The following is a 57,671-nucleotide window of genomic DNA, read 5'->3' on the forward strand; positions in this document are numbered from 1 at the left end:
TGTACTCATACACGGTCAACAACCGACGGTCCGTCAACCATGCCCCAGGACACATGTAAACCATGTCCCAGGAGACACCGTCAACCATGCCCCGAGACATGCGTCAACCATCCGCTGAGACTAGACACCACGTAGTTCGGTATAACCGCGTACTTAAGGGCGGATTTCGGACTTTGCGGAATGCCATTCGCACTAGTGAGGGCGTCCGATGTGCGAGAAACCGGATATTCATTCCCGCATGTCCTTGCAAATCCGCGGTTTTCCGGAGGACGGCACGGACGATAGGCCGCCGTGGACGCCCCCACTTGCGTGAATGGCATTGCGCGAGACCCGGAATCCGCCCTCAAAGTGCAAAATGGCGGACACCGAACCCTGTCAGGACGGGCATCCCCAAGCGCCGTCCAGTACGCAATGCACTCACCGCCGTTCGATGCGCCTTCCCGCCAGCAGGTACACGCCCACGGCGAGCGGCACGGCGAGCATGAGCGCCGGGTAGAACCACGCCGGATCCAGGTTCGCGTACAGTTGGCCGCCGATGATCGGCCCCAGTGCCATGCCTAAGTCGAGCCCGATGCAGTACGTGGCGTTGCCGCGCCCGCCGTGCCCTTCGCCCGCGAGACGGACCGCGGCGGACTGGCTGACGGAGCTCATCAGGCCGTACGAGGCCGCCATGAGCACCGCGCCGACCAGCAGCCCGGCGTCGTCGCGCATCACGGCGAGCATGCCGAGCGTGACGATCATGCACGCCGAGCACAGCCACAGGAACCGGCGGAACGGCCAACGGTCGAACATGTTGCGCATCACCACGCGCAGCACCAGCAGCGCGACCGCGTACGACGGGAAGAAGAGACCGACGTCCACGCCCAGCCAGCGCGCGCCCACGTAGGTGACGATGTATGACTGCGTGGCGCAGTACGGGATGGCAAAGAGCATGAACACGAGCGCCACCGGGATCACGCGCACGGACACCACGCGTTCGAGCGGATTGCCCGGCGCCGCCCGCCGCAGCTCCGACCCCCGTGGTTCCGGGCGGCGCGGCGGCGTCCGGCGTTTCGCCCCGTCGTCGCGCACGGTCAGCACCATCACGAGGGCCGCAACCATGCCCGCGAACGCCACGCCGAACGCGGCCCGGTATCCGAACGCCGACTCCAACCGAATGCCGGTCGCCGGCCCCAGCGCCATGGCCAGCGCGTTGGCCAGCCCGTAGTACCCCATGCCCTTGCCGATGCGGTCCAACGGGATCAGCGCGGTCAGCCATGCCGCGAGGCACACCGACAGGCAGGAGAACCCGACGCCGTTGACGACGCGGGCCGCCATGACCACGCCCGCGGAGGGGGCGACGGCGTACCCGGCGTTCGCGACGATCATGAACGCCAGCGAAGCTACGGCGAGCCGGCGCAACGGCACGCGGTCGCTCAGCCGTCCGCCCCAAGGCCGGCAGAACAGGGAGACGACGTTCATGGTTCCCGCGATCATGCCGGCGAGCTCCCCTCCGGCGCCCAGTTCGTGCGCATACCCGACGATCATCGTGGTGCCCATCATGGTACCCGCCATGTAGAAGAAGCCGGCCGCCATGACGATCACAACGTCCCGCGTCATGAGCCCGCCGCCCGCCGCCGCGCCGCCGTTGTCCCTCGTTCGCACCGCATGCCTCCCGTCTTGCCGCATACCGTCCCGTACGCTCCTCGGTGTTGTACCAGCATGGCACTGTAGGTTCGCCGTCGCTGCCGCATGCCCGATTCGCGGTCCGCCGTCTTCCCGCGGAGGCGCCCCACCGCCGGCCCGCCGCCTACACCGCCGGCCGCCGCCTACACCAGCGGTTCGCGGGCGTGCAGCTCGCAGACGACGCCGGTCTTCTGGCGCACCCATTCGGCGGCCTGCAGCGCGGCGATGTTCCACAGCGCGTGCGGGATGCCGCCGAAGTCCGGCTGGGCCGACCAGAAGGTCAGGTCGTCCGGGAAGGCGGTGAGGGCCGTGCCCTCCTCCGGCGCCGATCCCCCGGCCGGCATGACCGTGCGATACAGGCGGCGGGCCAGCGTGGCCACGAACTCGTTGGCCGCGGCGAACGTCTCGTTGAGATGGTCCTCGGCGGTCACCGGCGGTCCGACGATCTCCCACGACTCCACGTCCGCGGCGTCCCAGTGCGCGGACTCGCCGCCCACCTTGCGCTCCAGCGTGACGAACAGCTTGGCGAATTCGCCGGACGTCAGTCCGGTGACCCTGCGGCGCGTGGCCAGCTCGATCGGCGTCATGCGCATCCTCCTTGCTTTCCGCGGCATGCCATCACCGCCATGGTATCCGCAGCGCCCGCCGCGTGAGGCGCCGACTCCGCCGCGTCATGACGGGTGACCACCAAGGGCATCCATCCATGTCGTTCGACGGCACGGATCACACAGTGCCGGCAGCAGAAGAAGGGATACGTAAGATTCTGCCGCGTTCGCGCCGCCCGCCCGAAGACCGGCATGCGACAGCGGCAATGACGTATCTCCAGAGTCAGGGGCGGATTCGACGAGCTGCGGGCAGATATCTGCGGAGTCAGGGCCATTGAACGGCGCATCATGAGTAGGCGATGACGGAATTCCGCGGTTTTTCAACAACGTTACCCGGAGGCGACGCCCCAAAGGGCCCCTGACTATGCGGATATCTGCCCGCATGGGCGGAAAACAGCCCCTGACTATGCAAATACCCTCATCGAATGGCCAGGATTCCGCTCCCGAACGGAACCGGAGCGTGGCGGCCGAGCCATACCACGCGGCGCGATCGCACAGCCGACACCGCCGGACCGGGCACGCCGGAAGCGATAATGTGGGATGGAGCGTTCCGCAGATCCGGAGGTGATACATGGCCGTTCGCATAGCGCCGATAGAACCGCGGTGGTTCGAGGAGAAGGCGCGGGTGCAGTCCCGCGCGTGGCGCGAGCTCAATCAGGGGAACATCCCGCAGGAGATCGTGGACGCGATCACCCCGAGGTTCGCGTTCAAGCTCACGCAAGCCCACGCCGAAGACCCGAATCAGGTCGTTCTGGTGGCGCTCGACGACGGTCATGTGATCGGATTCGCGGAGCTGCTGCGCACGCCGAGGCCGCCGATCGACCGGCCGGAAGCCGCCGAACTCGCGTCCCTGTACGTGCTTGCCGACCGTCATCGGCGGGGAGTCGGCCGGATGCTAGTGGAAGCCGGCATGCGGGCCGTCGGCAACGACCGTCTGGCGCTGTGGGTCGCGGGATTCAACGCCGACGCGCAGGGGTTCTACCGGCACGTCGGCTTTCGGGAGACCGGCCGCACGCAGACCGAAGACATGGGTCCCGAGCTGGAAATGATCAATTATTAGGTCATTCCAGCCCTTCCGTTACCATGGTGGGCGGTGGTTTGACCCGAATCCGACCAGCATGCGGACAAACGGGCCAAACATACAGACAGACTGGCAACGGCGGAATTCCAACCCCTCTTAAGGAGAAGCTGCAACCAATGGCAGAGTTTATCTATCAGATGATCAAGGCGCGCAAGGCCTACGGCGACCGCGTGATCCTCGACGACGTGACGCTGAGCTTCCTGCCCGGCGCGAAGATCGGCGTGGTGGGCCCCAACGGCATGGGCAAGTCCACGCTGCTCAAGATCATGGCCGGCATCGAGACCGTGTCCAACGGCGAGGCGACCTTGACGCCGGGTTACACGGTCGGCATCCTGCAGCAGGAGCCGCCGCTGGACGACACCAAGACCGTGGGCGAGAACATCAAGATGGCGTTCGGCCCCATCGCGGACAAGGTGGCCCGCTACAACGAGATCGGCGAGGAGATGGCGAACCCGGACGCCGACTTCGACGCCCTCATGGACGAGATGGGCAAGCTGCAGACCGAGATCGACGCGGCCAACGGCTGGGACCTCGACTCGCAGCTCGAGCAGGCCATGGACGCACTGCAGTGCCCCGACCCGGACACCCCGGTGAACGTGTGCTCCGGCGGCGAGCGCCGCCGCGTGGCCCTGTGCAAGCTGCTGCTCGAAGCCCCCGACCTGCTGCTGCTCGACGAGCCCACCAACCACCTCGACGCCGAGTCGATCCTGTGGCTGGAGCAGTTCCTGCACCAGTACAAGGGCGCCGTGATCGCCGTCACCCACGACCGCTACTTCATGGACAACGTGGCCGAGTGGATCTGCGAGGTGGACCGCGGCCAGCTGTACCCGTACAAGGGCAACTACTCCACGTACCTCGAGACCAAGGCGAAGCGTCTGGAGATCCAGGGCGCCAAGGACGCCAAGCTCGCCCGCCGCCTCAAGAACGAGCTCGACTGGGTGCGCTCCTCCCCCAAGGCCCGTCAGGCCAAGAACAAGGCCCGTCTGGAGCGCTACGACCAGATGGAGCAGGAGGCGCGCAACAACAAGAAGCTCGACTTCTCCGAGATCCAGATCCCGGCCGGCCCGCGCCTGGGCTCGCTCGTCCTCGAGGCCGAGCACATCCACAAGGCGTTCGGCGACCGCGTGCTCATCGACGACCTGTCCTTCACGCTGCCGCGCAACGGCATCGTCGGCGTGATCGGCCCGAACGGCGTCGGCAAGTCCACGCTGTTCAAGACGATCGTGGGCCTTGAGCCGCTCACCTCCGGCACGCTCAAGATCGGCGACACCGTGAAGATCAGCTACGTGGACCAGAACCGCGCCGGCCTCGACCCGAACAAGAACCTGTGGGAGGCGGTCTCCGGCGGCCTCGACTTCATCGAGGTGGCGGGCGTCGAGGTGCCGACCCGCGCCTACGTGGCCAGCTTCGGCTTCAAGGGCTCCGACCAGCAGAAGCTCACCAGCATGCTCTCCGGCGGCGAGCGCAACCGCCTGAACCTCGCCCTGACCCTGAAGCAGGGCGGCAACCTGCTGCTGCTCGACGAGCCCACGAACGATCTGGACGTGGAGACCCTCGAATCGCTGGAGAACGCGTTGCTCGGCTTCCCCGGCTGCGCCGTGGTGATCTCCCACGATCGCTGGTTCCTCGACCGCGTCGCCACGCACATCCTCGCGTGGGAGGGCGATGACGAGAACCCGGCCAAGTGGTACTGGTTCGAGGGCAACTTCCAGGCGTATCAGGAGAACCGCGTCGCCCGCCTCGGCGAGGACGCCGCCCGCCCGCACCGCCTGCACAGGAAGCTGACCCGTTAAGCCGACGGCACGGTGTGCCGTTGGTAGGGTCGGCCGAACGATGACAGTCGTGAGGAGACGATGAGACCGGTCGCAAGACCGGTCCATGGTTGCAGTGCCGAAGGCTGACCCGTTAAGCGAACGGCGGGTGTGTGCACATGCACGAATACAAAAACGGCGGATGCGCCGCCCTGCATAGTCAATATGCGGAAGCGGCGCATCCGCCGTTTTGCGTATACCGGAGGGGTTAGGTCAGAAATCGCAGTGCCTCGGCGCGGAACGTTGCAATCATGCGGTTTGTTCGCGAGGGGCTGCGATTTCTGACCGTCCTCTCCATATAGAACACCTAACGCCTCACCCCCGGCCCTGCAATTGGGGACCCGCCCATAAAGGACGGGGCTCAATCCGGCCTTCGCCGCCGTGGTGGCGGCTCAGGCTGCGCCGGCGAAAAGCCCGCAGGGCTTTTCGCTTATCGGCGCAGCCACACCGTCATCTCCCCCAGACCGCGGTTGGCCCAGACGAAGTACGGGATCAGGGTGAGTTCGGAGGCCTTCTCCACGGCCGGCGCGTAGTCGGCGTACAGGCCCTCGCCGGGCTTGAGGCCGTCGTCCGTCAGGCGCAGCGCCGGCACGCCGAGTTCTACGATCGGGAAGTCGAACACGTCGTCCACGCGCCGCACTTCCACGCCGGACATGTCGTACCCGGCGCGGGCGAAGTCCACGCGGTTGAGCTGCAGTCCGGCGCCGTTGTCCGTCTGCTCGGCGCAGAACGTGATCGGGCCGCGCACGAAGGCGACCTTGTCCAGATCCTCACGCACCTGCGGGTTGGCCCGCTTGGCGCGCACCGGCATCGGGAAGTCGAACGCCACGACCTCGCCGTCGCGCCACCCGCCGGACAAATACAGGTATCCGTCGCGCACCTCGGCGCTCTTGCCCGCGGCCCCGAACGTGCCGGCCAGTTCGGCGGCGGCCACTCCGGACGCGGTGACGCCGTCCACGGTCACCCTGACGTCGCCCGGTATGGTCCATCCGGGAATGCGGAACGCGAGCGAGGCGTGGACCGGATCGTCGCCCGATTGTCCCAGACCGTCGACGTGCACCACGTAGCGCGCCTTGCCGCCCCACGGGATTTCGCTCGTGCCTTCGAGGGTGAGCGTGCGGCGGGCGTCGCCTGACTCATCGGAGAACGTCGCGGTGGCGCGACCCCCGGCGTACAGGTGCACGAACAGCGTGTCGTCGTTCGCGGTGAACGCGTATTCGCCGATCGAGCTGACGATGCGCGCGATGTTCGGCGGGCAGCAGGCGCACCCGAACCACTTCTGGCGCACGGGCTTGACGTGCCCGATGCGCTTGTCCTTGGCGCACGCCTCCGGGTTCACCTCCAGAGGGTTCACGTAGAAGAAACTCTTGCCGTCCAGCGCCATGCCAGCGAGCACGGTGTTGTACAAGGCCTGCTCCATCACGTCGCCGTATTCGGACCTCGCCTCGATCTGAAGCATGCGGCGGGCGAAGAACGCGAGCGAGATGGCCGCGCAGGTCTCCGAGTAGGCGGTGTCGTTGGGCAGATCGTAGTTGTAGGAGAACGCCTCGCCCTCGTGCGTGCCGCCGATGCCGCCGGTGATGTACAGCTTCTTGTCCACGATGTTGCGCCACAGGTTGCGGCATGCGTCGTACAGCGTGGCGTCGTCGGTTTCGCGCGCCACGTCGGCCATGCCGGAGTACAGGTAGCCGGCGCGCACCGCATGGCCGACGGCCTCGCGCTGCTCGCGCACGGGCTTGTGGGCCTGCGCGTAGGGCTTCTCGAACGTCCAGTTGGTGTCGGTGTAGTGGTCGCGGCGGTCGCGTTCGCCCTCGTAGTCGAAGTAGTTGGGCTCGGTGCCGCGCTCGTCGATGAAGAACTTGGCGAGTTTGAGGTACTTCTCGCAGCCGGTGGCCTCGTAGAGGCGGACGAGCGCCATTTCGGCGATCTCGTGGCCCGGGTAGCCCTTGCACTGGCCGGGGTCCGGGCCGAAGTAGTCGGCCACGTAGTCGGCGAAGCGCTCGGCGGCCTTGAGCAGCTTGTCTTTGCCGGTGCCCTGCCAGTAGGCGATCGCACCTTCGATGAGGTGGCCGAGGCAGTACAGCTCGTGGTGCCAGCGCAGGCAGTGGAACGCTCGGTCCATGCCGTTGAGGATGTAGTAGGTGTCGAGGTAGCCGTTGTCGAGCTGGGCGTCGCACACGATGTCGATGGCCCCGTCGGCGATCCGCTCGAGTTCGGGGTCCGGATGGTTGACCAGCGAATAGCCGACCGCCTCGACCCACTTGGCGAAGTCGGTGTCCTGGAACACGTAGCCGTAGAACTTGTCCGGGTCGGGGTGGGCCGGATCCTCGGGCAGCGCGTTGAAGCCGCGGTACGAGTACGAGGGCGCCTCGAACGCCTTGCCCTGCTCGCCCTTGCGGTGCTTTTGGCGCACGGCGGCCTTGAAGTTGTGCATGCAGTAGCTCGGATCCGCGCCGGGCACGCGGTCATTGAGGGCCTCCCACTGGTAGGGTATGACCTCGGTGCGCACGAGCTCCTGCTCGCGGTGCCAGAATGCGTCGGTGATGGTGACGTCGTGCAGGTCGAGCGGCCTGCTGAAGCGTGCGTTGTCCATATGCGTTACACGTCCTTGTATATGGGTGATTAACGATAACTCACAGGATATTGCACAACGATCCGCCGCGCGATGGACGGAGGAGCGATTTGGTGCCAAAAAGTCGGGCATTCGATGTGATAGCGGCAATCGGCCATCGACGCCCGCACGTCCGGCCGACCCGACCGGGAGCACGGGCCTGCGTCCGGAGGCGGGGACGGATTCCCGGAGAAGCGCGCATCCTCGGCGCGGACGCGGCAAGAACGACTCCGTGACAATGCCCGTTCCGTGACAATGCCCGTGACACAGACCGCCCTCGCCGGACCATCCTTCAACGGGATGCTTGGAGTTCCGCCATTTCCGCAGGACCGTGACCGAGACCGCCCGGTCACGGTCACGGCCAATGTCACAACCGGTCAGTGTCACGGGCACTGTCACAGCCACAATCAGTCACACCGGTCACGCACCTGCCACGCACGGTTTCATCATGCAAACTGCCCACCGATAGGCTCGACGACACAGCCAATGCAACGCACCGGCAAACCCGCCGGCGCAACCTTACCGGCAAAACTCACAAAACTCATCGATGGAACAGCATGCGCTTGGCGTAGGCGTTGCGGTACTGGGTGGGCGTCATGCCGGTGGCGTCCTTGTACGCGCGCATGAAATGGTGGGCGTCGCGGAACCCGAGCGCGGCCGCCACCTGCCCCACGGTGTCGTTGGTGTCGGTGAGGAGCCAGTTCGCCCGTTCCATGCGCTTGCCCACGATGAACGCGCGCAACGATTCGCCGGCGAGCGCGCGGAACAGCTGGGAGAGGTACTTGGGGTTGTACCCGAAGTGCCGCGCCACGTCCTGCACCTTGAGGTTGCGCGCGAGGTTGAGGTTCACGTAATCCACGATGTCGTAGTACAGCTGCCGCCGCGCATGGTCGGCGATGTCCGCCGAGGTCTTCTCCTGAAAGACCTGATGGTATAGCTCGCACAGCACGCCGGTGGCGAGGTACCCCAGCGCGAACCGTTCGTAGCCGGACCGCACGGCGTCCTGCAGCTGCCGGAGCATCACCAAGAGGCGCTCGGCGTCGGGCATCGCGCCGGCCTGCGGCAGATACAGCACGGCCGGATTCTCGTCGGGGAGCCTCCCGACCGGCCGCTCGGGGGAGATCGGCGGCGTGGGCGCGGCGGGCAGAGGTCCGGCAAGGTCCATTTCGCGCACCTCGCGGTCCGACGACTGGAAGTGCATCCAGTAGAAGCTGCACCGCGACTCGCGGAACCCCACGCGCCGGCCGTCCGCGCTGGGCGGCAGCAGCAGGTACTCCCCCTCCCCCACCGTGTGGTCCTCGCCCAGATAGCTCAGGTACAGCGTGCCCTCGGTCATGACGATAAGCTCCCAGTCCCCGAGCCCCATGTCCTCGTGCCTCCACAGCGGCGAGGGCGCCTCGAACTTGCCGGTGTAGTCGTAGCGCACCGGCGCAGTCACGTCGATCGAGTATCCGAGCATGACTTCACCATAGTCGATCCGTCATGAATTCCCAAGGTCTTGAATTCCCAATCATCTAACCTTTCGGCACCATATTCGACCAACATCCATCGCCCGGTCCGCACCGCCGCCCATATGATGACAGCAGTTGGAACGCCACGACACCATCCAACGAGCCACCGAACAATCAGCCGCGCCAAACAGCGCGAACGTCCCATCGGTCCGGCGCAACGCAGCGCCCATGCAAAGGAGAAACCATGCCCAACAATATCAGAATCACAGCAACGGCGGCCATTACGGCGGCGCTGCTCGCCCTCGCCGGATGCGGCTCCGGACAGGGTGGAGCATCCTCCGCGGAAACTTTCGATCCGAACGCCAAAACGGAGATCACCTTGGGCGGCTGGTCGCTGTCCACGGCGAACAACGAGTTCAAGACCCTTGCGGACGGCTTCATGAAGAAGTATCCAAACGTCACCGTCACACTCAAGGAATACTCGGCCGACGACTTCGACAAGCAGATGACCACCGACCTGTCCGGCGGCAACATGCCCGACGCCTTCCCCATCAAGAATCTCCAGAAGTACTACCTGTACGCCAAGGAATCCGGCGCGCTGGCCGATCTCAACTCCGTCGCCGCGACCTACAGGGACGACAAGAACATCGACATCTCCCAGTACAACATCGACGGCACGTACTACGCGCTGCCCTACCGTCAGGACCTGTCGGTGCTCTTCTACAACAAGACCATGTTCGACAAGGCCGGCGTGGCCGTCCCCGACGGCACTTGGACGTGGGACGACTACATGAGGACCGCGCGCGAACTCAAGCAGAAGCTGCCCGCGGCCGGATACGACCCCGCCTCGGTCTACCCCACCTACCACCACTCCACATGGCAGGCCTACGGGCAGGCGATCGCCACCGCGCAGGCCGGCGACGCCGACAAGTTCCAAGCCGGCGACTTCGACTACATGAAGGACTACTACAACAACGTCTTCCTGCCCGCGCAGGATGAGGGACTGACGATCAGCTACAACACCGCGAACGCCACCAAGGTGCAGTACGCCGCCCAATTCGACACCGAGAAGGCCGCCATGATGCTCATGGACACCTGGCAGGTCGGGGGCGTGATCACCGACGCGCAGACCGGCAACGGCGATAAGTTCGAATGGGGCATCGCCCCGCTGCCGCAGAACGCCTCCAACACCTCCGGCACACCGGTGACGTACGGCGACCCGACCGGCTTCGCGGTGTTCGAAAACTCCAGCGGTCAGAAGCGCGCGGCGGCCATGGAGTTCGTCAAGTGGGCAGCCGGCGAGGAGGCCTCGGCACTGCTCGCCCAGACTCACTCCACCCCATCGTACTTCTCGCAGAAGGTGATCGACACGTACTTCGCCGCCGAGGGCGTGCCGCAGGACGAGCTGTCCCGTACCACGTGGTCCAAGCACACGGTCAAGCCGGAGAACCCGGTCACCGCGAAAACCAACGAGATTCAGGGCAACCTCAAGATCGCGCACTCCACGATCATGACCGAAACCGGTTCCGTGGACGCGGCGCTCGCCAAGGCCTCGGCCGACACCAAACAGCTCGGATAGCCACGCGGGGAGGTGATGCCTAGACGATACGCACAACTGCAATTCTTCCTTTCACCTTGGCAAGGCCCCGAGAAAATCCAACAAGGATGCCCGGGGCCTTGCCCATACACCCGCCCGCTGCGCAAACGGACCAGCATCAACACCAAGGAATTTCCATGACCAGCCAATCGCCCGCACCCGTCCGTCACCGCATCGCCGTATGCACCGACGCCCCCGTCAAACGTCAGGGGCCCCTGTTCGGCCTGTTCTTCGAGGATCTCAACCACGCCGCCGACGGCGGACTGTACGCCGAACTCATCCAAAACCGCTCGTTTGAGTTCTCCCCGATCGACAATCCCGACTACACGGCGATGACCGGCTGGACCGTGCTGGGCGACGAACGCCCCGACAGCGACGATGAGACCGCCGCGGCCGGAGACGGCGTTCCCGACGTTCCAACCGCGCCGAGTCCGGCGCTCGCACGGGTGAGCGCCACGCACCCACTCAACGACGCCAACCCCCACTACCTCATTCTCGGCCCGTCCGACGCCGATCTCGCCGGTGTATCCAACGCGGGCTTCAACGACGGCATTCCGATCGCCGCCGGAGCGGAGTACGGCTTCTCCTGCTTCGCGCGCATCGACGGGCAGTCGGCCGCGGCCATGGCCACGCTGCGCGTCGAACTGCGCTCGGCGGATCTCTCCGTGGTCCGCGCCGCCGCATCGTTTGATCTCATGCCCGGCGACTGGCACAAATATGAGGCCGTGCTCGTTCCGGACTCCTCCGACCCCGCGGCCGTGCTGGTCGTGCACTGCGACGAACGGGCCACGCTCGACCTTGACATGATCTCCCTGATCCCGCACGACACCTTCGACGACGAACACGTGTTCCGCCGCGACCTGACCGAGAAGATCGCCGACATGCATCCGCGCTTCCTGCGCTTTCCCGGCGGCTGCCTCATCCACGACGGTTCGTTCAACGCCTCCGACCGGGACGCCGCCTACCGGTGGAAATTCACCGTCGGGCCGGTTGAGCGGCGCCCCAGCAAACGCAACCGCTGGAAGTACAACCAGACGTTCGGCCTCGGCTTCTACGAGTACTTCCGCCTGTGCGAGATGATCGGCGCGGAACCCGTGCCCGTGCTCTCGCTCGGCTGCAACTCGCACATCGACGCCGCCGTGCCCATGGACGCGATGCAGGAGTGGATCGACGACGCGCTCGACCTCATCGAGTTCGCCAATGGCCCGACGGACAGCGCATGGGGCCGCGTGCGCGCGGACATGGGCCACCCGGAGCCGTTCGGCCTGAAGTATCTGACTCGGCAACGAGGAGGAATACCCCGAGTTCTATGAACGCTTCAAGGAGGCCGTGCGGCAAATCCACGAGCGGCATCCGGAAATCGTCATCGCGGGCAGCGCAGGCGTGAGCCCGCATGCTGACACGTACGGTCCCTCCTACGCGCAGGCGGACCGGCTCGGCGTGCCGCTCATGGACGAGCACTACTATCAATCGCCCGAATGGCTCGTCATGAACGCGCGGCGCTACGGGGACCATCCCTACCGCGCCAAGGCGTTCATCGGCGAGTACGCCTCGCTCGACGACACATGGTTCAACGCCCTGGCCGAGGCGGCCTTCATGACCGGATTGGAGCGCACGCCCGCCGTGGCGATGGCCTGCTACGCGCCGCTGTTCAACAACGTGAAGTACACGAATTGGAAGCCCGATCTCATTCAGTTCGACGGCGACGCGTCCTACGGCACGCCATCCTACTGGGCGCAATGGCTGTTCATGCGCAATCAGGGCGAGGAGCTGCTGAGCACATCGGACGACGTGGCACACAGGGAAACCGACGCATGGCCCATGCGCGGCGCGGCGTCGATTCGCGTGCAGGTCGCCTACATGACGATCGACGATCTGACAATCCGCACCCTCGATGCGGACGACCCAACTGTGCTGACGAATATCGACCATGCCGAACTGCGTCCGGACGGGGAGCGTCTGCTGCCCCTCGATACCGGCGACGGCGACGGCTTCCATCTGGAGTTCAACTTCACCGTGCCCCGGCTGCCCGCCAATCCCGGCCCCGGTGACACGGATATCGTCATCCGCTTCGCCGGCACGAGCGACAAGGACTACGCGGCCGTCACGATCAACGGAGTGTGGGGACGCATGCTGACTCTGAGCACGGTCGAACACGGCAAGGAGTCCCCGTACGTCATGGACCATATGAAGTGTCTGCCCGGGGAACGCCATCACGCTGTGCTGGAGGCGGATCACGGGCATGTGACCTTCCGGCTCGACGGGCGCGAGGCATTCAGCCAGCGGCTTACCCCCTACAATCCGGACGACCTGTACTATTCGGTGGTCCGCGACGCCGACGGCACGATCGTGGTCAAGCTGGTCAACGTGACCGACATACCCGTGGACGTACGGCTGGACTTCGACCATCCGGTGAAGACGACCGCGGAGGCGGAGCGTATGGACGGATTCGCGTTGGACGCGCGCAACGACTTCGGCAATCCGACCCGCGTCGTTCCCGCCTCTCAGCGGCTGACCGTTGACGGCGCCGAAGCCGGCGACGCCACCGTCAACGGCTTCGATTATCCACTGCCGCCCCACGCGATCCACGTGCTGCGCCTCGGCATGTAGAAAACGGCGGCTTGCCGCGCGCGGGAACGGTCAGGACCGCCCGGCGCCGCGCGCGTCCTTCTCCTGCGGTTCGAGCACGTGCACGTCCATGCCGGGCAGGCGGCCCCACGAGTACACGGCCATCATGGTGGCGAACGTGGGCACGCCCGCGCCGAGCGCCACGAACAGGCCGGGCCATTGGACGTACGCCCATACGGTGATGACGAACAGGCACAGCACCATGAGGCTGCACATCGGGCGGGCGATCACCATGGCGAGCGAGGTGCGCAGCACCCACACGGGCCCCTCGTCGAAGTTGACGTGCACGGCCCAGCTGACGAACACGAACAGCCCGTAGATCAGGTTGAGCACAAGCAGCGCCCCGGACACGCCGTACCCCACGCGCCCGAGGTCGTTGTGCTGCACGAACCAGTACTCCCACACCAGCAGCGCCCACACGAGAAACTGCGGCCAGCCGAACAGGTTGGCGGGCCCGAGTTCCTGCCACCACGCCCGGTGGAACGTGAGCCACGACCGCTTCACGCTCCACGAACGATCCTGCACGTCGATGAGCCACGACCGGTAGGTGGCGTAGGCGGCCGCGATGGACGGGAACAGGCCTCCGACCACCAGACCGAGCAGCGTGTGGACGATGAACGCCACGTTGACCACGAGGATCATGAGAATGATGCGGCATACGTATTCGTAGCCGACGGCAAAGCGCTTCATCGCGGTCCTCCCTGACACGCTTCGGAAACGGACGACATCATTCAGCGTACCTCAGTGCACCCGAAGCACGGTGAACGACCATGCGGGGGCCGTGTACGTGCCGCCGGTCAGATCGACGGCGACGCTCTGCGGCTCGGTGGGCGCGGCCTCGCCCTTGACGCCGGCGTGCGGTTCGCCGGTCAGCATGGTGGCTTCGATCCGCGCGAGGGAACGATCGGCCGCGGGCAGCGCCGCATCACCGGGCAACGCCTCCAGCACGGCGCTCAGATCCACGTCCGCCGGCTCGTCCATGGCGTTGACCACGCGCACATACGTCACGCCCTCGGCCTCGTTGCGGGCCACGGTGACCGTGCGACGCACCTCGCGGATGCCGTCCTCGCGGGCGTCGGCCACCGCTACACCGTTCACGCGCGCGGTCACATGGCCGCCCTCGCGTTCCACGTGCAGGTCGACGGTCAGCGCATCGCCCGGCTTGAGCGGCCGTCCGGACGGATAGGGCCTCGGGTCGGCGTACCCCGAGGCGAAGCCGTCACGGACCGCCACGAGGTTCGTATTGCGCTGGCCGATGCGGAATTCGAAGTGGTCGGCGCCCGTCACGTCGCCGAACTTCACGGAGCAGTTGTCCCAGTAGCCTTCGGAGCCGGCATAGTCGACGGTGAAGCGCAGGTCGTACCGGGCGGAATCCACGCGCACGCCGCAGTCCGCCCAGTTCGCGCCCGTGCCGTTGCCGACCGTCACGTCCGCGACCGGATGTTCCACGCCCTCGGCGTCCGTGAGCACGATGTCGCGGAAGCGCGCGTGGGACGATCCGCCGAACGCGATGCCGGCACGGTCGGCCGCCGGCCGGTCGAACGCCGCGTCGCCCTCCACGTCCACCGGCAGCGCATGGTCGGCCGGCGTGGTGGCGAACATGCGCTGCACCCAGTAGCTGTAGGTGCGGTAGATGCGCTCGTTGTCGAAGTAGATGAGGTTCGGATCCCAGCCGTTGTGACCGTTCTTGCAGAACAGGGGCGCGTAGGAGGCCATGTGCACCACGTCGCCGTTGAGCTCCATGCGGCCCATGATCGCCGCCTCGCTCAGCGCGTTGAGCAGCGTGGTGCCCCACGAGCCGTATTCGCCCAAGTACACCTTGGGGCCTTTGCGGTTCGCGTGGTCGTAGTGGTCGAGGTGCTTGAACCACCACGAGGGAGCCTGATACGAGTGCTCGTCCACGATCGGCACGCCGATTTCGGCGGCGTAGCGCCAGCCTTCGTCGTAGTCGGCGCCGAACGGGGCGGGACCGACCGTGCCGACGACGGTGATCTCCGGATGCTCGCGGCGCACGGCGTCGAAGATGCGGCCGAACCGGCTTTCGAACACGGCGTCGATCCTGTCCTCGTTGCCGATGCCGAGGTATCTGAGCCCGAACGGCTTCGGGTGGCCCCACGCGATGCGGCGCGCGCCCCACGCGGTGGTCCCGTCTCCGTTGCAGAAGTCGATGAGGTCGAGCACATCGCGGATGTAGTCGTCCAGTTCGGCGGCGGCGACGGGGATGGGCCCGCCGTCCGCGTTCTGGCAGCACACGCCGGCGGCGAGCACCGGCAGCGGTTCCATGCCGAGCGCCTCGCACAATTCGAGGTATTCCATGTAGCCGATGCGCTTGGACTGGTGGTAGCCCCACAGGTTGTAGTCCTGGCGGCGGTGCTCGACCGGACCGACCGAATCCTTCCATTGGTAGGTGTTGTCCGGGATGCCGCCGTGGGCGACGCATCCGCCGGGGAAGCGCATGAACCGGGGTTTCAAGTCCGCGAGCACGTCCACCAGATCGGCGCGCATGTGCTTGAGTCCGTGGCTGGTGCGAACGGGTTCGAGGGAGACGAAGTCGAGCGCGACCACGCCGGGTTCGGGGAACGCGAGGCGGATGCGACCGGCTCTGGCGGATGCCGTGGCGGTGAGCTCGGCGGTCAGCTTCCGCCAGCCGGGGGCGTCCGGCACGGCGCTGTCGGTCTGTCCCTCCCAGACCGCCGGATCGGGCGCGGCGTCTACCGGCTCGGCAGTGACCGTGGCCTTGCCGGCCTCGTTGCCGTCGTCGTCAAGCAGCGCGATTTCGATGGTCATGGGCCGCGCCGCCTCGCCGTTCAGACCGGTCTGAACACGGGTCCATACGGAGAACGCGTAGCGCTCCCCCGCAGCGAACGTCACGCCGTCGTAGCCGGCGTTGTCGAGGTACGCAGGCGCCTTGGCGATCTCCGCCACCACGTGATGCGGATTCTCCACGGCCACCGGGTTGCGCAGGCTGATCGCGAAGGCCGCCGCGGACCCGTCCGGCACGGTTTTGGTCCAGCCGGTGAACGGTCCCCATGAGTCGCCGTCGCGGCGTGAGAATTCGAAGGACCCGTTGCGCACGAGCTCGCTGGCCAGTCCCCCGTCCGCCGAGGAGCTGATGTCCTCGAAGAAGACGCCCCACAGGTCGGTGCTGATCGCACGGGCGTCGGACGGCTTCGGGGTGACGCGGAGGACGGCGGGGTTGCATGGTGTTGACGACGTAGTCATATCGGTTCCTTCTGCGGATTCCTTGGGGTTGCGCACACTCGCACGCATGCGCCGGCGCGGAGGTCGGCGGCGACACACATATGCGCGGGCACTGCCGTTCCCGTGCGGCGTGGTGTACAATACAACCTTGTACTTAACGTTAACCCTATCAGAGTCGATTCATCAACGCAAGGAGCCATCCCATGAGCGGTTCGCCACTCGAAAACGCCGTCAACACTGCCAACACAACCAACGGCGCCCCCACCACCGCCTATCTGTTCGCCTACTTCACCGGTCAGGAGCAGCGGCATTCCGACGAGCAGATCTACTTCGCCGTCAGCCGCGACGGCGCCCACTGGGAGGATCTCACCGCCGACGGCCATCCCGTGCTCGAATCGCGCATCGGCGAGAAGGGCGTGCGCGACCCGTACCTGCTGCGCAGGCACGACGACTCCGGCTTCGTACTCATCGCCACCGACCTGAGCATCCACGCGCGCGGCGGCTGGGGGCACTCCTACTCCACGGTCAACGGGAGCACCGGGCTGATCGTGTGGGAGTCCGCCGATCTGGTCCACTGGTCGAATGCGCGCCTGGTGGACGTGGCCTCGCGGATCCCGGGCGCCGGCATGGCGTGGGCGCCGGAGGCCGTGTGGGACGAGGACCGGGGCCAGTACATCGTGTTCTGGTCCACCGCGGCCAACGGCGAGTTCGGCAGCCCCCTGAGCAACGTGAAGGGCAGCACCACCAACGTGTACTACGCCACCACCACCGATTTTTCCGTGTTCTCCGACCCGGTGCGCTGGATCGACGTGGAGCACAGCATCATCGACACCACCATGCTCAGGGCCGACGACGGCTGGTGGTACCGCGCCTCCAAGGACGACCGGATCGTGATCGAGCGCACCCGCAACCCGTACGCCGTGACCGAGTCGATCGAGGTGCGCGACGATCCGCGGCAGTGGAGCCTCGTGGGCTCGCTGCAGTCGATCTTCGGCAATGATCATTACTCCGCCCGCTACCTTGAGGGCCCCGAACTGTTCCGCTACAACGACGCCGACGTCAGGACCGTCAACAGCCGGCGCATGGCCTACGGGCTCATGGCCGACCAGTACCACGAGTCGAGGGGCTACCTGCCGTTCCGCTGCGCAGACCTCGCCAGCGCCGACCCGGCCGACTGGCAGCCCGCGGACGACGTGGACTTCGGCCCGCTCAAGAAGCGCCACGGCACCATCCTGCCCATCACCGAAGCCGAGTACCGCGCGGTCATCGCCGCCTTCAAGCGCTAGGGAGGACTCATGACCGACGCACGCGAACCGTATGAGGCCTACCTGTGGGTCTACTTCACCGGCGAGGGGCTCGGCGGCGAGCGCCTGAGTCTCGCCGTCTCCCGCGGCAACACCGCGCTCGACTGGATCACGCTCAACCACGGCCGTCCGCTGTTCGAGTCGCGGCTCGGCACGCGGGGGCTGCGCGACCCGTTCATCCTGCGGTCGCATCCGGACGACCCGAACGTGCCGGACGGCGAAACCCGCTTCTGGATGATCGCCACCGACCTCAACGTGCATGACCTGCCCGGCAGGTTCCACGAGGCGCAGATCCGCGGCTCGCGGTACGTGGAGATCTGGGAGTCGGACGATCTGGTGCACTGGTCCGACCAGCGGCACGTGAAGGTCAACACCAATCTGGCCGGCAACACGTGGGCGCCCGAGGCACACTGGATCGACGAGCTCGGCGCCTACGCCGTCTACTGGTCGTCGAACCTGTACGATTCGCCTTCCGACGGCCCCGACGCCCGTCCGGACGCCACCTACAACCGGCTCATGGTCGCCACGACCGCCGACTTCCGCACGTTCGGCGAACCGCAGGTGTGGGTGGACGTCCGGCGCGATCCGGACGGCTCCGGCTTCGGCACGATCGACGCGACCGTGACGAAGCATGCCGGCGTCTACTACCGGTTCGTCAAGGACGAGGCCACCATGACCATCCGCGAGGAGCGCTCCACGCGGTTCATGGCCACGGTCGAAGGCTCCTATCCGGGCGCCGAGGGGCCCGCGGACGCGTGGACGCTAGTCGGTGACAAAATCGGCGACGGCTCCCCGAACGGCTACGGCGGCGTGTTCGACGGCGGCGAGGGCCCGTCGATCTTCCCCGCGAACCCCGGAGACGAGACCGGATTCGCGTGGTACCTGTTCATCGACCAGCCGCGCTACCACCACGGCCCGAACCACTATGTGCCGTTCGCCACGCGGGACATCGCCGATCCGCGCGGCTGGCGATGCGTGGGCGATCTCATGCCCGAGTCGCGGATGCCCACCAACGCGGACGGCGGCCGCCCCCGCCATGGCACGGTGATCCCCATCACCGCCGCCGAGCGCGACCGCCTTCTCGCGGCACTGGGCTGAAGGCATTGAGCTGAAGCGCAACAAAGCGCCTCCGGGCAACCGATTTCCTCCGATTTCGGCTGCCCGGAGGCGCTTTTTCACAAGTTTGCGTTCCGCGCGGTCGCGACCCGCGCCGCCATTACCGCTCGGCGTAGAGGCCGGCGGCGTCGGCGGCGACGATGCGGTCGTATTCGGCGCGGGACAGGCTCATCACGCCGCCGTGCTTGGTGTGCGGGGTCATGAAGAAGCGGTCGTTCCTGAGGTAGTCGAAGCCGCGGTCGGGGTCGTCGGTGACCATCGGGCGGTAGCCGATCGAGGGGATCACATCCACGTACAGGTACGTGCGGCTGTCGGAATGCGAGGCGAACAGAGCCGGCCCCTCAAGACCCGCGGCGCGGCCGTCCGGGACCCATTCGGCGCCGATGCCCTCCTGCACGACGGTCCACTCGGCTTCCGGCTCCCACCAGCGCGGCGCGTCGGTGGCGTCCAGCCAGATGCCCGCGGTGCCGGAGTGGCCGTCCGACCCGGAGGAGCCGTTGTCCTTGGTGGCGCGGTAGGTGCGGACATGGCCGTCGGCCGCGCGGCGCTGGAGCATGGTGGTGTCGATGGTGGAGTGTCCGCGGTCGATGAACGTGCCGCCGAACTCGAAGGTCTCGTTGGTGAAGTCGCGGGTGGCGCCCCACATCACGCGGTCGTAGGAGTCGGCCTTGTGCTCCGGGTCGTCCTGCGCGAACAGCTTGCTGGACCAGTAGAGCACGAACGCGCCGCGGCCGCCGGGCGTGTCCTCCGGGTAGTAGTCGGCCACCCACAGGGCCTCGGGCGCCCATGCCATGCCGAGCGGGGCGTGGCCGCCGCCGGGCAGGGCGGAGACGTCGAGCGCGCGCGGCTCGCTGAAGTGGACCAGATCGTCGGTCTCCCAGATGATGAGGTTCGTGCTGCCGTGGTGCGAGAAGCCCCACCAGTCGGAGTGCGAGTCGGAGCCGTGGCCGCCGGCGAACACCTGCAGGTCGGTGGCGATGATGTACACGCGGCCGGTTTCGGGGTTGCGCGTGAGGTACGGGTCGCGCACGCCCTTGGTGCCGAGCGGCGAAGTGAGGACCGGTTTGCCGCCGTTGAGCGGGATCCAGCGCTCGGGGTCGTCGCCGTCGGAGCGGTCGAGGTAGATGCGCTCGGCGTAGTGCTCCGGGTCCTCGATGAAGTGGACGAGCAGGTAGCCGTACGGGTCGTCCGGAGCCTGCGGCTGGGGAACGATCGCATGGACGGTTGACGATTGGGACATGGAATGGGCTCCTTGGCATGGGAACGGCGGCGGAACGCGGTTGTGACCCGTCCGCCGACCACTCTGGTACAACGTTGTTTTTATTGTATGCGACCACCGGTACGCAACCGGCGCGACGACGGTCGCGATCCGCGTCGAAAAGGGGAAAGCCGCCCGCGCCGCAGGAAGAAAGGAGACGACGCGGGCGGCGGAATAGGAAGGTGTTCGGGGGTAAGTATGTGTGCGGCGGCCGAGCCGGAGAGGGTGAGGGACCGGCCCGGACGCCGCATGTCCTGCATTGCGCGATGGACGGAAGCCCGACCCGCGGCTCGATTCGCAGCTCGACCTCGCGCCTTGACCCGCAGCCCGACCCATGGTCCGGCCCTCGGTCCGCCCCGCAGCCCGTCTGCAACTCGTCCGCAGCTCGATTCGCAACCCGTCATTTGTTCCAACCTGCACCCCCCTCCGGCGCAGCTTGGAACAAATGACCTCGAATCGGGCCTCCGAACGGGGCATTTCGACGTCAAACGTTCCAGTTTGAATCGTTTGGGGCGCGGGTTGGAACGAATGACGGGCGCGGGCACCATCGGACATGGACACGGGCGCGGCGCGGCGCGAACACGGGCGCGGGCCGATGGAGGCTCAGCCCTTGACCGCTCCGATCATGACGCCCTTGTTGAAGTACTTCTGCAGGAAGGGGTAGAGGATCAGCAGGGGCAGGGTGGAGACGAGGATGATGCCGTACTTGATCTGGTCGGCGAACAGCTGCTGCTGCGCGGCGTTCATCATCGCACTGCCGGTCTGGGACGTGTTGGCGAGCAGGATGTCGCGCAGGACGTTCTGCAACGACTGCTTGTCGGCCTTGTTGATGTAGATGAGGCCTGTGGAGAAGTCGTTCCAGTGCTGCACGAAGTAGTACAGCATGATCACGGCCATGATGGCGGCGGACAGCGGGATGACGATCTTGAAGAAGAAGCCGTAGTAGCTCTCGCCGTCCAGCTGGGCGGCCTCGAACAGCTCGTTCGGGATCGAGGACTCGAAGAACGAGCGGGCCACGATCAGGTTGAACACGTTCACGGCCTGAGGCAGGATGAACACCCACATGGAGTTGAGCAGCCCGAGCTCCTTGTACAACAGGTAGTTCGGGATCATGCCGCCGGCGAAGAACATGGTGAACGTGAACAGGAACATGATCACGCGGCGCGGCTTGAACTCCCTGCGGGACAGGGCGAACGCGGCCGGGATGGTCACGGCGATGTTGAGCACGGTGCCCACCACGGAGTAGACGATCGTGTTCCAGTAGCCCTGCCAGATGCGCCCGTCGGCGAACACCATCTCGTAGCCCTTGACGTTGAAGCCCTTGGGCCACAGGAGCACCTGCCCCTGGGCCACGTAGGTCTGGTCGGAGAAGGACGCGATGACGATGAACCACAGCGGGTAGAGCACCACGAACACCACAAGGGCGAGGATCACCCAGATGGCGACGTCGATCACCCAGTCGCCGAAGGTGCGGTGCTGGTGGACCTTGGGATTGAGGGGGATGTCCTCGGAGGAGGCGCGGGGAGCGGGCGCGGGAACGTTCGCGGTTGATTGTGACATGTCGATTCACCCGTCCTTAGAAGATGCTGGTGTCGGAGACCTTCTTCGAGATGAAGTTGGCCGCCACCAGGAAGAAGAAGTTGATGAGGGTGTTGAACAGGCCGACCGCCGTGGACAGCGAGATCTGGCCGTTGAGAATACCCATCTTGTAGACGTATGTGGAGATGACCTCGGAACCGGGCTGGTTCAGGGCGTTCTGGAGCAGGTAGGTCTTGTCGAAGCCGACGTTCAGGATGCCGCCGAGGTTGAGGATCAGCATGATCACGCAGGTGGGCAGGATGGTCGGCAGGTCGACGGACCAGATGAGGCGCAGTCGGCCGGCGCCGTCGATCTTGGCGGCCTCGTACAGGGACACGTCGACGGCGGACAGCGCGGCGAGGTAGATGATGCAGTTCCAGCCGCAGTGCTGCCAGACTTCGGTGATCCAGTAGATCGGGGCGAACCAGCTCGGGTACGCCAGCAGGCTCTGCTCGCCGAAGAAGCGGCCGAGGATGCCGGAATCCGGGGTGAGGAAGATGTTGATCATGGAGACCATGACCACCACGGAGATGAAGTGCGGCATGTAGGTGATGGTCTGCACGAAGCTCTTCACCTTCATGGAGTGGATCTGGTTGATGAGCAGCGCCAGGATGATCGGGAAGATGAATCCGAAGGCCACGGTCTGCACGGCGATGTTGATCGTGTTGCGCATGATGGGCCAGAACTGCGGGTTCTGGAAGAACTGCTGGAAGTACTTGAATCCCACGAACTTGCCGCCGGTGATGCCCTTGCGCGGATCGTAGTTCTTGAACGCCAGCCCCAAGCCGTACATGGGCACGTAGGCGAAGATGACCACGAAGATCATCGCGGGCAGCGCGAAGGTCCACAGCTGCCAATACTTCCTGAAGTGCCGCCCCAATCGGACCGGCAGCGGCGCGCGGCGGGCGGCCTCGACGTTGTCCACCACGGCGGGGGCGCCCCCCTGCTCCTTAACGCTTTCCATTGCTTTCTTCCTTATCGAATTCGGATGTGTGGTCCAAGTGCCGCCGTTCCGGGTGCGGCCGAGGCGTTCCCCGGCCGCGCCCGCAATGGCCGCGGCCGGCCGGTCAGGCCTTCTTCTTGGCCTCGTCCAGCCACTTCTGCCAGATCTGGTTGTTCTCCTCGATGCCCATCGGCGTGATGCCGTCGACGTAGGCCTTCCAGGAGGCGTCGTCCAGACCGCCGTTCTGCATCCAGTCGGCGGCCTTCGGCAGCGCGGTGGACAGGTAGGTGGCGGAGTTGTTGGACAGCGTGGTGGCGTCCTCGTCGCTCGGGACGATGGAGACCGGGAAGTAGTCGTCGCCCACGGCGGCGATCTGGTCCTTGTAGACCTCGTCGGTGGCGAGCAGGCGCTCGGTGCTGGCGTCGCCCTTGATGGTCCAGTCGTCGGAGATCCAGCCGGCGAAGCGGTCGGCGAAGGCCGGGTTCTTGTCATTGGCGGTCAGCTTGAAGAACTTGTCGCTCACGGTGTAGGTGTGGTCGCCGTTCTTGGTCACCCAGTCGCCGAGGGTGCCGTAGCGCTGCTGGACGGACAGGTCCTCGCCGTACATGGCGTTGATGAGCTTGATGATGGTGTCCATGTTCGGGGCGCCCGCGCGCACGGCCACGGCGTAGTCGTCGAACGCGCCCTCGTCCTGCGAGTGGTCGGCCACGGCGGTGACGCCGGGTGCGGAGGAGGGCCACGGGATGGCCTCGTACTGGTCCATGAGGCCGGTGCCGAAGGCGTCGGTGGTGTTGGTGATCGCGAGGCCCACGGTGGCGGTCTTGTTGTCGTCGGCGCCCTGCAGGGAGGCGTAGTACTTGGAGGATTCCTGGGTCAGGGAGTCCTTGGGGCTGTAGCCCTTCTCGATCATGGTGTGCAGGAACTCGACGACCTCGCGGAACTGGTCGGACACCAGGTAGTTCTTGACCGTGCCGTTGTCCACGTAGCCGCCGAAGCGCGACGGGCTGTTGTTGAACTGCGTGGAGATGCCGGTGGAGTTGAGGAACAGGAACGGGCTCCACCAGCCGACGTCGGTGGTGCTGATGTTGCGCATGGCGTACGGGATCTCGTCGGCCTTGCCGTTGCCGTTCGGATCCTGGGTCTTGAAGGCCTCCATGACCTTCAGGAGCTCGTCCCAGGTCTGCGGGACCTGGAGGCCCAGCTTGTCCAGCCAGGTCTTATTGATGAACAGGTGCTGGCCGGAGGCCTTGGAGATCTTGCCCTGGTAGCGCGGCAGGGTGTACATCTTGCCGTCCGGGGTGGTGACCATGGCCTTGGCGACGGGCTGCTGCGCGAAGAACGCCTGCACGTTCGGCATCTGGTCGAGGTGCTGGGAGAGGTCCTCGAAGAACGGGTACTTCTGGGCGTCGGACGGGTGGTAGGCGCGGATGGACAGGTCGGCCGGGTTGCCGCCGGTCAGGGTGGCGGCCTTCTGCTGGGTCCACTGGGAGTCCTGTACCTCGGACCACTCGATGGTGCAGCCGCAGGCCTCCTGCAGGCCGTTGATCCAGGTGCCCATGGTGGCGATCGACTGGTTGGAGGCGGACTGGAACATCACCTTCACCAGGGGCTTGCCGTCCTTGTCGAGCTGCTGCGCGGCCGCATCGCCGCTGCCTCCGCAGGCGGACAGCGCCATGGTCAGCGCGCTCACGCCGGCGATGGCGGTCACGGCCTTCTTCTTCAGGTCCTTTGTCATCGTTGTTCCTTTCTCGCATGTTCCTTCATGCACGGGATGCGTTGACCGACGTCGACGTCCTGTCCGCTTCGGCATCCCCGCCGCGGACTCGCTCCGTGGCGTTCACCTTGTTTTCAAGGTTAACGATAATGATCATAAAGCCGGAGGATACGGCCCCCACCGGGGTTTCGCTCCCAATCGTCAACAAAACATATCCATTTGTAAACTCCTCGCACCATACATTGTTATAGCGCTACAAACGTGTATTTTCAAAGGGTTTCCCCTTCATCAGCAAGCGCTTGCCGGCCCAACACTCCGGCGATTACGCCAAACGTCAAGTTAACGCTAATCTGCTTACCGAAGGTTACGCATACGGTTTGCTAACCCAACGGCGCAGCAGAACACCCATACAAGGAACCACCAATGAATCGCAATTCGGTAACGCTCAAGGACGTCGCCGCCGAAGCCGGGGTCTCGATGATGACCGTCTCCAAGGCGCTGCGGGACAAGCCCGGCGTCAGCGACGCGACCCGCGACATGATCCGCGACGTGGCCGCACGGCTCGGCTACGAGGGCAACACCTCGGCCTCCATCCTCAAGACCGGCCGCAGCAATATCGTGCAGGTCATCGTCAACGAATACGACATCCCGTTCTATTCGAGGCTCATCCAGTCGCTGTCCCGCGCCATCGCCGACAGGGGCATGATCCCGTTCCTCCAGCAGACCGGCTACTCCCCCGCGCAGGCCGAGTCGGCGCTGACCAACACCCGGATCGCCGGCGCGCTGGCCGACGGCGTGATCATCCACGCCTCGAGCCTCACCGGCGAGCTGGTGAGCTCCATCCGCAAAGGCAAGCCGGCCGTGCTCATCGACTCGTGCGACGAGCATCCGCTGGTCTCCTCCATCACCTTTCCCAACGAGGAGGGCGCGCGGGCCGCGGTCCGGCACCTCGCCGACCGCGGATGCCGGCGCATCGGCATCGTCGGTCCGCCGTACATGGACAAGCTCGCGTTCATGAGCGACCCGACGCCGAGGAAACTGCGCCTGAGGGGCGCCAAGTCGGCGCTCATCGAGCTGGGCCTGCCGTACAACGAGTCGACGGTCATCCCCTTGAGGGGCATGTCCGAGGAATACGCACTGGAGTCCGGGCATCGGCTCGCGGACGACGGGCTGCGGTTCGACGGCCTGTTCTGTTTCAACGATTCCTCGGCCATCGGCCTGATCAGGGGGCTCGCCGACCGCGGCGTGCGCGTGCCGGAGGACGTGCGCGTGATCGGCTTCGACGGCGTGCGCGAGGGGGGATTCACCATCCCGTCCCTGACCACGATCACCGTGGACATGGACCAGCTCGCCCAGCTGGCGGTGATGACGCTCGCACGGCAGATCGAGCACACCGGCGACCCGTTGCCGCCCACCCGGACGATCGTGGGCTTCTCCCTCACGGAACGCGAATCCACCAGGTGACGGCCATGCCCGACGACCCCATGCTGACCGTCACCGTCACGCACGACGTGAAGCCGCCGCGCATCCTCTTCCGAGGAGCCGCGCGCGAGGAGGGCGTGACCCGCTCCTCGTGGGGACCGAACGTGCGTGACGACGTCTCGGTGCGCGTCGTGCTCTCCGGGCGGGGGGAGTTCATGCTCGACGGCGTGAACCACCACGTCCGCGCGGGTCAGGCCTTTGCCATCCCCAAGGACGTGCCGACCTTCTACCACACCGACTTCCACGCGCCGCAGCCGTGGAGCCTGTGCTGGGTGAACTTCGACGGCCCGGACGCGGGCGACGTGCTGCAGCGCTGCGGCTTCACCGTCCTCAAGCCGGTGCTCAACCTCGAGGACGTCACGCCGTTCGACGAGATCGTGGGGCACATGCTCGCCTACTCGGACCGCTCCTACTCCAACGGCATGATGCTGCAGGGCCTGCTGCTCGCGTTTCTGTCCACGCTCATCGGCTCGGTCACGTCCGTGGCCGAGGATCTGGACCCGCGCGACAACCGCTATCTGGACGCGGCGGTCAACTACATCCACGAGCACATCAACGAGCCGCTGCAGGTGGCCGACGTGGCCGCGGCGCTGTACATCAGCCGCGCCTACCTGTGCACGGTGTTCCAGACCAACCTCAAGATCACGCCGAAGATCTTCATCATGAAGGCCAAGATATTCCAGGCCGCCGAGGACATCAGGCACTCCCCCGTGCCGATCGCGCAGCTCGCCGAACGCTACGGCTACGCCACGCCGTTCGCGTTCTCCAAGAGCTTCAAGCGGATCATGGGCATGAGCCCGCGCGATTTCCGCGAGCGGTTCAGCGCCCCGGACGATCTGGTGGTGGAGCAGTACCGGCCGCCTACCGTTCGGCGCTCCCCCGCGTCTCGATTGTGAATCCGGCCGTTTCCGCGCGCGGCGGCAGCTGACCGCCCGGCGCCGTCCCAACCGCGGGTTTCGCGCGCGTGACGGGCGTGGACTCGATGCGCCCGACCAGCATGCCGAGGCACGCGTCCGCCACATCGCGCGGATCGACGCGCACGCTGGTCAGCCCGGGCGTGGTCCACGTCCCCTCGACCGAACCGTCGAAGCCGATCACCGCCACGTCGTCGGGCACGCGCACGCCGCCGTCCGTCAGCGCCTTGAGCACGCCGAGGGCAATCGGATCGTTGAGGCAGAACACGCCGTCGAACGCCCCGGGGTCGGCCCCGAGCCGTTCCGCGAGGCGCCTGCCCAGCGCGTATGCCTCGTCGCCGCGCCCCCAGCCGCACGGCAGCACGGTGTCCGGCGCGTAGGACAGGCCGAGTTCGTCGAGCGCGCGGGCGGCGCCCAGCAGTCGGCGCGAGGCCGAGTCGCCGGCGTTCCGCGCCAGGTCGTCCGGAGCCCGCCATGCGGCGCCGACCACGAGGATCCTGCGGCATCCGGCGGCGGCCAGATGCCGGACCGCCGCCGCGGAGCCGTCCTCGCACGGCGTGAACACGCAGTCCACGAGCCCCTCCATGCCGAAGCCGTCGAACGCCACGACGGGACGGACCGCGGCGAACGCCGTCATCTCCTCCGGGGCGATGCGCGGCCAGCAAACGACCATGCCGTCGCACACCTGCGCGCTGGCGCTGGCCAGCAGCGTCCGCTCATGGCCGGCGGAGTAGCGGGTCTGCTGCACGAGCGTCTGGTATCCGCGCCCGTAGGCGAGGTCGGAGACCTGCGCGGCCAGATCGGCGGGGAACCCGAGGTCGATGTCCGCCAGCGTCAGGCCGATCACGTGGGTGCGGCTGCGGGTCAGCTGGCGCGCGGCCAGATTGGGCTGGTAGCCGAGCTCGCGGGCGGCGGCCAGCACGCGGGCGGCCGTGGCGGGGCGCACGACGCTTTTGCCGTGCAGGGCGTTCGACGCGGTCATGCGCGACACGCCCGCCCGCGCCGCGACATCGTCAAGGGTGATCATGATGCCCATTATCGCAGGTCCGCCACGGTCGACCTCCGACGGCCGGCGCAACCGGAACCGGAGGCAATCAGATCAGGCCGGCCAGACCGTGGTCGCGGCCGTCGCGGGCGAAGACGGGGATCACGTCGAGGGGCGCGTCCGCGTGGATCGTGCGCCCGCCCGGGTATGCGCGGCCGTCGTGCAGGTTCGTCCACGTCACCGACCCGTCGCCGGGCAGGTACACGTCGCGCCCCTCCGCGCCCGCCTCGGTCACCGGGGCGACCAGCAGGTCGGGGCCGAACAGGTACTCGTCGGCCACGTTCGCCGCCGCCTCGTCGCCGGGGAACTCGTAGAACAGGCCGCGCACCAGCGGCTGGCCGTCCTCGTGGGCCCCGCGGAACAGCTCGCGCACGTACGGGCGCATGGCCTCGCGCAGACGGATGTACCTGACCATCACGCGCTCCACGTCCGGCCCGAAGCTCCACGGCTCGTTGTCGTTGCCGGTGTGCACGTGCGTCACCTCGTTGCCGCGCTTGTCCGTGATCTGCCGCGGGTTCGGGCCGCGGTCGCCGTGGTTGCGCATGACCGGGCAGAAGCACGCGAACTGGCACCAGCGCACGAACAGCTCCCTGAACTCGGGGGTGGTGATGTCGCCGCCCGCGAAGCCGCCCATGTCCGTGGTGAACCACGGGATGCCGGCCGCGCCCATGTGGATCGCGCAGGTGATCTGGGCCCTGAGGTCCTCGAACGTGGAGTGCACGTCGCCCGACCATACGAGCGTGCCGTAGCGCTGGGAGCCGGCCCACGCGGCGCGCGAGAGGTTCACGGCGTCGTTCTCGCGCCCGATCGAGACCTGGCCGTCGTAGAACGTCTTGTTGTACAGGGACGGGTACACGTTGCCGACCTTGCCGACCGGCCCGATGTGGAACAGGTAGTGCGTGTAGTCGTAGTCGCCGCCCCACTCCGGCTCGGCCTCGTCCAGCCAGAAGGCGTCCACGCCCAAGTCGGTGTAGTTGCGCTTGATCTTCGCCCACACCCATGCGCGGGCCTCGGGGTTCGTGGCGTCGAAGAACTGGCTGTCGCGGGGCCACCACATGCCCACGTCCTTGCCGGTGCGGGTTTTGGCGAGGAAGTTGCGCCGGCGCATCTCGTCGTAGTTCTCGGACTTGAGGTCGACCTGCGGCCACACGGAGACCATGAGCCTGATGCCGAGGGAGTGCAGCTCGTCGGTCATGGCCTTCACGTCGGGCCAGAACTCCTCGTCGAATCGGAAGTCGCCCATGAGCGGCCAGTGGAAGAAGTCGATCACGATCACGTCGATCGGAATGTTGCGGCGCTTGAACTCGCGGGCCACGCCGAGCAGCTGCTCCTGATTCCAGTAGCGCAGCTTGCACTGCCAGAAGCCCATGCCCCACTCGGGCATCACGGGCGCGTGGCCGGTCGCGTCCGCGTACTGGCGTTCGATCTGGGCGGGGGTGTCCCCGGCGGTGATCCAGTAGTCGATCTGGTCGCTGAAGTCGGATTGCCAGCGGGTTTCGTTGAGGCCGAAGGTGACCTGCCCCACGGACGGGTTGTGCCACAGGAACCCGTAGCCCTTCGAGGAGACCACGAACGGCACGGACACCTGCGAGTTGCGGTGGGCGAGTTCGAGCGTGGAGCCCTTGAGGTCCAGCACGGGCTGCTGGTACTCGCCCATGCCGTACAGATGCTCGCCGGCCGGGGGCTCGAAGCTCGCCACGGGGGCCTCGCCGCCGGACGGCAGCGGATGATGGTCGCGGGCGCGCAGACGCAGGGCGCCGCCGTCCGTGGATTCGCGCAGCAGCACCTCGCCGCGGGCGTTGAGGAACGTGATGCGCATGCGGTCCTTGTTCCAGCCGTACACGTCGAGGCGCGCGGCGATCCCCCCGTTGGAGATGACGGCGAAGACGGCGTCGTGGTCGATGGACACGGAGGGTTTCGCGGCGGGACGGCCATCCCCGCCGTTCGCCTTGTCCGCGTTGTTCGCGGCGACCTCGTCACGGGGCAGCAGGGCCCAATCGGCGTCCAGCGGACGCTCCATGAGTCGGGCGCGCACGCGCAGGCTGTTGGCGCCCCACGCCTCGACGCGGACGTACTCCCCCGCCGTGGTCCATTCGATTGCCATGCCGTCCGGATCCGCCCGGAAGACCTGCGCGGCGATGTCCCCGCCCGCGGCCTCGGCGCCCGCGCTTTCCACGCTCACGTCATTGGATGTCTGGCTTTGTGTCTGCTGGACCATGTCGCTCCTTTGCCCTGTTGGTGTCCCTGGCCTGACAGGGCTTTATTGTAGCGCTATAATTATAGCGTTACAATTTCGGCGTGGCGCGGAACGCCCCTCATGTTCCCGGTGTGGAACCTTCACGATAAAAGGTTCGGGGATGGTCCGGCGTGCTTCCCGGACCCTCCCCGAACCATTCCCGGGCCCACCAGCGTCGGCCCCGCGCGGGACCCGGATGCTACAGCCGCGTGACCAGATACAGCCGGGACGCGAAGTCACGTCCGCCGAGGTCGGTGTCGTTGATGCCGATGTGCATGAGCTCGGCGCCGGAGCGAACGAACGACCGGTCCTCCTCCGTCCGGCCTTCGTCCCCGGCATTCCCGGCGTTCCCGGCATTGGCACCTGGCCAGTCCCACGCGCTCGGGTCCACCGTCCGCACGCGGTACAGCGCCTCCGGCTCCAGTCCGCGCAGGCGAAGCCGCGTGTTCGGCCGGTTCGGCTGGCACAGGATCGCATAGTCGGCCACCAGCGCCTCGGAGCCGTCCATGGCGACGACCATCCATGCGGCGGACCGGCGGTCGGGCGCGAACGGCGAGCGCAGGCGGTGGAAGTCGCCCCAATGCACGAGCGGCCCGAAGCGCTTGAAGAACGCGACCTGCGAGCGGATCGCCTCCAGATCCTCCGCGGACGCGCGGGTCAGATCCATCTCGTAGCCGAACGTGCCGAACAGGGCCACGTTCGCGCGCGTGTTCAACGGCTCCGAACGGCCGGTCTGGTGGTTCGGCGTGATGGACACGTGCGCGCCCATGGCCTCGACCGGGTACACGTAGCTCGTGCCCCACTGGATGCCGAGACGCTCCACGGCGTCGGTGTCGTCGCTGGTCCAGATCTGCGGCGAATACGCGAGGATGCCCAGGTCGAAGCGCGCGCCGCCGGACGCGCAGCCCTCGATGATGAGCTCCGGGAATGCGGCGAGCAGGCGCTCATACAGGTCGTAGACCCCCAGAATGTACCGGTGCATCACCTCGCCCTGCCGCTCGGCGCCGCGCGTGGCGTCGTACGCCTCGGTGACGAAGCGGTTCATGTCCCACTTGACGTACGCCACGTTCGCGCCGGCGAGCAGCGCGTGCAGCCGGTCGAAAATGTGGTCCACCACGGCCGGGTTCGCGAAGTTGAGCACGTACTGATGGCGGTAGACGGACCGGTCGCGCCCCGGGGTGGAGAGCACCCAGTCGGGATGCGCCTCGAACAGGTCGGACGCCTCGTTGATCATCTCCGGCTCGAACCACAGGCCGAACTTCATGCCCAGATCGTTGATCTTCCGCGCGATGCCGGCGATGCCGTCCGGCAGGCGGTCCGGGTTGGGCGTCCAGTCGCCGAGCCCCGCGCTGTCCGACGTGCGCGCGTGGCCGCCGCGGCCGAACCAGCCGTCGTCGAGCACGAACAGCTCGATGCCGGCGCGTTTGGCCGTGCGGGCGAGCTCCAGCAGCCGGTCCTCGGTGAAGTCGAAGTACGTGGCCTCCCAGTTGTTGATGAGCACCGGGCGTTCGCGGTGCCGCCACGGCTCGCGGGCCAGCCGGTCGCGCACCGTGTTGTGGAAGGCGTGGCTCAGCGCGTTGAGGCCGTGGTCGGAGTAGGCGAGCAGGGCCTCGGGCGCCTGGAACGCCTCGCCCGGTTCAAGCCGCCAGCGGAAGTTGAAGTCGTTGATGCCGAGCTGGATGCGCGTGGCGTCGAAGGTGTCCACTTCGGCGTGCAGGTCGAAGTTGCCGGAATAGACGAACGCGACGCCGAACGCCTCGCCCTAGTCCTCGTCCGCGTGCGGCCGGGCGAACACGGCCGTGGGGTTGGCGAACGGGCCGCTCGCGCCCCTCAGGGACCCGACGCCCTGCACGCCGGGGTGCAGCGGCTGGGTGAACGGCCGGCGTTCGCGCGCCCACGCGCCCATGAACTCGGTCATGGTCCAGTCGCGGTCGGGCAGGTCGAGGCTCAGGCTCATGATCCGCTCGAGGTCCAGCGGGCCGTCGCCGTCGTTGCGCGCCACCGCGCTGCGGGCGATCACCGGCTCGTCGCGGAAGATGGTGTAGGCGAGCGTGACCGTCAGTCCGGTCAGGTCGTCGCGCAGGTCCACGAACAGGGTCCGCGCGGCGTCCTCGTCGCCGTCATCCACGCGCGTGGCGGGCAGCCCGGCGAGCCGCGGCTTGCCGGCCTCGATCCGGTAGCCGGCGTACTTCAAGTCCGTCAGGCGCGAACCGTTCGGCTGCGCGACGGAGACGGCGGGAAGCCGGAAGTCGCCGCGTCCGTATTCGGGGAACTCCTGGCGCAGGAACTCCACGTAGCGGCTGTCGCCGTCCTGCCGCACGGTGGCGAGCACGCGGAAGCGGTCCTCGAGCAGATAGCCGAAGTCGCCGCGGTCCGGCATGGGCGCGCCGGTGTGCAGGTTGACGAGCTTGCCGGCCGCCACGGCGAGGATCATGCTCACCTTGCCGTTGGTCAGGTGGAATTGCGGGCACGCCGGCGATTCCGGCTCGCGCACGGTGATGAGGTCGTTCATGACGCTTCTCGCTTTCGTTGGTCGCATTCCGTCGTCGTCAGCGCGGATCGAGCGCGAACCAGACCACGCCGTGCGCCGGCACGGTGGCCTTGACCACGCGATCGGCGCCCTCGTCCTCGACGCGAAGATCGGCACCGCCCCACAGGTCCGTGACCGTCCACGGCTCGTTACGCGCCCCGATCCCGACCACGCTCTGAAGCGCCAGCTCGCACTCGCGCGGCTCGTCGCCGGTCCAGAACAGAGCCGCGTAATGCCCTCCCGCATGCGCGGAAGCGGTGCCGTCCGCCCAGTCGGCGGCGTCGGCCTTCCACACGATGTAGTCGCCCAGATAGCTGTCGTCCTCCCACCAGTGGCGTCGGATCGGCTCGCGGACGATTTCGCCGTTGTTCGCGCTGCCGGCGGTCACCTCGCGCAGAACGGGGTTGGCGAGCAGCCGCATGGTTTCGCGGTCGCTGGTCGGCAGGTCGCCGCCGACCATGAGCGGCGAGCGTCCCATGCACCACAGGGTGAGGATGGTTCGCTGCTCGTCGTAGGTGAGTTTGCTCTGGCGGTCGTCGCCGCGCTCGGCCCGCAGGCCGATGTGCCCGAGCGGCAGCATGTCGGCGTCGGCCCAGTGCCCGTTGGTCTGCAGCGGCGCCCAGCGGGCGAGGCGTGCGAACTGGGCCTCGACGTCGCTCCACTTGTCCCACAGGTCGTCGGAGATGCGCCACAGTTCGGCGTTGCCGCGCAGGAAGTCCACATGCGTGGTGGGCACCCAGCCGCCCGGGGACAAGGAGAGGACCATCGGGCGGCCGTGCTTGCGCTCGGCCTTCTCGATGGCCTTGTGGTAGGCGTGGATCTCCTCGGAGTAGAACGGCGTCTGCATGTCGTCCACCTTGAGGTAGTCGACGCCCCACTGCGCGAACTGGTCGAGCTGCGCGTCGTACCAGGCCTGCGCGCCGGGATGGGACTGATCAAGGCCGTAGTTGTCCGGGTTCCAGCGGCACACGTGCTTCAGGTCCGCGACCTGACGGGCGGTGTAGTCGGTGCCGTACACGGGAAGGTCCTTCTCCACGGCGATGCGCGGAATGCCCCGCATCACGTGGATGCCGAACTTGAGGCCGAGCTCGTGAACGGCCGCGGCGAGCGGGCCGAAGCCCCTGCCGCCGGCCGCGGACGGGAAACGCACCGGGTCGGGCATCTGCCGGCCGTACGCGTCGAGCACGAGCGGCGCGTTCTCGTTGTAGCCGTGCGCGCGGGCGGTCGGGTCGTACCAGGCGATGTCCACCACGAGGGTGTCCCAGCCGGCCGGCTTGAGTTCGGCGGCCATGGCGCGCGCATTGGCGAGCACCTCGTCCTCGGTGACGGTGGTGCCGTACGAATCCCAGCTGTTCCAGCCCATCGGCGGACGCCATGCCTTGGGCGCGGAAGTATGTGCGACGGGGTTGCGGGAAGCCGTCATAATATTCCCCCTTGAATGGAATGCAATCACGGATGTTCGGGCGAACATCGTCATATAAAGGTTAGTTTAACGTTGTACCTGCTCTAACACGCCACGCACTCCACGGCGGCGGCCGCATATTTTCGATTCATGTGGTGGTTTTTCGCGATCATCCGGAATATCGCCGACGGAAAACCGCCGAACGGCGTGATCGCCATCTCCGGACTTCCCCGGAAACCACCACACGAATCGAAAATGCGAACCTGCGCTACTTGACTTTCTTGATCATGAAGAACAGGCAGGCGCCGAGCAGCGCGATGACGAACGCCGCCGGGAAGACCGCGCGGTAGGAGCCGAACACGGTGATGATGCCGCCGGCGATGGCCGTGCCGATGATCTGCGAGAGCGTGTTGGCGAAGTTGATGATGCCGAGGTCCTTGCCGGCCGTCTCCTTGTTCGGCAGCACGGCGAGGTTCAGCGCGCCGTCGACCGAGTTGTACACGCCGTTGGCGATGCCGGAGATGATGCCGAACACGTACATGGCCCACGCGTACGGAAAGAAGAACGGGAAGACCGCGGCGATGCCGATGAAGATCACGGAGATGGCGACCGGGGCCTTGAGGCGGCCGAACTTGTCCGCGAGCGGACCCGCGATGATGCCGAAGATGATGCCGGTGATCAGGGAGATGGTCGTCATGGTGGACATGGCGAGCTTGGTGGCGTTGATGTCCAGGTGGATGTAGTCGGTGAAGATGTACAGCTGGTACAGGCCCACGCAGGTGCCGCCGATGACCATGAGCAGCTTGCCGCCGAGCGCCAGATAGTAGTCGCGCGCGCCGTGGATGGGCAGGAAGAAGTGGCTGAGCAGGGAGCCGGAGTCGAACTTCATACGAGGCTCGTCGAGGTTGGACTTCTCGTTCATGAGCAGGACGTGGCCCAGACCGAGCACCAGCGAGATGCCGGCGAGCACGTACATGCCGAGCTGCGGACGGTCGAGGAACTGCGAGGCGATGATGGTGATGACCTGGCAGCAGGTCCAGCCCACGCCCCAGCACATGGAGGCGGTGCCGCGCCAGCGCGGTGCGATGCGGTCGGACTGCTGGGCCACCATGGAGGCGGCGACCGCGTTCTCGGCGATGGCGACGAGCACCCATCCGCCGATGATCGCGGGGATGGAGCCGGCGTTGGCGATGAACACGAACAGCAGCGCCTGGATGATCAGGCCGCCGACGATGTACGGCTTGCGCTTGCCCCAGCGGGTGCGGGTCACGTCGGACAGGGCGCCGAACACGAAGTTGGCGATCAGGCCCGCGAGCGAGACGAAGGACGACAGCAGCGCGACCGCGGCGACCTTGCCGGCCGGGTCGATGTCGCTGAAGATCTGCGGGGTGAGGACGTTGCGGCCGCCGCCCACCGGACCCATCCACGTCAGCGGACCCAGAAACAGGCCCGCGCACAGAACGTACGGCAGCTTCGGCTGCTGCTCGTTGGTGACGCTGGACTTGGATTCAGATTCGGATTCGGCGGCCATCGCCTCGTCCTGTTCCAGCTCGTCCGCCTCGGCGGACACGGTTTGGTTGGTCATGTGTTCCCTCCTGGTATGCGGTTAAGTTAACGTTAACCCACAGGAGAAAATAGCACGACCAAAGACGCAAAAAGCCGAAGAACACGATAAATGTGAATCGATTCATAATTTTCCGCGGCAAACGGGGACAACATCGAACCGGCGGGCCGGCAAGCCAAACCCGACATTCCCTTACCCGCCGTTCATCTTGCTCACGAACTCGTTACACGTCGTTAGCCGTTCTTTACGCCGGGCCGCTAGACTGCAATGCGGAACTACAAACGAGCCGGCGAACAGCCGAGGAAACGAGGATTAGGACCATGGCGCAGACGAAGACCGTCACCCCGCTGGAGCATCTGGTGAAGGTGCTGGAACTCGGCGAGCCGTCCCAATACCGCAGCCACACGTACATCAACGGCGAGAGCCTGTACTTCCCCACCGGCCGCGTGTACGGCGGTCAGGTGATCGCGCAGAGCGTCATCGCCGCCGCCAAGACCGTGCCGTCGGGCCGTCTGCCGCACTCCATCCACGGCTATTTCATCGCCGCGGGCGACATCCATCAGGACGTGCTGTTCGACGTGGAGACCCTGCGCGACGGCCGTTCGTTCTCCGCGCGCCGCGTCAACGCCACGCAGTCGGAGGGCGCGATCCTCACCGCCATCGCCAGCTTCCAGGCCAAGGGCCAGACCGGCGTGGAGTTCGCCGACCCGATGCCCGCCGACGTGCCGGACCCCGAGTCGCTCAAAAGCGCGAAGGACCTCATGACGCCGTTCGCTGACAAGTCGCCGTTCGCCAACTACTACGCCAAGCAGTCGCCGTTCGACATCCGCCACGTCACCTCCACGGTGATGCTCGGTTCCGACAAGACCGCCGCCGACCCGGAGCACCGCTCCGGCAAGCAGATGGTGTGGATGCGCACGGACGGCACGGTGGACGTGTCGCAGACCATGAACCGCGCGATTCTGGCGCTCGGCTGCGATCAGATCATGATGGAACCGATCGTGCGCCGCGCCGGCCTGAGCTTCATGACGCAGGGCATCTCGTACGCCACGATCGACCACTCCATGTGGTGGTACCGCGACATCGACGTGAGCGAGTGGCACCTCTACGTGCAGGACACGCCCACCGCCGCGCACGGGCGGGGGCTGGCCACCGCGAAGGTGTATTCGCGCGACGGCGAGCTCGTGGCCGCCATGGCGCAGGAGGCCATGGTTCGCGTGCCGAACCCGCCGAAGGAGTGAGAGCGGCGAGGCGATTCCGCCCAAGGACCCGCCATACGCAATCAGGCTCCCCGTTCGGGGAGCCTGATTTGTTGTTGTGCCGGATTCATGGTTCGCAGCCGGATGATCGTCCGCGCGCCGCCGGCCCGTTATCCGCCCGCTATTTGCGTTCCGGCCGCGAGGCGACCGATTCGGCCGGGGCCGGGGATGCGGCGGCCAGCTTGCGCTGGCGCTCGGCGGCCTTGGCCTTGGGATGCTCGGGGCCCTCGTTCGGGGGCAGCTGGCAGAACCACTCCCCCACGATGCCCACCGCCAAATCGGCGATGCACACCACGGCGCTCACGCCGCACTCCACCATCGCATTGGCGTAGAAGGGCGCGTCCGCGTGGCCGAGGCTCACGAGCAGCTGGCCCGCATACCAGCCGAGCAGCGCGGCGGCGGCGAGCCCCAGCGCCTTGGAGAGCACGAGCGCGTACACGGAGACGGCCGGGTTGAGGTACTTGCGCTTGCCCTTGACGTACTGTCGCACCTGCCAGGCCATGGCGAACACCACCACGCCGAGGATGCCCAGCACGATCGGCACGATCCACGGCGCGCCGACCACGGCCAGGTCGTTGGCCTCGCCGATCAGCGCGACGCCGCCGCCGAAGACCAGTCCGAGCACGATGCCCACGGCGTAGTGCCACCACGGCGTGCGGCGGGCGCTCATACGCCTCCCCCGAGGATCCAGTTCGCGGACAGCGCGCCCACGCGTGGTGCGTCGTTGGCCATGGCGAGCAGGAAGGAGACCGGCTCCTTGCCGATGTGCGCGTCCTCGTCGAGGTCGAGCAACGGCGAGAGGATGGCGGCCCGCTGCATGGCGGACGGCCACGGGATAGTGAGCTCGGGGTCGTCGCTGGTGACGCCCTCGTAGTCCACGATGTCCAGATCGAGACGCCCGTCGTGCCCGGATTCGATGGTCTGGAGCGCGCCGAGCAGCGCCTTGGGGCCGAGCTTGGCGCTCACGGTCGCCACGGCGGTGAACGCGTCGGGACCGTCGAAGTTGGTGACGCTGTACAGCGGCGAGATGCCGGTGATCTCCACGCCGGGGATGCCGTCGAGCGTGACCACGGCCTCACGGAACATGCGCTCGGCGCGGGGGTCCGTGCTTTCCATGGAGATGATGGCCTTGCGCGGCGTGGCCGGCGTGTCGTCGGCGGAGCCGGACGCGCCCGCACCGGGGGCCGAGGCGTCCAGCGGCGTGCCGTCCGGGGTGGTCAGCTCCACATCCGCGTCGGCCACGAGCGCCGCGAATCCGTCGGCGCCGTGCACGACCACGTCCACGTGCGCGCCGGACGCGAGCTTGGCGGCGAGGGCCGCGGGCACGGTCAGCGTGACCCGCGCGCGCAGCCCTCCCTCGTCCGCGGAATCGACTGCATGGTCCGTCATGGATGAGCTCACTGGTTGGCCCCCGCGTTGGAACCCGTGGCGATGCCGGCCGAGCGCTTGAGGTCCTCGGGGATCGGGACCGGCGGCTGGTCGGAGTCGGGGCGGCGGTCGTTCGACAGCCAGGTCTCGCGCACCGGCGCCTTCTTGAGGTTGGCGAAGATGGCGGCGAGCTCCTTCTCGTTGAGGGTCTCCTTGACGAGAAGCTGGCGCACGAGCTCGTCGAGCACGTCGCGGTTCTCGTTGATAATGTTCCACGCCTCGGTGTGCGCGGTCTCCACGAGCTTCAGGACCTCCTCGTCGATGATCTCGGCGGTGCGGTCGGAGTACTTGCGCGGCGCGAGGCCGTCCATCACCGTGGTCTGGTCATCGTCGTCGGCCCACTTGATGGCGCCGAGCTTGGACGAGAAGCCGTACTCCACGACCATCGTGCGGGCGATCTTGGTGGCCTTCTCGATGTCGTTGGAGGCGCCGGTGGTCGGGTCGTGGAAGACGATCTCCTCCGCGGTGCGGCCGCCCATGGCGTAGGCCATCTGGTCGAGCAGCTCGTTGCGCGACTGCGAATAGCGGTCGGACGTGGGCATGACGGCCGTGTAGCCGAGCGCGCGGCCTCGCGGCAGGATGGTGACCTTGGTGACCGGGTCCGTGTTGTGCAGCGCAGCGGCGACGAGCGCATGGCCGCCCTCGTGGTACGCGGTGTTGCGCAGCTCCTCGAGGGCCATGCCCTTGGACTTGCGGCGCGGGCCGGCCTGCACGCGGTCGATGGCCTCGTCGATGGCGCGGTTATCGATGAGCTGGGCTCCGGCGCGGGCGCACAGCAGCGCGGCCTCGTTGAGCACGTTGGCCAGATCGGCGCCGGTGAAGCCCGGCGTGCGCACGGCCACGGTGTGCAGGTCCACGTCCGGCACGAACGGCTTGCCCTTGGCGTGCACCTTGAGGATCGCCTCACGGCCCTCGAGGTCCGGGGCGGCCACGCCCACCTGGCGGTCGAAGCGGCCGGGGCGCAGCAGGGCCGGGTCGAGCACGTCGGGGCGGTTCGTCGCGGCGATGATGATGAGGTTGGTGTCGTTGTCGAAGCCGTCCATCTCCACGAGCAGCTGGTTCAGGGTCTGCTCGCGCTCGTCGTGGCCGCCGCCCATGCCGGAGCCGCGCTTGCGGCCCACGGCGTCGATCTCGTCGATGAAGATGATGGCCGGGGCGTTCTTCTTCGCCTCGTCGAACAGGTCGCGCACGCGGGAGGCGCCGAGGCCCACGAACATCTCCACGAAGTCGGAGCCCGCCATGGCGTAGAACGGCACGCCCGCCTCGCCGGCGATGGCGCGCGCGAGCAGCGTCTTGCCGGTGCCGGGGGGACCGTACAGCAGCACGCCGCGCGGGATGCGGGCGCCGAGGGCCTTGTACTTGGCCGGGTCCTTGAGGAAGTCCTTGATCTCCTCGACCTCCTGCAGCGCCTCGTCCTCGCCGGCCACGTCCGCGAACTTGGTCTTGGGCGTCTGGCCCTCGAGCAGCTTGCCGTTGTTCTTCTTGCCGCCGAAGCCGAACATGCCGGACGCGCCCTGCATGCGGCTCATGAGGAACCAGAACAGGCCGAAGAAGATGATGAACGGCAGGATGGAGGTGACCAGATAGCTCAGCATGCTGGTCTGCTGCATGTTGGACGTCCAGCCCTTGGTGAGGTTGGCGTCCTGGATGGTCTGCGAGATCTGCGCGCCCTGCGCGAACGTGTAGTAGAACTGCACGTCCTTGCCGTAGTTCTTCACGCGCCCGGTGGTCGGGTCGGTCTTGGTGAAGTCGCTCTTGAGCTCGAGCCGCACCTTCTGCGTGTTGTCGGTGATCTGCGCGTAGGTGGCCTGCCCGTTCTGGATGAGCGCGAGGCCGTCCTTGGTGTCGATGGTCTGCGTGCCGCTCATCTGGAACATGGAGAACGCGCTCATGGCGAGCAGCACCACCACCACGATCCACAGCCACGGCGACTGCCAGAACGGCTTCTTGCCGTTCTGCTGGCCGTTCCCGTTGCTCCCGCGGTTCGGGTTGGTGAACGGGTTGCCGTTGTTGGGGCCGTTATTGCCGGGCCCCTGCGGCCCTTGGGGGAAACTCATGCCTCATCTCCTTGGTATACGCTCGGCTTGAGCACGGCGATCGAATCGAGGTTGCGGTACCGCTCGTCGTAGTCCAAGCCGAATCCGACGACGAATTCGTCGGGGATTTCAAATCCCTTGTACTTCACGTCCACTTCCACTTCGCGCCTCGCCGGCTTCTCCAGCAGCGCGAAGATCTCAACGCTGGCCGCCCCGCGGCGCTTGAGCTCCTCCACCAGCCATGCGAGGGTGCGGCCGGAATCCACAATATCCTCGGCGATGAGGATGTGCCGACCGCGAACATCCGTGGACAGGTCCTGGCGCACGGTGATGGTGCCGCTGGACTCGGTGCCGGAGCCGTAGCTCGACAGACTCATGAAGTCCATCTGCACGGGGATGCTCAGCGCCTGCGTGAACGCGACGACCGTGTTCACGGCGCCCTTAAGCACGGCGATGACCAGCGGGTCCTTGTCCCGGTAGTCGTCGCTCACGCGTGCGGCGATGTCCTTGATTTTGGCTTCGATCTGTTCCTTGGAGACCAGTTCATGGTCGATGTCGTCTTGAATGTCAGCGATTCGCATGCCGTCTATCTTCGCACACTTCAATGACGTGACCCTTACGGCTTGCTGAGCATTGGCTGGGAAGGGCCAGCGGACGCTGTCCGTGCCAGTCGGTGACGAGCCGGTCGACGGCCTCGACGTGCGTTGCGGCGACGGGGATGGCGAGCGCGCGCAGGGCCCGGACGATCACGCGGCGGCGCAGCGCGGGGTGTTCGGCCGCAAGCGCGGCGGCGTCGAGGCGCGCGACAGAACGCTCCTCCTCCCGCACGACGGTCAGCGCGCGTTCGGCGAGTTCGGCGGCCCGCCCGTCCAGATAGTCGGCGTCCAGACGGGCGCTCGCGGCGCCGGCGGCGAGACGCGCGGACGGGTCGGCGCCCCAGCAGCGGGCCATGGCGGGCACCAGATCGTGGCGGATGCGCGAGCGCAGCGGGTATGAGCCGTCCAATGATTGTCCGGCCGGCACGGCGTCGCCGTTGGTCGGGTCGTCCCACCAGTCGAGCCCCAGTTCGCGGCAGATCGCGGTGGTCTGCGCGCGGGTCACGTCCAGCCACGGCCGCGCGAACCGCACCGCCGTGCCGGGCGTCCCGGAGCCGAACTCCACTGCACCGAACTTCCCGGTGCCGAACTCCACTGCGCCGCCGTCTGTTCCCGTCATGCGCACGGTCGTCTCCGGCATGCCCACGATCGCGTCCAGTCCCCCGCTGCGCGCCAGCCCGATGAGCACGGTCTCCGCCTGGTCGTCGCGTGTGTGGGCCAGCAGCACCAGCGCGGCGCCCCGCTCCGCGGCCAGCTCGCACAGTGCCGCGTACCGGGCGTCGCGCGCCGCGGCCTCCGCGCCGTCGCCCCGGCCGAGCGGCACATGCACGCGGCGCACGTCCACCGGGCGGAGCCCAAGCGCGCGGCAGCGGTCGGCCGTCTCGGCCGCGACCGCCGCGGAACCGGGCTGCATGCCGTGGTCGACGATCGCCGCGCCGCAGCGCAGGCCGAGCATGCCGCACACCGTCCTCGCCACGGCCGCGAGGGCCATGGAGTCGCGCCCGCCCGAGCAGGCGGCGAGCACGAGCGGGGCGTCGGCCGCGGGCTCGTGCTCGCCGTGTTCGGCGAACCGCGCCGACTGGCGTTCGAGCCCGTGCCGGCCCAGGCATGCGCGCAGGTCGCCGATGGCCTTGCGCAGCGCCGTGGAATATGCCATTGCGAATCTCCTGCCGTGTTGTGGGTGCCGTTCGCGCCGCCGGCCGCTACAGGTTCACCAGACCGGAGACGAGCTTGTCGATCGCTTCGTTGGCGGCGTACGTGTCCTGCGAGTTGTTCACGATCACCGCGAAGTACAGCATGCCGCCCTTGACGCGCGAGATGTTGCCGGCCATGGACCGCACGCCCGTCAGGCTTCCGGTCTTGAGGCGCACCAGACCCTTGGCGTCGGACGTGAACGAGCGGGTGCGCGCGGTGCCGGTCAGCCCGCTCACGGGCAGCCCCTCGTTCGCGGCGGCGGAGGACGGGGACGCCATGATGGCCTCCTGCACGTGGATGAGCGTGTTCGCGGCGAGCTGCGAGCCCGGCGACAGGCCGGAGCAGTCGGCCATGTGCAGCCCGTCGAGCGGGACGTCGGCCTGTTCGAGCTGGGCGCGCACGGCGGACGCGGCGCCGGCCGGGGAGTTCTCCGCCCCGGTCCTGAGCCCGACGAGGCGGCCGAACAGCTCGGCCTCGGTGTTGTCCGAGTTGCGCAGCATGTACGTCATGATCTCGCCCAGCGTGGCCGAATGCACGGTGGCGATCGGCGAGACGCCCTCGGGCGTGGCTCCGGAGACCGGTTCGCCGTCCACCGTGACGCCCTGTTCGCGCAGTCGCGCGGCGAACACGGAGGCCGCGTCGTGCGCGGTGGTGGTGGACATGGGCGGGTAGACGTGCCCGGAATCCGGGTCGGACGGCTTGGTCATGCCCGTCCAGTTGCGCCCGGAGTCCACGGCCATGGAGGAGACGTCCGTGGCGTAGCGGTGTTCGGCGTTGTTCTGCTCGATGCCGGGCGGCGTGCGGTCTGAGCCGAACAGGGAGTCGTCGTAGACGAGGCTCACGCGCGTGATGCCTCGTGCGCGCAGGGCGTCGGCGGTCTGCGCGGCCAGCGTGCCGAGTCCGGCGCGGCCGTTGACGTGGTCGAGGTCGCTCGCCCCCGTGCCGAGCAGCATGTTGCCCTCGCCGGTGAGCGTGACGGTGGCCTTCTGCGTGGCCGCGTCGTAGACGAGCCGCGTGGACGTGTCGAGCGTCGAGTCCATGTCGAGCGCGCGGGTGGCGGCGAACGCGGTGAGCGTCTTCATGGTGGAGGCGGGTTCGCGCACGGCCGAGCCGTTGCGGTCCACGATCGCGTTGCCCTGCGCGTCGGCCACGATGAGCGAATAGTCGGCGCCCACGCCCTGCGAGGCGGCGAACGCGTCGGCGAGCGCGTTGACGGCGTTGGCGTCCACGGCCGGCCCCTCCTCCAGCGCCCGCACGAGCTGCCCGGAGGCGTAGGAGCCGCGCGGGTCGTCGAACGTGCGGACGGCGACGGGGTGGATGGTCAGCGGGCCGGGGATCACGTCCACGAGGTCGCCGGCGATCGCTCCGGCGCACAGGACGATCGTCGCGCCCACGCTCGCGCCGACCGTCCACGGCCGGCGATGGCGTCTGGTATGCCGTGAGGTCACCGGCCATCATCTCCCTCTATCCGCGGGTTCCGCCTACTTCTGCAGGCTTGCGAACCCGTCCAACGTGTGGAGCACGCTCAGCGAGCGCGCATCCAACAGCTTACCGCCCAGCCACGTCCCGAGCGCCAGCGCGGCCAGACCGTTGGCCAGCGCGACCGGCCCGATCAGCCAGAAGCGCCCGTCCGCGAGCGCGCCCGTGAAGCCCAGCACGGCCACGATCACGCCGCCGGGCAGGAACAGGAGCGGGGTGCCGAGCATCTGCACGAGCGGGAAGAAGCCCTGCGCCATCGCGCGCCCCTGCGGCGAGGAGAACGGCTTGTCGATCGACGGCACCGGGTACATGAGGACCACGGAGACCACCTCCGCCATGCCGAGCGCCGCGTAGGCGAGGCCCAGCGAGCCGAGCGTGAAGGTCAGGCCGACCGCCAGTCCCGTGCCGCCGCGCCAGTCGCCGGTGAACGCGAGGATGGCGGCGGCGAGGACCAGCAGGTACGCGGTGGCGATCCCGGCGAGCAGGCGGACGCGGCCCCGGCGGTCGTCGAAGCCGCTCGCGCCGGCGATCACCTCCATGGCGTAGCCGCGGCCGTCGTAGGAGAGCCCGTTGCCCTCGGCGATGAACATGAACCAGCCGCTCATGAGCAGGCCGGTCCAGACGATGTCGTTCATGCCGTGCGCCTGAATTGCCATGAGCGCCACGAAGAGGATCGGCATGGCGAACAGCACGGTCTGGCGGGGGTCGCGCTTCAGGTACGTGAACAGGCGCGCGCAGACCGCCCCGGACGGCGAGTCCGCAGTGTGGCCGAACGCGCCGAGCCCCTTGACGGTGACGGTCTGCGCGGCGGCGCCCACGGTGAGGCGGTCGCGGCGCAGGCAGGCCGTGACGCCCAGGAAGCACAGCGCGACGGTGGCGGCGATGATCGCGACGCGCGCGGCGAGGGCTCCCCACGCGCCGGTCATGACGTCGAACGGCAGCTGGAAGGCCGCTCCGAACGGGGTCCACGCGAAGACGGCGGCCGTGCCGGACAGGGATCCGAATTCGATGTCCGCGACGCCGTGCACGCCGTACGCGGGCGAGCCGACCATGTTGGTCGCGCCGATCGTGCCGTTGGCCACGAGGCTCGGAATCTGGCAGATGAGCACGAAGCCGAGCACCGCGATGATGTAGAACGCGTTGCGGCCGCGCGTGGAGCGCACCAGCGTGGTGGCCGCGGAGATCACCAGCTTGGACAGGCTCATGGCCGTGAGGATCGCCAGCGGGGCGGCCACGAGCTGCGCGATCACGGCGGCGGGGCCGAACGAGCGGAACGCCGCGGACCAGAGCAGCAGCGCGACCGTGCCCATGATCGACGGCAGGCCGGCCAGACCGGCGGCGAGCAGGCCGAGGCCCAGATCGCGGTCGGGGATGCCGTAGAGCGCGAACTTGGCGGGGCTCAGCGTGGAGCCCTGGCCCAAGTACAGGACCTGCACCATGATGACCGAGATCATGAGGAACCCGCCGGTCAGCACCGTGGCCGCGTGGAACTGGCCGGGATCGGCGCGGTGGGAGCCGAGGGCGAACGCAAGGGCGGCCACGAACGCCACGGCGCCGAGCCCCATGACGATGCCGATCACGTAGCCGACGGTCTGGGCGGAGGACTTGCGCATCGCCGCGATGGTGAGGGCCCAGCGCAGGCGCACGATGGTGGCGACGGCGCTCATCGCGCGTTCTCCGGGAACTGCGGGGGCTGCGCGGCTTGCGGCGGCTGCATGGGCTGCGGCGCTGGGGCGAATCCCGTCGGAGCGGTCGGCTCGGTCGGCCCGGTCGGCCCGGTGCCGGCGGCGGAACCGTCCGCCTCGCCGGCCCCGCCGTTGAGCCAGTCGATCCGGGCGGCGGCGTGGCGCCCGCCGACCAGCTGCATGAACCGGTCCTCGAGATCCTCGCCGGCCGCGACCTCGTCCACCGTGCCGGCCGCGCACACCTGCCCGTGGTTCACGATCGCCACATGCGTGCACATTCTCTCCACCAGCGCCATGACGTGCGAGGAGATGATCACCGTGCCGCCGGTGCGCGCGTATTCGAGCAGGATGTCCTTGAGGTTCGCGCTGGAGACCGGGTCCACGGACTCGAACGGCTCGTCGAGCACCAGAATGCGCGGGCTGTGGATCATCGCGGTGGCGAGGCAGATCTTCTTGGTCATGCCGGCCGAATAGTCGGTGACCATCTTGCCGGCCGCGTCCGTGAGGTCGAACGCGGAGAGGAGGTCGTTCGCGCGCCGGACCACCTCGTCGCGCCGCATGCCGCGCAGCATGCCGGCGTAGACGAGCAGCTGCAGGCCGGTCAGGCGGTCGAAGATCTGGTCGGGCTGCGGCATCACGCCGATCGCGCGCTTGGCGGCGTTCACGTCGCTCCACACGTCCCGGCCGAGGATCATCGCGCTGCCGGCGTCGGGGCGCAGCAGGCCGGTCAGCATGTTGAGCGTGGTGGTCTTGCCGGCGCCGTTCGGTCCGACGAGACCGTAGAACGAGCCGACCGGGATGTCCAGCGCGAGGCCGTCGACCGCAACCTTGCGGTCGAACACCTTGACGAGGCCGCGGATGGACACGGCGGCGGACGGATCGGGCGGGACGGGAACATACCCGACGGATGCGGGCTCGGTGTTGACTGTCATGATTCGAGCCTACCGGCGAACGCATGCGGCGCGCCGGAGCGGCACGGCGTTCACCGGATGTTCATGTGCCTATGCGCGGGACGGCCGGCCACTGTGTCCCAAAATGCCGCCATCTTGGGAAATGGGTGTAATCCAAGACACAGTGCGGGGCATTTGTGTCTTAATCCGCACCCAATTACGCGAATGGATGCGGATTGAGACACGGCAAGGTCCTGTCGTGTCTTGGACCACCACCACAACGAAAAATGGATGCGATCCAAGACACAACGGACCCCATCTGTGTCTCAAAACGCCACCAAAACGGAAAACGGATGCGATCCAAGACACAACGGTCGCGGCTCGCGTAAGGCGGCGCGGATCGAGACTACGGAAAGCCCACCGGGCTTCCTTGGTGGCTCGCCTCCGGCCCTGCAATTATCGACTCGCCCTGCGGGCGAGACTCAATCCGACCTTCGCCGCCGTGGTGGCGGCTCAGGCCGAGGCCAGTCGGAAGCCCACCGGGCTTCCTTGGTGACCTCAGCCTTTATGTACGATCGGCTTCCATTCGGGCTTGGCGAAGATGGCCTGGAAGGAGATGACCACGTAGCTCAGCGCGAAGATCGGGAAGCTCAGGCAGTAGGCGAACAGCTCCTTGTTGGTGGCGCGGATCTTGTCGCGCTCGGCGATCACCGTGAGCGCGGCGAGCAGCATCATGGTGAGCATGGAGACGAGCACGCCCAGCCCCCACCCGTTGAACGCGCTGAGCACGCTCGCCCACGAGACAAACCCGAGCGCCGCGAACAGCGCGCCCAGCACCATGCGCAGCAGGGTGATCACCATGAACGGGCAGACCAGCAGCGTCAGGTCCACCGAGGAGAAGTCGCGCTCCTGGATGCCGTGGCGCAGCATGGCCGCCCCGTAGTAGCGGAACACCTGCAGGTAGCCCTTGCTCCAGCGCACGCGCTGCCGCCAGCTCTGGCGGAACGACGTGGGCTGCTCGTCGTACAGGATCGCGCTGCCGCAGTAGCCGATGCGGTCGCCGTGCAGCACGCAGTCCATGGTGAACTCCATGTCCTCGGTGAGCAGGTGGAACTTCCACCCGTTGTTGCGCTCCATGATCTCGCGCGAGAACATGAACCCGGTGCCGGCCACGTGGCAGCTGGAACCGATCACCATGCGCGACGAGTTCACGAAGCGCGACTCGCGCAGGAACCACAGCGCGGTGCCGCTCGACACCCAGTTCTCGTTGAGGTTCACCGAGTTGCGGTAGCTGGTGAGCACCTTGAAGCCGGACTGGAACGCCTTGTTCATCTCCTCCACGTAGTGGGGGTCGAGGCGGTTGTCCGCGTCGAACACGAAGAACGCGTCGTAGCGTTCGGCCATGCCCTGCCGGCCCATTTCGTCGAGCAGGTAGCTCAGCGCGTATCCCTTGCCGATCCGCTCCTTGTTGAAGCGCTCCACCACGTGGCATCCCATGGAGCGGGCGATGTCCGCCGTGTCGTCGGTGCAGTTGTCCGCCACGATCCAGATGTCGATGAGCCGCTGCGGGTAGCTCTGCGACTGGAGGTCGCCGATGAGGTGCGCGATCACGGCCGACTCGTTGCGCGCGGAGATGAGCACCGCGTACCGCTTGTCCATCGGGGCGTCGGGGAACGCCTCGGGCTTGGCGAAGAAGGAGACGACCACGTAGGCCGCCTGATAGACGACCACGCACAGGCCCAGCGCGAAGATGAGCCAGTCGAGCACGTTGAGGATGGCCATCAGCGCCACCCGCCGCGCGGATTGTCGGCCGCGTCCGACGCCTTGTCCGATGCTTCGTCCGACGCCTCATCGGCTCCGCCGTCGTCCCCGCCGCCGTTCTCCGCGCCCCTGAGACCCTTGACGCCCTTGCCGTCCGCGCCCCGGTCCGTGCGCTGCGGGATCGCCACGGTCTCCGAGGCGTCGAGGTCCTCGGCGGTGGGCATGCTGTACGCCTTGCGCTTCAGGGCGTCGAGCTCCTCCTCGACCATCACGCGCTTGCTGGACCCCTGCGCGGCGCGCGGCATGTGGTCGGTCATCGGGTGGATCACATGCTCGGTGAACGCCTCCGCGCCCTCGACGAGCTTGGACTTCTTCAGCGGCTTCGGGTCGCCCAGCAGCGGCGAGTCGATGAGCTCGTAGCGCTTGGTGTACACGGAGAAGATAGCCTGGAAGCTGGCGGCGACCGGCAGCGCGAGGAACGCGCCGAGCGCGCCGAACAGGGAGCCGAGCGCCAGCACCACGAGGAAGGCGACCGCCGGGTTCAGGTCCATGGTGCGCTGCGAGATCTTGGGGCTCAGGATGAGGTTCTCGATCTGCTGGTAGACGATGATGTACACGAGCACGCCCACGCCGTACCACAGGCCGCCGTTGATCCACGCGAACAGCACGGGCAGCGCGCCGCCGATGTACGTGCCGACCGTGGGCACGAACTGCGCCGTCAGCCCGCAGAACAGGGCGAGCGGCAGCCAGTACGGCACGTTGAGGATCTCGAGGAAGACGGCGGTGCACACCGCGTTGATGATGGCGAGGATGCCGCGCGAGAACAGGAAGTTGGAGATCTGGTCCTGCAGCACCTGCCACACGAGCACGAAGCGGCGCTGGCTGTCCGGGCTGAGCCACTGGCACATGCTGCGGCGCATGCGCGGGCTGCCCGCGGAGACGTAGTAGGTGACGAGCATGACGGTCATGAGGTCGAGCAGCACGCCGCCGATGCTGCCGAGCGTCATGGCGGCCTGCGAGGCGAAGTTGGTCACCCACGAGGTCTGGATGTTGTTGATGATCTCGCTGCCGAGGTTCTGGATGGCCGGCATGCGGAACGTGGTGTTGGCGGCCACGTACGCAGAGATCTGCTCGTAGGCGTCGGGCAGGCCGCGGAACAGGCTGATCACCTGCTGGACGAACATGTTGCCGAACATGGCGAGCAGGCCGATGCACACCACCACGAGCCCCACCAGGGTAACGGCCGACGCGGCCCCGCGCTTCCAGCCGTGCTTGACCATGATGAGCACGAGCGGCTCCACCGCCAGCGCGATGAACACGGAGATGACGAGGTCCACCGCGAGGTATTCGAGCTTGCCGAGCGAGCGCCACACGAAGATCGCCGCGAACGCCGCGATCACAATGTACAGCAGCCCCCTGCCGAACCATTCCGGGGGCCGGCGCGGATCCCCCTTCGCCGGAAACACCGAAGCCAGATCGAACTGCTTGCCGTCGTTGCCCTGTATGCTCATGGGCACCATTGTTGTGTCGTGCGCGGACAGGTGCGCGCGGGCCGGCCGTCGCAGGCCCGACCGATGGGCGGCCCGGACGGTAAGGTTGAGGCATGCTCAAGGTTTCGATCATCATCCCCGCCTGGAACGAGGAGGAGCGCATCGAGGACTGCCTCACCTGCGCCACCGTCCAGACCCGCGCGCCCCACGAGGTCATCGTGGTGGACAACAAGTCCACCGACCGCACCGTCGAGGTGGTGGAGCGGTTCATCGCCGACCATCCCGGCACGCCGGTCCGCCTCATCCATCAGGACGCCGAGCAGGGGCTCATCCCCACGCGCAACGCGGGCCTCAACGCCGCCACCGGCGACATTCTGGGCCGCGTGGACGCCGACTGCATGCTCAAGCCGGACTGGGTGGAGGTCGTCACCGGCATCTTCACCGAGGACCCGAAGGCCATGGGCGCCTCCGGCCCGGTGGTCTACTACGACATGCCGCTCAAGAAGACGGGCTTGAGGGGCGACAACCGCACGCGCCGGCTCATCTACCGCGCCGACGGCAACAAGACCATGCTGTTCGGCTCGAACATGGCCCTGCGCGCCACCGCATGGCACGCGATCGCCGGCGAGGTGTGCCGCGACTACGAGGACGTGATGCACGAGGACGTGGACATCTCGCTGCACCTGCTAGGCAAGCACTTCAAGACCGTGTACTCGCCGCGCATGATCGTGGGCATGAGCGCCCGCCGCATGGCCTCCGGGTTCGTCTCGTTCAAGCACTACACGGACCGCTTCCGCAACACGTTCGACGCCCATCCGCGCCACACGCGCTTCTTCCGCCCGGAGTACCTGCTGCGCGTGATGTGGCCGTTCATCCACTTCCTCTACCCGATCTACCAGCGGCGGATGGAGCGCGAGCACGTGGACTGCGCCGCCGCGGTGTGGCGCGACGAGCAGCAGCGGATTCTCGCGGGTTCCAGCCAGCTCACGCACTGAGCGCCGGGCACTGAGCGCCGGACGCGGGGCGGGGACGGATACGGCATAGGCGACATAGGCGACATGCCCGGTCATTCCCCTCGTCCTTCCCCTTTCCACGTCATCCTGGGCGGTCGCAACGAGTCGAGGGGTCCGTCCGGCTACCGTCCGCCGGCCTTTCGGCCTTTGCCTGGGATGTCCGCCTGCCGCATGTGCCTCGGCGGTCCGCTCGCCGTCATCCCGCCTTCGGTTCCGGTTTCATAGACCCCGCTCGGGATGACTCGCCCTCGGCCGCGCGACTTGTGCGGAGCAACGGCGAGTACGCCATGTCCGCCTGCTCACCTGTCCGCCTGTTCACTTGTCCGGCCATCCACTTGCCCGGCCACCCACCTGGCCGGCCATCCTACCTGCCCGGCCACCCAACCCGGCGGACACCGCCATCATATTTTTCTTCGCTGGTGACATTGTGGGCACAATGGGCCCACGCTGTGCCCACAATGTCACCAGCAACTACAAACACAAATGCTTCGGTCCCTTCTTCCATGCATGCGCGCGGGAGAAGGGGCCGAAGCATAGCGGTCGTCATGCCGGAGGGCGGCCAAACCGATCGAACCGGCAAAACCAACCAGACCGGTCAGACCGGCCGAACCGCAGTCGGGTCAGATCACATCAGCGAGGTGTAGATCTTGAGGATGTCCTCCTCGGTGGCCTTGCGCGGGTTGCCCGGGGTGCATACGTCGTTGAACGCGTCGTGGGCGAGCGGGGCCAGATCGGCCTCGGTGGCACCGACCTCGGAGATCTTGGTCGGGTTCTTGAGGTCCACGGTCAGCTTGTGGACGGCCTGCACGGCCTCCTCGCGCACCTTCTCGAGGTCGCCGGTATAGGCGTCCTCAACGCCGAACGCGTCGGCGATGTCGCGGTACTTCTCGCCGGTGTAGTCCTTGTTGTACTCCATGACCGGGGCCAGCAGGATGCCGTTGGCGACGCCGTGGGCCACGCCCAGACGGCCGCCCAGCGGGTGGGCCATGCCGTGCACCAGGCCGAGGCCGACGTTGGAGTAGGCCATGCCGGTGATGTAGGACGCGTAGGCCATCTGCTCGCCGGCCGGGATGTCGCCGTCGGCGGACTTGGCGAGGTTCTTGGCGATCATGCGGATGGTCTGCATGGACAGGCAGTCGGACAGGCTCCAGGCGCCCGGGGTGATGTAGCCCTCGATGGCGTGGGTCAGGGCGTCGAGGCCGGTGGCGACCTTCAGGCCGCGCGGCATGGAGTCGGTCAGGTCCGGGTCCACGAACGCGACGATCGGGATGTCGTGCGGATCGACGGCCACGAACTTGCGCTTGTTCTTGGTGTCGGTGATCACGTAGTTGATGGTGGTCTCGGACGCGGTGCCGGCGGTGGTCGGCACGCCGAAGATCGGGACGGACGGGTTCTTGGTGTCCGCGACGCCCTCGAGGGAGAGCACGTCGCCGAACTCCGGGTTGGCGGTGATGATGCCGATGCCCTTGCAGGTGTCCTGCGGGGAGCCGCCGCCGAGGCCGATCAGGAAGTCGGCGCCGGAGGCTTTGAAGCGCAGCACGCCGTCCTGGATGCACTCGACCGGCGGGTTCGGCTTGACGTTGTCGAAGACCTCGTAGGGCAGGCCGGCGGCGTCGAGCACGTCGGTGACCTTCTTGGCGGTGCCGGTCTCCAGCAGGACCGGGTCGGTGACGATGAACGCCTTCTTGAAGCCGTGCTTCCTGGCCACCTCGGGGATCTCCTTGATCGCGCCGCGGCCGAAGTACGCCGTCTGGTTGAAGATCATGCGGTAGACCATTTTTATGCTCCTTTGCATTGGAACTATTGGGTTTTGTTGGTGTCGCATTCTCCCCGGTAAAAAGTCCGGTAAAAGAACACGACACCTCCACAAGTGATTATAGACCGGCACGGTCTGACATCCCGCATTTTGTGTGTTAGCGAACGTCGAGGTCAAACTCCCGTCGCAGCCGGTCGTCGGGAAATGTCGCCGCGAACCAAATCCAGCGTACTGCTCCTTCAAGCATTGAAGCGATGGTCCAGTACCTTTCTGTTTCCATGTCGGGCAGATGGAACTTAGGACACATTTGCACTGTTTGTCTTATCGTTGCTTGAACTGTGGGAAAATACGTCATGCGTTCAGGGCAAAGTATCCATGCCGTGATGTATCGACGCAGAAGCCATTCGCTGGGGGCGTGAATGCATAGCTTCCTTTTTTCCGTGTGCTGGATGGCGGCGGTGTCGTATGCCGCAAGCAGTTCTTCCTCATCTACGGTGAGGTAATCATTAAGGGCATCCAGAAGCCTCTGCTTGTCTCTTTCTGTGGGCATTTCTTCCTCGCTCAGGAGGGGCAGTCCCAAACAACTTGTCGCGGCCGTCGCAATCCGAGTTGCGTTGTCTTGGATGTCTTCACGGACAATCTCCATCGGCATGCCTTCGGAGATGACCACGGTCGCGTTTTCTTCGTAAACGGTTTTGAGGCCTTGGGGCAAGGCTATTCCCCGGTCGCTCACGATTCGTATTGTCTTCATTGTTTTGCCTTTCCGTGCCGGTCTTTCCGAACTCACCCTGCGCATTAGCGTTGGGGTATGTCTGCAAGCTCCATTAGTAACATCGTTCGCGGGTCACGAAGTATGCCCGCATACTGCTCTCGAAATGTCTTGCTTGCGTTGAGCGTCCGGGCTATCGCTGCCCAGATATCTTTTCCGCTCCGCCTGTAGACAAGCGCTTCCGGTCTCAGGAACATAGTTGATATGAACCGGCGCAGCAGTCGTTTGCTGGGGCGGGCATAGAACTCCCATTCTTCCATTGGTTGGTTTTGTTGATTTGGTTTGAACAGGGCGGTGTCGAAATAATGCAATCGGCTTAGGTACATGGTGATGACCCCAGCATACCCATCCAAGAATCGCTTTACGCATTGCTCGTCTTCTTTTGTCGGCAGCTTCTCTTCGGCCATGATTGGCAAGCCGAGGCTATCCGTTATTGCTCTTGCGAGGCAGATTCGTTCCTCTGCGCTTAGCGGCTGGTCTGGCAAATCCTCAATGACTAGTTCCGCCGGGCTGTTGGTCTCCCATCCCCTTGCTCGTGCGATGCGCTGCTCGATGGCGGCGGCGATGACCCCCGTCTCATCCGCTTCTATTGCGGCTCGTGCCGTTTTGGGCTCCATTGTTTTGCCTTTCCTCGGTCGGTCTTTCCGGCCTCGCAAGGTTAATATCTACCACTGTGGCTTTTCATCACCTCCAAGCCCCTCATAGGCCCCATTTTCACGGCCTCCGCAAGCCGCTTTTTGAGGTTATGTTACGTATTTGTAAAACTTATGTTACAAATATGTTAACTACTACCCGTTTCACGGGAAACCCCCAGTCCACCGGGGTTTTTGAAAAATCACGCGTCCGATATATCCACGGTGACACGTCGGAAAGGCCGACGTAGGTGTTGAAAGGACGTCATCATGGACGGTAGGATTTCTCGGCTCGTTCTTCCTACGAGCGCTTGGCTGATGCGCATTGTATGCCTTCAGGGCTATAGGGATGCGGAGCCTCAGATGGAGCGTGGAGCTGATGGCAAGCCCTCCACTACGCAGAAGCTGGTTGACGGCAAGCCGGTCTATCCCCTTCGCGGTGTGGTCGTGCAGATTCAGAATGATGCCGGGGCGTGGGTCGTGGCCGAGGGCATCAGCGTCAAGGCCCGCGTCGCTAAGGACTGGCCGCAATACATACCGCTCGCCCCGGCTGGGGGAAGGGTCATCGTAACCCCATACGCAACGGTGAACGGCAAATACGCTTCGGTGCGTTATAGCGTCATCGTGGACGACCTCGAACCGGCGGAACCGGCGCAAGGCAAGTAATCGACTGGTACGACTGGCGGGGCTTCGGCCCCGCCCCTCGTAAGGAGGTGTTCTATGGCTATCCCTAACGGTGTCGTGCCTCTCACTGAGGCATTGCAAGGAACTGGCATGAGCTTGCCCGAGTACGTGGAACTTTGGCATTACTTCGGGAATAAGCCCATAGCGGTAGAAGGCCAGTGGGGGCCGGTGGGGCTTCGCCCCCTTGATGACTGCATTGCCGATGGCGTGCTGTTTGAACCGCTTGCGGTTTCATTCAATGCGGGCCTGATGCGTAAAGGTATGACTGATGTTCGACGTATGCAATCGCAGATGCTGCGCGATGGCGAAATACGCGACACGCTTGCTGAGCAGATTGAACGCGAGTGGCGGAATGAGAAACGCGAGGAAGCCCAGGAGCTTCGATGGGAGGCTTCGCATGATTGAGCTTCTTGCGTCTTTTGTCCTCGGCTTTTTGTTGGGGCTGATAACGGCGGCGGCGTTGTTCGTCGCGTTGGTTTGGATTGACGGAAAGGACTTTCATCATGGACGGACGAAAACGGCCCGTGAAAGCGTGGCTGGAACCGGCGGCGTACTCGGCCCTTCGGATGTGGGCCGCAGCGATACCGGGCATGACCATCTCGAAACTTGTGGGGGTGGCGGTACGCCGGGAGCTGGCGAGATTGCAAGCCCAACAGAAACCCCTCGACGTGACGAGCCCCGACCGGCTGGAATCGATAGACGAGACGGAGATAGACCCCCGCATAGCGAGCGTATCGAGGTCTCTAAGGGCGGCTACGAGCGATGGCGGCGCGAACGGGCCGAGGCGCGGGCTTCGCAAGATTCGGAGGCGGGCCGATGACGGCGCATGAGGTACTGGCATGGCTGACCACTACGCGCGTGCCGGTATGGATGGTGGTTCTTGCTCTTTTTATTGGGCTTTTCGTCCGTGAGCTGGCCGAGGCATGGAGTCATAGCCGGGAACGGGAACGGGCTTATAAGGCCTACTGGGACGAGAAAGGAGGTGAGGACGATGATGAGGATTATCGACGGTGACGTCTATGTCAGTCAATCCGATGTAGCGGTGTTGGGTGAGGTCTCGGACACACAGATTATGCGGCTTACCGCGCAAGGCGTTTTCCGCGACTCCATCAAGAAGCTGAACGGGCGGACGTGGTATCGGCTCACCGACATGCTGTCGTGGCGTAAGTCCCGGCAGAAGTGATGTCCACAAATGTGGACACTGGGGGAAGTTCCCCGTGGCCCCCGCGTCAGCGGGGGTCAAGCCCCCGTAGGGGGCGCAGACGCGACGGGCGGCTTTGCCGCCCGGGCGCGCAACATTACGGGGAACTTCCCTACAAAATGGTGAAAACCGTTGGAATTATTGGCCTCGCGGGGCTTCGCAACTTCTCTACAAAATGCAGGGAACTTCCCTACAAAAAGATTATGTATGGAAATGCACCGTGTGCTTGGTCTGGATGAGTACGTTTCTCCGGCATTTCGAGCATGACGGGAACTTCCCTACAAAAATGGAGGTGCTTGGAATGGCCTTGTCTTTCGTGCGTGAAATCCGTTATCCATCAAAGAAAAAGATTTCGCAATTGAATCACATGATGAACTCGTCGGCATGGTTCATCACGGTTCCATCGAAATATGTTCATGGTGACGTGAGTATCATCACAGACGTTTTGAGGGGACATCCGTCGTGGTCTTGGATAGGCCAGAAGGAGGAGGGGGACGGCTCCACGATTTGGAATTCGGAAAAGAAGACATGGGAAAAAGGGCCTCGGCCCAAGGCCCCCGATGGAGGCTGGCTATACGGGGACGGCGGCAAGTACAACGGCATGCGACACTATTGCTTCTTCGTCGCTACCCCTCAGATGCACGGCGGTACTTTCGCACGGCTGTTCCCAGACCAAACGGACATCGAGGTTTGCAGACGGCCGGATGCGGCAGCTCGGTATGTCTCGAAGCTTGAAACCCGCATAGAAGGCCCTTGGCAATCTCCCGGCTTTGAGTTTCCCAAACAAGGCAAGCGAACGGACTTGGCTACCCGTGATGACGCGGTGAAAAGGGTTCTCGCGGGCGCTGACCCTGACGAGCTGATGAGGAAAGACCCGAAGTTGTTGGCCTTTGCAAAATACCTTGACCGGGCCTATGAGATTTGGATGAAGGAGAAGGGAAAAGGTATGCGGGATGTGCATTGCCTCTATGTGTACGGTGAAGCTGGCGTAGGAAAATCCCTGTGGGCTTGGCTTTACGGCAAGCGGCATGATAGGGACGTATACCGATTGACGGATTACGTACACCCTTGGGATGCTTACAGAGGCGAGTCGGTGGTTATCGTCGAGGACTTCGACGGTAGGATGCGGCTCGATGATGTACTGCGTTGGACTGATAGATATCCTGTGGAGCTAACGGCCCGGTACGCAAACAAAAGGGCGCTCTACGACACAGTTATTTTTACATCGAACCGACCCATGAGCGGCTGGTATGGATACGATGAGTTTGAGCCGAAACAGAGGCCGATAAACCGGCGTATTAGTACGGTGTGCGCGTCGCTCGGTTCGGATGGGGATACCATCGAGTTCCGTCATGTCGCAGGCCCCGAGTGGCCGGAAAAGCTCGCGGATGAATCGTTGCGCTCAATGATAAGCGAGTCCACCGGCGTAGCCCCCTCAGGCGCAGACGGCCACGGGTACATCGAGAAGCCCGAAACAGCCCCGACTAAGGTATCCCAGCCGGTGACGGATGATGAAGTGTACCCCGTAGACATGAGTAGCCCAAAAGCGTTGCCGTTCCCAGTCGATGAGAATGGTATCCCGATTGATTGACCCCGTAGGGCGTGGTACGGGGCCGTAGCGGTACGTCGTGCTGGTAGTGACGCATAAGCACGGGGCGGCGGTGCGCGGACGATGTGCCGCAAGCCGAACGGTGCCCCCGCCGTGGAGTCGTGCTTTGCGCGGCGGAACGCCGGGGATGTGCCGGACGGCGGCGGTGCCCCCGCATGTGCCGACGATGCCCGCGCGTTGCGGTGCGATGTTGCGGGCGTACCGCGCTCGTACCACGCTGGTTAGTTGTAGTCGGGTTCCTCCTCGATGGCCTGTAGCTGTTCGGCTGTGAGGTAGCTTTCCTCCGGTTCCTTTGGGGTCAGTTCGCTATCGATTAGCTCGATGGCCTCCCGACGCTTCTGCTCCGTTGTGTGCGTATACCTCGCGGTTACATCGGACTCCGTCTTATGTCCGAGGATGTCTTTTCGTATGGCCCAATCGACGCTGTACATTTCCATGATGGATTCGGCTAGG

Annotated in this window: 45 protein-coding genes and 1 pseudogene (1 of these 46 running past the window's edge); 16 read left to right on the forward strand and 30 right to left on the reverse strand. The window is 66.1% G+C overall.

Annotation, left to right across the window (positions count from 1 at the left end):
* Positions 1–417: 417 nt before the first annotated feature.
* Positions 418–1,644, reverse strand: coding sequence for an MFS transporter (locus DSM100685_RS08385; protein WP_163201089.1), 1,227 nt, complete (start codon positions 1,642–1,644; stop codon positions 418–420).
* A gap of 164 nt (positions 1,645–1,808) precedes the next feature.
* A complete protein-coding gene (locus DSM100685_RS08390) occupies positions 1,809–2,252 on the reverse strand; it encodes a hypothetical protein (RefSeq protein ID WP_152350896.1) in 444 nt (147 codons plus the stop codon).
* Positions 2,253–2,841: 589 nt separating this feature from the next.
* Here DSM100685_RS08390 and DSM100685_RS08395 point away from each other — a divergent pair.
* Together DSM100685_RS08395 and ettA are read left to right on the forward strand one after the other, a co-directional pair.
* A complete protein-coding gene (locus tag DSM100685_RS08395) occupies positions 2,842–3,330 on the forward strand; it encodes a GNAT family N-acetyltransferase (protein WP_152350897.1) in 489 nt (162 codons plus the stop codon).
* A 137-nt stretch (positions 3,331–3,467) separates the two neighbouring features.
* A complete protein-coding gene (ettA, locus tag DSM100685_RS08400; RefSeq protein WP_152350898.1) occupies positions 3,468–5,144 on the forward strand; it encodes an energy-dependent translational throttle protein EttA in 1,677 nt (558 codons plus the stop codon).
* 448 nt (positions 5,145–5,592) lie between these two features.
* On the opposite strand, the gene DSM100685_RS08405 is transcribed toward ettA, so the two are convergent.
* Both DSM100685_RS08405 and DSM100685_RS08410 read right to left on the reverse strand, forming a co-directional pair.
* Complete coding sequence (locus DSM100685_RS08405; RefSeq protein ID WP_152350899.1) at positions 5,593–7,755, reverse strand: glycoside hydrolase family 127 protein; 2,163 nt, start codon at positions 7,753–7,755, stop codon at positions 5,593–5,595.
* A gap of 559 nt (positions 7,756–8,314) precedes the next feature.
* Positions 8,315–9,232, reverse strand: coding sequence for a helix-turn-helix domain-containing protein (locus tag DSM100685_RS08410; RefSeq protein ID WP_152350900.1), 918 nt, complete (start codon positions 9,230–9,232; stop codon positions 8,315–8,317).
* Positions 9,233–9,468: 236 nt separating this feature from the next.
* On the opposite strand from DSM100685_RS08410, the gene DSM100685_RS08415 reads away from it, so the two are divergent.
* The 3 genes from DSM100685_RS08415 to DSM100685_RS08425 all read left to right on the forward strand — a co-directional run bounded on the left by DSM100685_RS08415 (position 9,469) and on the right by DSM100685_RS08425 (position 13,431).
* Positions 9,469–10,803, forward strand: coding sequence for an ABC transporter substrate-binding protein (locus tag DSM100685_RS08415; protein ID WP_152350901.1), 1,335 nt, complete (start codon positions 9,469–9,471; stop codon positions 10,801–10,803).
* 155 nt (positions 10,804–10,958) lie between these two features.
* Positions 10,959–12,134 carry a hypothetical protein gene (locus tag DSM100685_RS08420; protein ID WP_152350902.1) on the forward strand — a complete coding sequence of 392 codons (1,176 nt, stop codon included), beginning with the start codon at positions 10,959–10,961 and terminating at the stop codon, positions 12,132–12,134.
* Positions 12,135–12,150: 16 nt separating this feature from the next.
* The gene (locus DSM100685_RS08425) at positions 12,151–13,431 is read left to right on the forward strand and encodes an alpha-L-arabinofuranosidase C-terminal domain-containing protein (protein WP_152350903.1); all 1,281 of its coding nucleotides are present in this window, start codon (positions 12,151–12,153) and stop codon (positions 13,429–13,431) included.
* Between the two features lie 30 nt (positions 13,432–13,461).
* On the opposite strand, the gene DSM100685_RS08430 is transcribed toward DSM100685_RS08425, so the two are convergent.
* The gene (locus tag DSM100685_RS08430; RefSeq protein ID WP_152350904.1) at positions 13,462–14,139 is read right to left on the reverse strand and encodes a YesL family protein; all 678 of its coding nucleotides are present in this window, start codon (positions 14,137–14,139) and stop codon (positions 13,462–13,464) included.
* A 51-nt stretch (positions 14,140–14,190) separates the two neighbouring features.
* The gene (locus tag DSM100685_RS08435) at positions 14,191–16,671 is read right to left on the reverse strand and encodes an alpha-L-arabinofuranosidase C-terminal domain-containing protein (RefSeq protein WP_152350905.1); all 2,481 of its coding nucleotides are present in this window, start codon (positions 16,669–16,671) and stop codon (positions 14,191–14,193) included.
* Between the two features lie 182 nt (positions 16,672–16,853).
* On the opposite strand from DSM100685_RS08435, the gene DSM100685_RS08440 reads away from it, so the two are divergent.
* Both DSM100685_RS08440 and DSM100685_RS08445 read left to right on the forward strand, forming a co-directional pair.
* Entirely contained in the window at positions 16,854–17,936 is a 1,083-nt protein-coding gene (locus tag DSM100685_RS08440; RefSeq protein WP_152350906.1) for an alpha-arabinofuranosidase, read from the forward strand.
* 9 nt (positions 17,937–17,945) lie between these two features.
* On the forward strand, positions 17,946–19,052 hold the full coding sequence (locus DSM100685_RS08445) for a glycoside hydrolase family 43 protein (protein WP_152350907.1): 1,107 nt from the start codon (positions 17,946–17,948) through the stop codon (positions 19,050–19,052).
* A 118-nt stretch (positions 19,053–19,170) separates the two neighbouring features.
* On the opposite strand, the gene DSM100685_RS08450 is transcribed toward DSM100685_RS08445, so the two are convergent.
* From DSM100685_RS08450 to DSM100685_RS08465, 4 genes are all read right to left on the reverse strand, one after another.
* Positions 19,171–20,310, reverse strand: a complete 1,140-nt coding sequence (locus tag DSM100685_RS08450) for a glycoside hydrolase family 43 protein (RefSeq protein ID WP_152350908.1) — start codon at positions 20,308–20,310, stop codon at positions 19,171–19,173.
* Positions 20,311–20,931: 621 nt separating this feature from the next.
* On the reverse strand, positions 20,932–21,888 hold the full coding sequence (locus tag DSM100685_RS08455) for a carbohydrate ABC transporter permease (protein WP_152350909.1): 957 nt from the start codon (positions 21,886–21,888) through the stop codon (positions 20,932–20,934).
* A 16-nt stretch (positions 21,889–21,904) separates the two neighbouring features.
* Positions 21,905–22,870 carry an ABC transporter permease gene (locus tag DSM100685_RS08460; RefSeq protein ID WP_152350910.1) on the reverse strand — a complete coding sequence of 322 codons (966 nt, stop codon included), beginning with the start codon at positions 22,868–22,870 and terminating at the stop codon, positions 21,905–21,907.
* Positions 22,871–22,973: 103 nt separating this feature from the next.
* A complete protein-coding gene (locus DSM100685_RS08465; RefSeq protein WP_163201091.1) occupies positions 22,974–24,584 on the reverse strand; it encodes a type 2 periplasmic-binding domain-containing protein in 1,611 nt (536 codons plus the stop codon).
* Positions 24,585–24,986: 402 nt separating this feature from the next.
* Here DSM100685_RS08465 and DSM100685_RS08470 point away from each other — a divergent pair, with 402 nt between their 5' ends.
* Together DSM100685_RS08470 and DSM100685_RS08475 are read left to right on the forward strand one after the other, a co-directional pair.
* Positions 24,987–26,027 carry a LacI family DNA-binding transcriptional regulator gene (locus DSM100685_RS08470; protein WP_152350912.1) on the forward strand — a complete coding sequence of 347 codons (1,041 nt, stop codon included), beginning with the start codon at positions 24,987–24,989 and terminating at the stop codon, positions 26,025–26,027.
* 5 nt (positions 26,028–26,032) lie between these two features.
* Positions 26,033–26,941 (forward strand): AraC family transcriptional regulator, encoded by a 909-nt coding sequence (locus tag DSM100685_RS08475; RefSeq protein WP_152350913.1) that lies wholly within the window; start codon positions 26,033–26,035, stop codon positions 26,939–26,941.
* Here the strand turns inward: DSM100685_RS08475 and DSM100685_RS08480 are convergent.
* From DSM100685_RS08480 to DSM100685_RS08500, 6 genes and pseudogenes are all read right to left on the reverse strand, one after another.
* Positions 26,907–27,986, reverse strand: a complete 1,080-nt coding sequence (locus tag DSM100685_RS08480) for a LacI family DNA-binding transcriptional regulator (protein ID WP_152350914.1) — start codon at positions 27,984–27,986, stop codon at positions 26,907–26,909. The two genes, DSM100685_RS08475 and DSM100685_RS08480, sit on opposite strands and share 35 nt — an antisense overlap.
* Before the next feature lie 67 nt (positions 27,987–28,053).
* Entirely contained in the window at positions 28,054–30,222 is a 2,169-nt protein-coding gene (locus DSM100685_RS08485) for a glycoside hydrolase family 31 protein (RefSeq protein WP_239512724.1), read from the reverse strand.
* Positions 30,223–30,439: 217 nt separating this feature from the next.
* The gene (locus tag DSM100685_RS10980) at positions 30,440–30,760 is read right to left on the reverse strand and encodes a GH36 C-terminal domain-containing protein (protein ID WP_275576236.1); all 321 of its coding nucleotides are present in this window, start codon (positions 30,758–30,760) and stop codon (positions 30,440–30,442) included.
* 66 nt (positions 30,761–30,826) lie between these two features.
* Positions 30,827–32,779: pseudogene (locus DSM100685_RS08490) on the reverse strand (alpha-galactosidase); the annotation flags it as partial.
* A 10-nt stretch (positions 32,780–32,789) separates the two neighbouring features.
* A complete protein-coding gene (locus tag DSM100685_RS08495) occupies positions 32,790–34,133 on the reverse strand; it encodes a glycoside hydrolase family 27 protein (RefSeq protein WP_152350938.1) in 1,344 nt (447 codons plus the stop codon).
* Between the two features lie 307 nt (positions 34,134–34,440).
* On the reverse strand, positions 34,441–35,757 hold the full coding sequence (locus tag DSM100685_RS08500) for an MFS transporter (RefSeq protein WP_152350915.1): 1,317 nt from the start codon (positions 35,755–35,757) through the stop codon (positions 34,441–34,443).
* 299 nt (positions 35,758–36,056) lie between these two features.
* Here DSM100685_RS08500 and DSM100685_RS08505 point away from each other — a divergent pair, with 299 nt between their 5' ends.
* Complete coding sequence (locus DSM100685_RS08505; protein WP_152350916.1) at positions 36,057–36,977, forward strand: acyl-CoA thioesterase; 921 nt, start codon at positions 36,057–36,059, stop codon at positions 36,975–36,977.
* A 139-nt stretch (positions 36,978–37,116) separates the two neighbouring features.
* Here the strand turns inward: DSM100685_RS08505 and DSM100685_RS08510 are convergent, their stop codons facing one another.
* The 10 genes from DSM100685_RS08510 to DSM100685_RS08555 form a co-directional block, all read right to left on the reverse strand.
* Positions 37,117–37,665 carry a DUF3180 domain-containing protein gene (locus tag DSM100685_RS08510; protein ID WP_152350917.1) on the reverse strand — a complete coding sequence of 183 codons (549 nt, stop codon included), beginning with the start codon at positions 37,663–37,665 and terminating at the stop codon, positions 37,117–37,119.
* A complete protein-coding gene (locus DSM100685_RS08515) occupies positions 37,662–38,384 on the reverse strand; it encodes a 2-amino-4-hydroxy-6-hydroxymethyldihydropteridine diphosphokinase (protein ID WP_152350918.1) in 723 nt (240 codons plus the stop codon). The genes DSM100685_RS08510 and DSM100685_RS08515 overlap by 4 nt, the downstream gene beginning before the upstream one ends.
* A gap of 8 nt (positions 38,385–38,392) precedes the next feature.
* Positions 38,393–40,480: an ATP-dependent zinc metalloprotease FtsH gene (ftsH, locus tag DSM100685_RS08520; protein WP_152350919.1), complete on the reverse strand. Its 2,088-nt coding sequence runs from the start codon at positions 40,478–40,480 to the stop codon at positions 38,393–38,395.
* Entirely contained in the window at positions 40,477–41,040 is a 564-nt protein-coding gene (gene hpt, locus DSM100685_RS08525) for a hypoxanthine phosphoribosyltransferase (RefSeq protein WP_152350920.1), read from the reverse strand. The genes ftsH and hpt overlap by 4 nt, the downstream gene beginning before the upstream one ends.
* On the reverse strand, positions 41,027–42,211 hold the full coding sequence (tilS, locus tag DSM100685_RS08530) for a tRNA lysidine(34) synthetase TilS (RefSeq protein ID WP_152350921.1): 1,185 nt from the start codon (positions 42,209–42,211) through the stop codon (positions 41,027–41,029). Before tilS ends, hpt begins: the two co-directional genes overlap by 14 nt.
* 46 nt (positions 42,212–42,257) lie before the next feature.
* Entirely contained in the window at positions 42,258–43,697 is a 1,440-nt protein-coding gene (gene dacB, locus DSM100685_RS08535; protein WP_152350922.1) for a D-alanyl-D-alanine carboxypeptidase/D-alanyl-D-alanine endopeptidase, read from the reverse strand.
* A 33-nt stretch (positions 43,698–43,730) separates the two neighbouring features.
* Positions 43,731–45,395 (reverse strand): ABC transporter permease, encoded by a 1,665-nt coding sequence (locus DSM100685_RS08540; protein WP_152350923.1) that lies wholly within the window; start codon positions 45,393–45,395, stop codon positions 43,731–43,733.
* Complete coding sequence (locus DSM100685_RS08545) at positions 45,392–46,345, reverse strand: ABC transporter ATP-binding protein (RefSeq protein WP_152350924.1); 954 nt, start codon at positions 46,343–46,345, stop codon at positions 45,392–45,394. The genes DSM100685_RS08540 and DSM100685_RS08545 overlap by 4 nt, the downstream gene beginning before the upstream one ends.
* A 516-nt stretch (positions 46,346–46,861) precedes the next feature.
* Complete coding sequence (locus tag DSM100685_RS08550) at positions 46,862–48,085, reverse strand: glycosyltransferase family 2 protein (protein WP_152350925.1); 1,224 nt, start codon at positions 48,083–48,085, stop codon at positions 46,862–46,864.
* Complete coding sequence (locus DSM100685_RS08555; protein WP_239512726.1) at positions 48,085–49,575, reverse strand: AI-2E family transporter; 1,491 nt, start codon at positions 49,573–49,575, stop codon at positions 48,085–48,087. Before DSM100685_RS08555 ends, DSM100685_RS08550 begins: the two co-directional genes overlap by 1 nt.
* A 92-nt stretch (positions 49,576–49,667) precedes the next feature.
* On the opposite strand from DSM100685_RS08555, the gene DSM100685_RS08560 reads away from it, so the two are divergent.
* Positions 49,668–50,549, forward strand: a complete 882-nt coding sequence (locus tag DSM100685_RS08560; RefSeq protein WP_152350927.1) for a glycosyltransferase family 2 protein — start codon at positions 49,668–49,670, stop codon at positions 50,547–50,549.
* A 643-nt stretch (positions 50,550–51,192) separates the two neighbouring features.
* Here the strand turns inward: DSM100685_RS08560 and fucO are convergent.
* From fucO to DSM100685_RS08575, 3 genes are all read right to left on the reverse strand, one after another.
* Positions 51,193–52,344 (reverse strand): lactaldehyde reductase, encoded by a 1,152-nt coding sequence (gene fucO / locus DSM100685_RS08565; protein ID WP_152350928.1) that lies wholly within the window; start codon positions 52,342–52,344, stop codon positions 51,193–51,195.
* 136 nt (positions 52,345–52,480) lie between these two features.
* Entirely contained in the window at positions 52,481–53,056 is a 576-nt protein-coding gene (locus tag DSM100685_RS08570; protein ID WP_152350929.1) for a hypothetical protein, read from the reverse strand.
* 62 nt (positions 53,057–53,118) lie between these two features.
* Positions 53,119–53,709, reverse strand: coding sequence for a hypothetical protein (locus tag DSM100685_RS08575; RefSeq protein ID WP_152350930.1), 591 nt, complete (start codon positions 53,707–53,709; stop codon positions 53,119–53,121).
* Between the two features lie 378 nt (positions 53,710–54,087).
* Between DSM100685_RS08575 and DSM100685_RS08580 the strand changes: the two genes are divergently transcribed.
* The 5 genes from DSM100685_RS08580 (at position 54,088) to DSM100685_RS08600 (ending at position 57,200) form a co-directional block, all read left to right on the forward strand.
* Positions 54,088–54,390, forward strand: coding sequence for a hypothetical protein (locus tag DSM100685_RS08580; protein WP_152350931.1), 303 nt, complete (start codon positions 54,088–54,090; stop codon positions 54,388–54,390).
* A gap of 54 nt (positions 54,391–54,444) precedes the next feature.
* On the forward strand, positions 54,445–54,813 hold the full coding sequence (locus DSM100685_RS08585) for a hypothetical protein (RefSeq protein ID WP_152350932.1): 369 nt from the start codon (positions 54,445–54,447) through the stop codon (positions 54,811–54,813).
* Between the two features lie 411 nt (positions 54,814–55,224).
* Positions 55,225–55,422 carry a hypothetical protein gene (locus DSM100685_RS08590; RefSeq protein WP_152350933.1) on the forward strand — a complete coding sequence of 66 codons (198 nt, stop codon included), beginning with the start codon at positions 55,225–55,227 and terminating at the stop codon, positions 55,420–55,422.
* The gene (locus DSM100685_RS08595) at positions 55,400–55,591 is read left to right on the forward strand and encodes a hypothetical protein (RefSeq protein WP_152350934.1); all 192 of its coding nucleotides are present in this window, start codon (positions 55,400–55,402) and stop codon (positions 55,589–55,591) included. The genes DSM100685_RS08590 and DSM100685_RS08595 overlap by 23 nt, the downstream gene beginning before the upstream one ends.
* A 253-nt stretch (positions 55,592–55,844) precedes the next feature.
* On the forward strand, positions 55,845–57,200 hold the full coding sequence (locus DSM100685_RS08600; protein ID WP_163201093.1) for a P-loop NTPase family protein: 1,356 nt from the start codon (positions 55,845–55,847) through the stop codon (positions 57,198–57,200).
* A 239-nt stretch (positions 57,201–57,439) separates the two neighbouring features.
* Here DSM100685_RS08600 and DSM100685_RS08605 read toward each other — a convergent pair whose 3' ends face one another.
* Positions 57,440–57,671: the 3' portion of a tyrosine-type recombinase/integrase gene (locus DSM100685_RS08605; RefSeq protein ID WP_163201095.1), read on the reverse strand. 1,175 nt of this gene lie beyond the right edge of the window; 232 of the gene's 1,407 nt are visible here — the last part of the coding sequence; its start codon lies off the right edge, out of view; it ends in the stop codon at positions 57,440–57,442.

Source organism: Bifidobacterium avesanii (assembly GCF_009299475.1).
Taxonomy (GTDB): Bacteria; Actinomycetota; Actinomycetes; order Actinomycetales; family Bifidobacteriaceae; genus Bifidobacterium; species Bifidobacterium avesanii.

Excerpts from the sequence above, each read along its gene's own strand:
- hpt (WP_152350920.1), bottom strand. The coding sequence starts at position 41,040 with ATGCGAATCGCTGACATTCAAGACGACATCGACCATGAACTGGTCTCC.
- DSM100685_RS08600 (WP_163201093.1), top strand. The coding sequence starts at position 55,845 with ATGAGTACGTTTCTCCGGCATTTCGAGCATGACGGGAACTTCCCTACA.
- DSM100685_RS08430 (WP_152350904.1), bottom strand. The coding sequence starts at position 14,139 with ATGAAGCGCTTTGCCGTCGGCTACGAATACGTATGCCGCATCATTCTC.
- DSM100685_RS08435 (WP_152350905.1), bottom strand. The coding sequence starts at position 16,671 with ATGACTACGTCGTCAACACCATGCAACCCCGCCGTCCTCCGCGTCACC.
- DSM100685_RS08390 (WP_152350896.1), bottom strand. The coding sequence starts at position 2,252 with ATGACGCCGATCGAGCTGGCCACGCGCCGCAGGGTCACCGGACTGACG.
- DSM100685_RS08495 (WP_152350938.1), bottom strand. The coding sequence starts at position 34,133 with ATGGGCTGGAACAGCTGGGATTCGTACGGCACCACCGTCACCGAGGAC.
- DSM100685_RS08450 (WP_152350908.1), bottom strand. The coding sequence starts at position 20,310 with ATGTCCCAATCGTCAACCGTCCATGCGATCGTTCCCCAGCCGCAGGCT.
- DSM100685_RS08475 (WP_152350913.1), top strand. The coding sequence starts at position 26,033 with ATGCCCGACGACCCCATGCTGACCGTCACCGTCACGCACGACGTGAAG.
- DSM100685_RS10980 (WP_275576236.1), bottom strand. The coding sequence starts at position 30,760 with ATGGTCGTCGCCATGGACGGCTCCGAGGCGCTGGTGGCCGACTATGCG.
- DSM100685_RS08505 (WP_152350916.1), top strand. The coding sequence starts at position 36,057 with ATGGCGCAGACGAAGACCGTCACCCCGCTGGAGCATCTGGTGAAGGTG.
- DSM100685_RS08445 (WP_152350907.1), top strand. The coding sequence starts at position 17,946 with ATGACCGACGCACGCGAACCGTATGAGGCCTACCTGTGGGTCTACTTC.
- DSM100685_RS08550 (WP_152350925.1), bottom strand. The coding sequence starts at position 48,085 with ATGGCCATCCTCAACGTGCTCGACTGGCTCATCTTCGCGCTGGGCCTG.
- DSM100685_RS08500 (WP_152350915.1), bottom strand. The coding sequence starts at position 35,757 with ATGACCAACCAAACCGTGTCCGCCGAGGCGGACGAGCTGGAACAGGAC.
- DSM100685_RS08455 (WP_152350909.1), bottom strand. The coding sequence starts at position 21,888 with ATGTCACAATCAACCGCGAACGTTCCCGCGCCCGCTCCCCGCGCCTCC.
- DSM100685_RS08395 (WP_152350897.1), top strand. The coding sequence starts at position 2,842 with ATGGCCGTTCGCATAGCGCCGATAGAACCGCGGTGGTTCGAGGAGAAG.
- DSM100685_RS08470 (WP_152350912.1), top strand. The coding sequence starts at position 24,987 with ATGAATCGCAATTCGGTAACGCTCAAGGACGTCGCCGCCGAAGCCGGG.
- DSM100685_RS08555 (WP_239512726.1), bottom strand. The coding sequence starts at position 49,575 with ATGAGCATACAGGGCAACGACGGCAAGCAGTTCGATCTGGCTTCGGTG.
- DSM100685_RS08410 (WP_152350900.1), bottom strand. The coding sequence starts at position 9,232 with ATGCTCGGATACTCGATCGACGTGACTGCGCCGGTGCGCTACGACTAC.
- fucO (WP_152350928.1), bottom strand. The coding sequence starts at position 52,344 with ATGGTCTACCGCATGATCTTCAACCAGACGGCGTACTTCGGCCGCGGC.
- DSM100685_RS08575 (WP_152350930.1), bottom strand. The coding sequence starts at position 53,709 with ATGGAGCCCAAAACGGCACGAGCCGCAATAGAAGCGGATGAGACGGGG.
- DSM100685_RS08545 (WP_152350924.1), bottom strand. The coding sequence starts at position 46,345 with ATGACAGTCAACACCGAGCCCGCATCCGTCGGGTATGTTCCCGTCCCG.
- ettA (WP_152350898.1), top strand. The coding sequence starts at position 3,468 with ATGGCAGAGTTTATCTATCAGATGATCAAGGCGCGCAAGGCCTACGGC.
- DSM100685_RS08585 (WP_152350932.1), top strand. The coding sequence starts at position 54,445 with ATGGCTATCCCTAACGGTGTCGTGCCTCTCACTGAGGCATTGCAAGGA.
- DSM100685_RS08510 (WP_152350917.1), bottom strand. The coding sequence starts at position 37,665 with ATGAGCGCCCGCCGCACGCCGTGGTGGCACTACGCCGTGGGCATCGTG.
- DSM100685_RS08415 (WP_152350901.1), top strand. The coding sequence starts at position 9,469 with ATGCCCAACAATATCAGAATCACAGCAACGGCGGCCATTACGGCGGCG.
- DSM100685_RS08580 (WP_152350931.1), top strand. The coding sequence starts at position 54,088 with ATGGAGCGTGGAGCTGATGGCAAGCCCTCCACTACGCAGAAGCTGGTT.
- DSM100685_RS08405 (WP_152350899.1), bottom strand. The coding sequence starts at position 7,755 with ATGGACAACGCACGCTTCAGCAGGCCGCTCGACCTGCACGACGTCACC.
- DSM100685_RS08540 (WP_152350923.1), bottom strand. The coding sequence starts at position 45,395 with ATGAGCGCCGTCGCCACCATCGTGCGCCTGCGCTGGGCCCTCACCATC.
- DSM100685_RS08465 (WP_163201091.1), bottom strand. The coding sequence starts at position 24,584 with ATGACAAAGGACCTGAAGAAGAAGGCCGTGACCGCCATCGCCGGCGTG.
- DSM100685_RS08595 (WP_152350934.1), top strand. The coding sequence starts at position 55,400 with ATGATGAGGATTATCGACGGTGACGTCTATGTCAGTCAATCCGATGTA.
- DSM100685_RS08515 (WP_152350918.1), bottom strand. The coding sequence starts at position 38,384 with ATGACGGACCATGCAGTCGATTCCGCGGACGAGGGAGGGCTGCGCGCG.
- DSM100685_RS08460 (WP_152350910.1), bottom strand. The coding sequence starts at position 22,870 with ATGGAAAGCGTTAAGGAGCAGGGGGGCGCCCCCGCCGTGGTGGACAAC.
- DSM100685_RS08560 (WP_152350927.1), top strand. The coding sequence starts at position 49,668 with ATGCTCAAGGTTTCGATCATCATCCCCGCCTGGAACGAGGAGGAGCGC.
- DSM100685_RS08480 (WP_152350914.1), bottom strand. The coding sequence starts at position 27,986 with ATGATCACCCTTGACGATGTCGCGGCGCGGGCGGGCGTGTCGCGCATG.
- DSM100685_RS08485 (WP_239512724.1), bottom strand. The coding sequence starts at position 30,222 with ATGGTCCAGCAGACACAAAGCCAGACATCCAATGACGTGAGCGTGGAA.
- DSM100685_RS08590 (WP_152350933.1), top strand. The coding sequence starts at position 55,225 with ATGACGGCGCATGAGGTACTGGCATGGCTGACCACTACGCGCGTGCCG.
- DSM100685_RS08440 (WP_152350906.1), top strand. The coding sequence starts at position 16,854 with ATGAGCGGTTCGCCACTCGAAAACGCCGTCAACACTGCCAACACAACC.
- ftsH (WP_152350919.1), bottom strand. The coding sequence starts at position 40,480 with ATGAGTTTCCCCCAAGGGCCGCAGGGGCCCGGCAATAACGGCCCCAAC.
- DSM100685_RS08420 (WP_152350902.1), top strand. The coding sequence starts at position 10,959 with ATGACCAGCCAATCGCCCGCACCCGTCCGTCACCGCATCGCCGTATGC.
- tilS (WP_152350921.1), bottom strand. The coding sequence starts at position 42,211 with ATGGCATATTCCACGGCGCTGCGCAAGGCCATCGGCGACCTGCGCGCA.